Annotated in this window: 55 protein-coding genes and 6 pseudogenes (2 of these 61 only partly in view); 22 read left to right on the plus strand and 39 right to left on the minus strand. The window is 33.0% G+C overall.

What is annotated here, in order from left to right; translation table 11 throughout:
• From asp1 to IDG63_RS01940, 4 genes are all read right to left on the minus strand, one after another.
• Window positions 1-268: the beginning of an accessory Sec system protein Asp1 gene (asp1, locus tag IDG63_RS01925; RefSeq protein WP_000873197.1), read on the minus strand. The gene continues 1,286 nt to the left of window position 1, outside the view; 268 of the gene's 1,554 nt are visible here — the first part of the coding sequence; its start codon is at window positions 266-268; its stop codon lies off the left edge, out of view.
• Window positions 269-278: 10 nt separating this feature from the next.
• The gene (gene secY2 / locus IDG63_RS01930; RefSeq protein WP_000916119.1) at window positions 279-1,490 is read right to left on the minus strand and encodes an accessory Sec system protein translocase subunit SecY2; all 1,212 of its coding nucleotides are present in this window, start codon (window positions 1,488-1,490) and stop codon (window positions 279-281) included.
• A 129-nt stretch (window positions 1,491-1,619) separates the two neighbouring features.
• The gene (locus IDG63_RS01935) at window positions 1,620-6,365 is read right to left on the minus strand and encodes a lectin-like domain-containing protein (protein ID WP_086095910.1); all 4,746 of its coding nucleotides are present in this window, start codon (window positions 6,363-6,365) and stop codon (window positions 1,620-1,622) included.
• Window positions 6,366-6,909: 544 nt separating this feature from the next.
• Entirely contained in the window at window positions 6,910-7,602 is a 693-nt protein-coding gene (locus IDG63_RS01940; protein ID WP_001109873.1) for a flavin reductase family protein, read from the minus strand.
• A gap of 235 nt (window positions 7,603-7,837) precedes the next feature.
• Between IDG63_RS01940 and IDG63_RS01945 the strand changes: the two are divergent.
• The 3 genes and pseudogenes from IDG63_RS01945 to IDG63_RS01955 form a co-directional block, all read left to right on the plus strand.
• Window positions 7,838-8,296: pseudogene (locus IDG63_RS01945) on the plus strand (hypothetical protein); the annotation flags it as partial.
• Window positions 8,283-8,585, plus strand: coding sequence for a hypothetical protein (locus IDG63_RS01950; protein ID WP_001260045.1), 303 nt, complete (start codon window positions 8,283-8,285; stop codon window positions 8,583-8,585). The pseudogene IDG63_RS01945 and the gene IDG63_RS01950, both read left to right, overlap by 14 nt.
• Before the next feature lie 153 nt (window positions 8,586-8,738).
• A complete protein-coding gene (locus IDG63_RS01955) occupies window positions 8,739-9,098 on the plus strand; it encodes a hypothetical protein (protein ID WP_000603482.1) in 360 nt (119 codons plus the stop codon).
• Between the two features lie 84 nt (window positions 9,099-9,182).
• Here IDG63_RS01955 and IDG63_RS01960 read toward each other — a convergent pair whose 3' ends face one another.
• The 7 genes from IDG63_RS01960 to icaR all read right to left on the minus strand — a co-directional run bounded on the left by IDG63_RS01960 (window position 9,183) and on the right by icaR (window position 14,631).
• Window positions 9,183-9,794 (minus strand): flavin reductase family protein, encoded by a 612-nt coding sequence (locus tag IDG63_RS01960; protein ID WP_206176347.1) that lies wholly within the window; start codon window positions 9,792-9,794, stop codon window positions 9,183-9,185.
• Window positions 9,795-9,872: 78 nt separating this feature from the next.
• A complete protein-coding gene (locus tag IDG63_RS01965) occupies window positions 9,873-10,349 on the minus strand; it encodes a peptide-methionine (S)-S-oxide reductase (protein ID WP_000301928.1) in 477 nt (158 codons plus the stop codon).
• 2 nt (window positions 10,350-10,351) lie between these two features.
• Window positions 10,352-10,852: a GNAT family N-acetyltransferase gene (locus IDG63_RS01970; RefSeq protein ID WP_000244278.1), complete on the minus strand. Its 501-nt coding sequence runs from the start codon at window positions 10,850-10,852 to the stop codon at window positions 10,352-10,354.
• Window positions 10,853-11,086: 234 nt separating this feature from the next.
• A complete protein-coding gene (locus tag IDG63_RS01975) occupies window positions 11,087-11,854 on the minus strand; it encodes a tyrosine-protein phosphatase (RefSeq protein WP_000565310.1) in 768 nt (255 codons plus the stop codon).
• Window positions 11,851-12,543: a polysaccharide biosynthesis tyrosine autokinase gene (locus IDG63_RS01980; RefSeq protein WP_000185864.1), complete on the minus strand. Its 693-nt coding sequence runs from the start codon at window positions 12,541-12,543 to the stop codon at window positions 11,851-11,853. Before IDG63_RS01980 ends, IDG63_RS01975 begins: the two co-directional genes overlap by 4 nt.
• A gap of 16 nt (window positions 12,544-12,559) precedes the next feature.
• A complete protein-coding gene (locus IDG63_RS01985; RefSeq protein WP_000659675.1) occupies window positions 12,560-13,222 on the minus strand; it encodes a Wzz/FepE/Etk N-terminal domain-containing protein in 663 nt (220 codons plus the stop codon).
• Between the two features lie 848 nt (window positions 13,223-14,070).
• Window positions 14,071-14,631 (minus strand): ica operon transcriptional regulator IcaR, encoded by a 561-nt coding sequence (icaR, locus tag IDG63_RS01990; RefSeq protein ID WP_000653261.1) that lies wholly within the window; start codon window positions 14,629-14,631, stop codon window positions 14,071-14,073.
• Between the two features lie 163 nt (window positions 14,632-14,794).
• Between icaR and icaA the strand changes: the two genes are divergently transcribed.
• The 4 genes and pseudogenes from icaA (at window position 14,795) to icaC (ending at window position 18,209) form a co-directional block, all read left to right on the plus strand.
• Window positions 14,795-16,033 (plus strand): poly-beta-1,6 N-acetyl-D-glucosamine synthase IcaA, encoded by a 1,239-nt coding sequence (gene icaA / locus IDG63_RS01995; protein ID WP_001159430.1) that lies wholly within the window; start codon window positions 14,795-14,797, stop codon window positions 16,031-16,033.
• Entirely contained in the window at window positions 15,997-16,302 is a 306-nt protein-coding gene (gene icaD, locus IDG63_RS02000; RefSeq protein WP_000240580.1) for an intracellular adhesion protein IcaD, read from the plus strand. The genes icaA and icaD overlap by 37 nt, the downstream gene beginning before the upstream one ends.
• Window positions 16,299-17,170 (plus strand): annotated as a pseudogene (gene icaB / locus IDG63_RS02005) (intercellular adhesin biosynthesis polysaccharide N-deacetylase). The gene icaD and the pseudogene icaB overlap by 4 nt, the downstream one beginning before the upstream one ends.
• Window positions 17,157-18,209 (plus strand): polysaccharide intercellular adhesin biosynthesis/export protein IcaC, encoded by a 1,053-nt coding sequence (icaC, locus tag IDG63_RS02010; RefSeq protein WP_000723836.1) that lies wholly within the window; start codon window positions 17,157-17,159, stop codon window positions 18,207-18,209. Before icaB ends, icaC begins: the two are co-directional and overlap by 14 nt.
• Before the next feature lie 392 nt (window positions 18,210-18,601).
• On the opposite strand, the gene lip1 is transcribed toward icaC, so the two are convergent.
• From lip1 to IDG63_RS02095, 16 genes and pseudogenes are all read right to left on the minus strand, one after another.
• Complete coding sequence (lip1, locus tag IDG63_RS02015; protein WP_072414310.1) at window positions 18,602-20,644, minus strand: YSIRK domain-containing triacylglycerol lipase Lip1; 2,043 nt, start codon at window positions 20,642-20,644, stop codon at window positions 18,602-18,604.
• 720 nt (window positions 20,645-21,364) lie between these two features.
• Window positions 21,365-21,535: a hypothetical protein gene (locus IDG63_RS02020; protein WP_000834347.1), complete on the minus strand. Its 171-nt coding sequence runs from the start codon at window positions 21,533-21,535 to the stop codon at window positions 21,365-21,367.
• 192 nt (window positions 21,536-21,727) lie between these two features.
• Window positions 21,728-23,115: pseudogene (gene hisF, locus IDG63_RS14650) on the minus strand (imidazole glycerol phosphate synthase subunit HisF).
• The gene (gene hisA / locus IDG63_RS02035) at window positions 23,112-23,816 is read right to left on the minus strand and encodes a 1-(5-phosphoribosyl)-5-((5-phosphoribosylamino)methylideneamino)imidazole-4-carboxamide isomerase (protein WP_000571737.1); all 705 of its coding nucleotides are present in this window, start codon (window positions 23,814-23,816) and stop codon (window positions 23,112-23,114) included. The pseudogene hisF and the gene hisA overlap by 4 nt, the downstream one beginning before the upstream one ends.
• Window positions 23,809-24,387 carry an imidazole glycerol phosphate synthase subunit HisH gene (hisH, locus tag IDG63_RS02040; protein ID WP_000635624.1) on the minus strand — a complete coding sequence of 193 codons (579 nt, stop codon included), beginning with the start codon at window positions 24,385-24,387 and terminating at the stop codon, window positions 23,809-23,811. The genes hisA and hisH overlap by 8 nt, the downstream gene beginning before the upstream one ends.
• A complete protein-coding gene (gene hisB / locus IDG63_RS02045; RefSeq protein ID WP_000640266.1) occupies window positions 24,384-24,962 on the minus strand; it encodes an imidazoleglycerol-phosphate dehydratase HisB in 579 nt (192 codons plus the stop codon). The genes hisH and hisB overlap by 4 nt, the downstream gene beginning before the upstream one ends.
• Window positions 24,931-25,944: a pyridoxal phosphate-dependent aminotransferase gene (locus IDG63_RS02050; protein WP_000639186.1), complete on the minus strand. Its 1,014-nt coding sequence runs from the start codon at window positions 25,942-25,944 to the stop codon at window positions 24,931-24,933. The genes hisB and IDG63_RS02050 overlap by 32 nt, the downstream gene beginning before the upstream one ends.
• Window positions 25,945-25,959: 15 nt before the next feature.
• Complete coding sequence (hisD, locus tag IDG63_RS02055) at window positions 25,960-27,210, minus strand: histidinol dehydrogenase (protein ID WP_000930650.1); 1,251 nt, start codon at window positions 27,208-27,210, stop codon at window positions 25,960-25,962.
• On the minus strand, window positions 27,203-27,817 hold the full coding sequence (gene hisG / locus IDG63_RS02060) for an ATP phosphoribosyltransferase (RefSeq protein WP_000944144.1): 615 nt from the start codon (window positions 27,815-27,817) through the stop codon (window positions 27,203-27,205). The genes hisD and hisG overlap by 8 nt, the downstream gene beginning before the upstream one ends.
• A gap of 17 nt (window positions 27,818-27,834) precedes the next feature.
• The gene (locus IDG63_RS02065; RefSeq protein WP_001065586.1) at window positions 27,835-28,653 is read right to left on the minus strand and encodes an ATP phosphoribosyltransferase regulatory subunit; all 819 of its coding nucleotides are present in this window, start codon (window positions 28,651-28,653) and stop codon (window positions 27,835-27,837) included.
• Window positions 28,654-28,956: 303 nt separating this feature from the next.
• Complete coding sequence (locus IDG63_RS02070; RefSeq protein ID WP_000549230.1) at window positions 28,957-30,081, minus strand: polysaccharide deacetylase family protein; 1,125 nt, start codon at window positions 30,079-30,081, stop codon at window positions 28,957-28,959.
• A gap of 117 nt (window positions 30,082-30,198) precedes the next feature.
• Window positions 30,199-30,696: a GNAT family N-acetyltransferase gene (locus IDG63_RS02075; RefSeq protein ID WP_000610976.1), complete on the minus strand. Its 498-nt coding sequence runs from the start codon at window positions 30,694-30,696 to the stop codon at window positions 30,199-30,201.
• Window positions 30,697-30,742: 46 nt separating this feature from the next.
• Window positions 30,743-31,576: an energy-coupling factor transporter transmembrane component T family protein gene (locus IDG63_RS02080; RefSeq protein ID WP_001077825.1), complete on the minus strand. Its 834-nt coding sequence runs from the start codon at window positions 31,574-31,576 to the stop codon at window positions 30,743-30,745.
• A complete protein-coding gene (locus IDG63_RS02085) occupies window positions 31,573-33,285 on the minus strand; it encodes an ABC transporter ATP-binding protein (protein ID WP_000138656.1) in 1,713 nt (570 codons plus the stop codon). Before IDG63_RS02085 ends, IDG63_RS02080 begins: the two co-directional genes overlap by 4 nt.
• 52 nt (window positions 33,286-33,337) lie before the next feature.
• A complete protein-coding gene (locus IDG63_RS02090; protein WP_000743714.1) occupies window positions 33,338-33,892 on the minus strand; it encodes an ECF-type riboflavin transporter substrate-binding protein in 555 nt (184 codons plus the stop codon).
• Between the two features lie 28 nt (window positions 33,893-33,920).
• A complete protein-coding gene (locus IDG63_RS02095; RefSeq protein ID WP_000528922.1) occupies window positions 33,921-34,769 on the minus strand; it encodes an SAM hydrolase/SAM-dependent halogenase family protein in 849 nt (282 codons plus the stop codon).
• Between the two features lie 379 nt (window positions 34,770-35,148).
• Between IDG63_RS02095 and IDG63_RS02100 the strand changes: the two genes are divergently transcribed.
• A complete protein-coding gene (locus IDG63_RS02100; RefSeq protein WP_000181131.1) occupies window positions 35,149-35,664 on the plus strand; it encodes a YceI family protein in 516 nt (171 codons plus the stop codon).
• A gap of 148 nt (window positions 35,665-35,812) precedes the next feature.
• Here IDG63_RS02100 and IDG63_RS02105 read toward each other — a convergent pair whose 3' ends face one another.
• Window positions 35,813-36,784, minus strand: a complete 972-nt coding sequence (locus tag IDG63_RS02105; protein WP_000082558.1) for an SMP-30/gluconolactonase/LRE family protein — start codon at window positions 36,782-36,784, stop codon at window positions 35,813-35,815.
• Window positions 36,785-37,027: 243 nt separating this feature from the next.
• Here IDG63_RS02105 and trhO point away from each other — a divergent pair, with 243 nt between their 5' ends.
• The 4 genes from trhO to IDG63_RS02125 all read left to right on the plus strand — a co-directional run bounded on the left by trhO (window position 37,028) and on the right by IDG63_RS02125 (window position 40,998).
• Complete coding sequence (trhO, locus tag IDG63_RS02110) at window positions 37,028-37,984, plus strand: oxygen-dependent tRNA uridine(34) hydroxylase TrhO (protein ID WP_001109296.1); 957 nt, start codon at window positions 37,028-37,030, stop codon at window positions 37,982-37,984.
• Between the two features lie 151 nt (window positions 37,985-38,135).
• A complete protein-coding gene (gene pcp, locus IDG63_RS02115; RefSeq protein WP_000547837.1) occupies window positions 38,136-38,774 on the plus strand; it encodes a pyroglutamyl-peptidase I in 639 nt (212 codons plus the stop codon).
• Between the two features lie 103 nt (window positions 38,775-38,877).
• Complete coding sequence (gene bstA, locus IDG63_RS02120; protein WP_000208919.1) at window positions 38,878-39,342, plus strand: bacillithiol transferase BstA; 465 nt, start codon at window positions 38,878-38,880, stop codon at window positions 39,340-39,342.
• 237 nt (window positions 39,343-39,579) lie between these two features.
• Window positions 39,580-40,998, plus strand: coding sequence for an anion permease (locus tag IDG63_RS02125; protein ID WP_000432341.1), 1,419 nt, complete (start codon window positions 39,580-39,582; stop codon window positions 40,996-40,998).
• Window positions 40,999-41,399: 401 nt separating this feature from the next.
• On the opposite strand, the gene rarD is transcribed toward IDG63_RS02125, so the two are convergent.
• Window positions 41,400-42,308: an EamA family transporter RarD gene (gene rarD, locus IDG63_RS02130; protein ID WP_001091172.1), complete on the minus strand. Its 909-nt coding sequence runs from the start codon at window positions 42,306-42,308 to the stop codon at window positions 41,400-41,402.
• Between the two features lie 221 nt (window positions 42,309-42,529).
• Here rarD and IDG63_RS02135 point away from each other — a divergent pair, with 221 nt between their 5' ends.
• From IDG63_RS02135 to IDG63_RS02145, 3 genes are all read left to right on the plus strand, one after another.
• Window positions 42,530-43,105, plus strand: a complete 576-nt coding sequence (locus IDG63_RS02135; protein ID WP_000174575.1) for a helix-hairpin-helix domain-containing protein — start codon at window positions 42,530-42,532, stop codon at window positions 43,103-43,105.
• A gap of 167 nt (window positions 43,106-43,272) precedes the next feature.
• Window positions 43,273-44,289 (plus strand): HoxN/HupN/NixA family nickel/cobalt transporter, encoded by a 1,017-nt coding sequence (locus IDG63_RS02140; protein WP_000215643.1) that lies wholly within the window; start codon window positions 43,273-43,275, stop codon window positions 44,287-44,289.
• 242 nt (window positions 44,290-44,531) lie between these two features.
• On the plus strand, window positions 44,532-45,326 hold the full coding sequence (locus IDG63_RS02145) for an arylamine N-acetyltransferase family protein (protein WP_001017423.1): 795 nt from the start codon (window positions 44,532-44,534) through the stop codon (window positions 45,324-45,326).
• A 133-nt stretch (window positions 45,327-45,459) separates the two neighbouring features.
• On the opposite strand, the gene IDG63_RS02150 is transcribed toward IDG63_RS02145, so the two are convergent.
• Window positions 45,460-45,972, minus strand: a complete 513-nt coding sequence (locus tag IDG63_RS02150) for an HdeD family acid-resistance protein (protein ID WP_000410764.1) — start codon at window positions 45,970-45,972, stop codon at window positions 45,460-45,462.
• A 282-nt stretch (window positions 45,973-46,254) separates the two neighbouring features.
• Here IDG63_RS02150 and vraD point away from each other — a divergent pair, with 282 nt between their 5' ends.
• The 4 genes and pseudogenes from vraD to IDG63_RS02170 all read left to right on the plus strand — a co-directional run.
• Window positions 46,255-47,013: a peptide resistance ABC transporter ATP-binding subunit VraD gene (gene vraD / locus IDG63_RS02155; protein ID WP_000154162.1), complete on the plus strand. Its 759-nt coding sequence runs from the start codon at window positions 46,255-46,257 to the stop codon at window positions 47,011-47,013.
• Window positions 47,003-48,883 (plus strand): peptide resistance ABC transporter permease subunit VraE, encoded by a 1,881-nt coding sequence (vraE, locus tag IDG63_RS02160; protein ID WP_000143646.1) that lies wholly within the window; start codon window positions 47,003-47,005, stop codon window positions 48,881-48,883. The genes vraD and vraE overlap by 11 nt, the downstream gene beginning before the upstream one ends.
• Before the next feature lie 91 nt (window positions 48,884-48,974).
• Window positions 48,975-49,166: a peptide resistance ABC transporter activity modulator VraH gene (vraH, locus tag IDG63_RS02165; RefSeq protein WP_000672043.1), complete on the plus strand. Its 192-nt coding sequence runs from the start codon at window positions 48,975-48,977 to the stop codon at window positions 49,164-49,166.
• Between the two features lie 35 nt (window positions 49,167-49,201).
• Window positions 49,202-49,714: pseudogene (locus IDG63_RS02170) on the plus strand (IS30 family transposase); the annotation flags it as partial.
• A 59-nt stretch (window positions 49,715-49,773) separates the two neighbouring features.
• Here the strand turns inward: IDG63_RS02170 and IDG63_RS02175 are convergent.
• Entirely contained in the window at window positions 49,774-50,271 is a 498-nt protein-coding gene (locus IDG63_RS02175; protein ID WP_000586235.1) for a hypothetical protein, read from the minus strand.
• A 1-nt stretch (window position 50,272) separates the two neighbouring features.
• Window positions 50,273-50,362, minus strand: a pseudogene (locus tag IDG63_RS02180) (toxin C-terminal domain-containing protein); the annotation flags it as partial.
• 11 nt (window positions 50,363-50,373) lie between these two features.
• On the opposite strand from IDG63_RS02180, the pseudogene IDG63_RS02185 reads away from it, so the two are divergent.
• The 3 genes and pseudogenes from IDG63_RS02185 to IDG63_RS02195 form a co-directional block, all read left to right on the plus strand.
• Window positions 50,374-50,691, plus strand: a pseudogene (locus tag IDG63_RS02185) (IS30 family transposase); the annotation flags it as partial.
• Window positions 50,692-50,727: 36 nt separating this feature from the next.
• Complete coding sequence (gene vraH, locus IDG63_RS02190) at window positions 50,728-50,919, plus strand: peptide resistance ABC transporter activity modulator VraH (RefSeq protein ID WP_000672034.1); 192 nt, start codon at window positions 50,728-50,730, stop codon at window positions 50,917-50,919.
• Window positions 50,920-51,311: 392 nt separating this feature from the next.
• Window positions 51,312-51,512, plus strand: a complete 201-nt coding sequence (locus IDG63_RS02195; RefSeq protein WP_001059079.1) for a cold-shock protein — start codon at window positions 51,312-51,314, stop codon at window positions 51,510-51,512.
• Window positions 51,513-51,629: 117 nt separating this feature from the next.
• On the opposite strand, the gene IDG63_RS02200 is transcribed toward IDG63_RS02195, so the two are convergent.
• The 7 genes from IDG63_RS02200 to mnmE form a co-directional block, all read right to left on the minus strand.
• Window positions 51,630-52,199 carry a helix-turn-helix domain-containing protein gene (locus IDG63_RS02200; protein WP_001054118.1) on the minus strand — a complete coding sequence of 190 codons (570 nt, stop codon included), beginning with the start codon at window positions 52,197-52,199 and terminating at the stop codon, window positions 51,630-51,632.
• 231 nt (window positions 52,200-52,430) lie between these two features.
• Window positions 52,431-52,826, minus strand: coding sequence for a DUF3147 family protein (locus tag IDG63_RS02205; RefSeq protein WP_000779136.1), 396 nt, complete (start codon window positions 52,824-52,826; stop codon window positions 52,431-52,433).
• 67 nt (window positions 52,827-52,893) lie between these two features.
• Window positions 52,894-53,247 (minus strand): DUF3147 family protein, encoded by a 354-nt coding sequence (locus IDG63_RS02210; protein WP_000491382.1) that lies wholly within the window; start codon window positions 53,245-53,247, stop codon window positions 52,894-52,896.
• 450 nt (window positions 53,248-53,697) lie between these two features.
• Window positions 53,698-54,537, minus strand: a complete 840-nt coding sequence (gene noc, locus IDG63_RS02215) for a nucleoid occlusion protein (RefSeq protein ID WP_000742837.1) — start codon at window positions 54,535-54,537, stop codon at window positions 53,698-53,700.
• A gap of 42 nt (window positions 54,538-54,579) precedes the next feature.
• Entirely contained in the window at window positions 54,580-55,299 is a 720-nt protein-coding gene (gene rsmG, locus IDG63_RS02220) for a 16S rRNA (guanine(527)-N(7))-methyltransferase RsmG (RefSeq protein WP_000215595.1), read from the minus strand.
• Window positions 55,299-57,176 carry a tRNA uridine-5-carboxymethylaminomethyl(34) synthesis enzyme MnmG gene (mnmG, locus tag IDG63_RS02225; protein WP_000249657.1) on the minus strand — a complete coding sequence of 626 codons (1,878 nt, stop codon included), beginning with the start codon at window positions 57,174-57,176 and terminating at the stop codon, window positions 55,299-55,301. The genes rsmG and mnmG overlap by 1 nt, the downstream gene beginning before the upstream one ends.
• Before the next feature lie 66 nt (window positions 57,177-57,242).
• Window positions 57,243-57,671 carry the 3' end of a tRNA uridine-5-carboxymethylaminomethyl(34) synthesis GTPase MnmE gene (gene mnmE / locus IDG63_RS02230; protein WP_000362503.1) on the minus strand. It continues 951 nt past the right edge of the window, so the window shows 429 of its 1,380 coding nt (coding positions 952-1,380); its start codon lies beyond the right edge, outside the window; its stop codon occupies window positions 57,243-57,245.

Genomic DNA, 57,671 nt, shown 5'->3' on the forward strand with positions numbered 1-57,671 from the left:
CTTGTGGCGCATGGTGACTGAATCCTTGAATTTCATCAAACACAGACGAATACTTTGTCTCATATAAGTCATATCGATGTAAAAATGTTCTTAAATTTGGTGCATGATTGAGAACAATCAGTTGATAATCTAAGTCATTTTCAAGGTGCATTCCCATTAAACTAATCATATCGTCAAATTCCGTCTTATTTTGTAGTTGATAATACGGCACAGTCGTGTCTTGCCACCATCGTTGGTCATCGTACCAAGCTGGAATAAAGTATTTCATAATTACCTCCTTACCAATACTGGTTTAAAAATGGCTTATATTTATCAAAATATAAATATGTACGAATTGTTTCTGCAATATTAATACTGATGTAAACTAATACAATCAGTTGTACTGAGAAATAAATTTCAGTAGATAAATGCGGTACAAACAATGTGAAATAAAGCGGTATACCAATAATGACTGTAACTAATGCCAATCCAAACCAACATACGCGTCGTGCTTGATAATTTAAATAACGTTCTGTATCCTTACCAGGTTTAACTCCTGAAAAATAATTGCCACTCTTTAAGAAATCTTTGGATTTTTGTTTAGTATTGATTAAAAATCTCGATAAAAAATAACCCAATAACATTTGAATCACTAAATATACTGAAATACCTACTGGACTATCAAATGTCAGCATTGGCATGTCATCTGATATGCTTTTATTAAACATAGATAAAATAAAATGAATGCCACTTTTTAAGAAAACAAAAGCTGAAATACTCATCATTAAAGTAATACTGCCTGCAGGGTTAACTTTCCAAGATAAATAAGATTTCATATTTGTTGCGGAAACGTTCATTAAATCGATATATGGTATTCTCACTTCTACTAATTCAATAAATAATAAGATAAACAATGTGATTATCACAAGGATGATTAACAACGCAATCACAATATGACTTGCATCTATATATTCCATTTTTTGATGCATCATTGATTTAATAATACTAACCATTACAATCGGCATTGGTCCTGCGATGCCGTAGCGACTATTTTTGTCAGCTAACCAAACTAATAACATCGTTCCAGTAACCAAAATCAATATTGTTAAGTAAATATTGTCTTGATGAACACGTTCTTTCGAAACATATTCATGAATCACAAAATAACTTTGAATAACACTTAAAATTAATGTTAAGATGCGCTCTTTATAATGCTTCTCAAGACTTGTTTGTTTCATGTATTTATCCATATTCCGATAAGAAATCAGCATCAAGATAATCATTGATGTTAACCACGGACCTAATCCTAAAGTGAAAATGTTTAAAGTATTAACGTCTCCACCCATATTAGAAATAGCTATTTTAAAAAATGACTCATGTTTTACTTGCATATCGTTATAGGAAACGATGGAAATGTTTGTGCCTAATATGTAAATAAACAAGATAAAACATGTGTATAGCATACGTTTATATATAATTTTATATTCGTATTGTTGTAAAAGTTTTAACATGTTGCACCTCTTTTATATCAAAAACATTAAAAAGACTAAGGGTTCATCACTAATTATTAAAATCCTATATCGATTTTTCTAGTGATTGGTGCCTCAGTCTTTTTAATTTTAGCCAGCTATAAATTCAATTTATGCTTGAGAATCATCTTGATCATTTTCATCTTTCTTTTTCTTTCTCTTCATTAAACCTAAACCAACTAATAATGTCATAACGCCACCTAGTAATCCATTTTGTTTTATTGAGTCACCTGTATCTGGCAATCTTTTTTCACTTTGTGCTGGCGTGCCATTATGTTTAGTCACTTCAGATGTTGCACTTAATGTAGACTGAGATTCACTCGTGCTCGTTGTTGCTTCACTTGATAAGCGAGATGTGCTCGTGCTGTGAGTATGATGCATACTCATTGAGTCTGACGGATGCATTGAGTTAGATTCAGATGTACTTGTTGAGCCGGACATACTTGTTGATGTCGAGTCAGAAATGCTTTGTGAACCAGACATAGATGTACTCAGTGATTCGGATGTGCTTGTCGAATCGCTTAGTGACGTTGATGTCGATGTTGATTCACTTTGGCTTGTTGACTGACTTGTATATGTTGATGTGCTTTGTGAATCGGATTCGCTCGTGCTTGTACTTGTTGAGTTTGAGGCACTTTGGCTTGCTGAGTTTGAGTCTACTCCGCTTTGATTCATTGAGGCACTTAGTGACAATGATGTACTCGTTGAGTCAGACAAACTTGTACTCGTTGACGTACTTGTACTTCCTGATGTTGATTGGGACATACTTATGCTCATTGATGTTGAATCGGATTTACTTTCACTTGATGATGTTGAGTCGGATTCACTTTCACTTGTAGAACCACTTAATGATGTGGATGTACTAATGGAATCAGATTTACTTGTACTGATTGAATCACTTGTCGACATTGATGTACTTAATGAATCAGACTTACTATCACTTGTGGAATCACTTATTGATGTTGACAAACTTGTAGAGTCAGACAAACTTGTACTCGTTGACGTACTCAGTGATGTTGAAACACTCTCGCTCTTAGACGTTGACGTTGATTCACTGTTACTTGTCGATGTTGAAATGGACGCACTACCACTTGTTGAATTACTTAATGATGTTGATGTGCTACCAGATTCTGATGTACTGTCTGATAATGACGTACTCTCACTTGTCGAACTACTCACTGACTCTGATGTTGATTCAGACGTACTTTCACTTAATGATTCACTTAAAAAGGCAGATGCACTTTGTGATTCTGAATCGCTAGTACTATTTGATTCACTTAATGATATAGACGTGCTCTCTGAAGCAGATATTGCTTCACTTATAGAGTCGCTCGTTGACGTTGATTCACTTATTGAATCAGACTCTGATGTACTTAAGCTTGTGGAATCACTCATAGATGTTGATGTACGTTCTGAATTACTTGTACTTAACGATGTCGAAGTACTTACCGAACCAGATGTGCTCGTAGAAGCACTTTGTGATATTGATTCACTTGATGCAGTTGATGCTGATTTGCTATCACTCGTTGAATCACTAAACGACGTTGATATGCTCATTGAATCGGATTGACTTGCACTCATTGAACCAGACGTACTTTGTGATTCCGAAGTACGTACTGAAGCACTTGTCGACGTTGATGTACTTGTTGAACCTGATTGACTAGTACTTTGTGATAATGACTTACTATCAGAATCAGATGTACTTTGTGAATCACTTAATGATTCTGATGTACTACCTGACTGAGACGTGCTCATTGAACTACTTACAGACATTGATTTACTGTCTGATGCAGATAATGACCCACTTGTACTGATAGAGTCACTTACTATCTCTGAAGTACTCATCGAGTCTGATGTACTTGTTGAGACACTTTGTGATGCTGCTATGCTTAGTGATCCAGAAACAGAACCACTTATGCTCGTCGAATCGCTCAATGATTCTGATGTACTCATCGATTTTGAATCACTTGTACTTAATGATATTGATGTACTTTGTGAATCTGATTTGCTTGTTGACGCACTTTGAGAGTTGGCTATGCTATTTGAAATACTGATAGAGTCCGAGGTGCTAGCTGACTCGCTCAATGATGTTGATGTACTAATTGCATTCGATGTACTGTCACTTAATGATGCTGATGTACTAGACGACCCTGATATACTCGTTGATAAGCTTTGTGACTTAGACAAGCTTCCTGATGTACTCATACTTAATGAGTCACTGAGTGATGTTGATGTACGCAATGAATCAGATGTACTTGTTGATAGACTTTCGGATTTTTCAGTACTGCTAGAGTTCGAAATAGAATCGCTTAATGATGTTGATTTACTAACTGAACCTGACATGCTTGATGATACACTTTGTGAATCCACTAAACTTGTGCTTGTTGAGCTTGATACACTATTACTTTCAGATGTGCTTAATGACTTAGATGCACTCACAGAATCAGATAGGCTTACACTTGTCGATTTCGAGGTACTAGCTGATGTAGATACCACAATCGATCCTGATGTGCTCGTTGATGCACTTTGTGAGTCAGCTTTACTTGTTGACACACTTTGGGATTGTTGTGTACTTCCTGATGTTGATACGGAATCACTCATGCTATTTCTTGTTACTTCATATTTAAAAGTTGTTGTCGTTTTGTTACCGCTCGCATCTGTAGAAACGATTGTTATAGTACTTGTACCAATGTTTGTTGGTGTACCACTAATGGTATTATTTGTACTATCGAATGTTAGTCCAGATGGCAATCCAGTCACTGTATTCGTCACCGCATTTCCACTGTTGTCCTGCGTAGCAATTTTAATTGGGGATATTGGTGAATACACTTCTGATGATTGATCTCCTATTGGTGTCACTGTTGGTGCTGTCGTATCCACAACATTTATTGTAAAAGCTGTCGTCGATTTATTATTTGCTTGGTCAGTAGACACAACTGTCACTGTTGATTGACCAATTTTCGTAGGTGTCCCAATGATTGAATTAGTTGCACTATCATAACTTAATCCGCTTGGTAATCCTGTAACTGTATTTGTCACAGTCCCAGTACCATTATCCGTTGTAGTCAACACAACAGGATTCATTGTTTTACCCACTTCAGTAGTTTGATTGCCTACAGTTACAGTTGGTGCTTTCACATCAGTAAAGTAATATGTTACAGATTGTCCAGCATTCGTCATTTTTACAGTTTTATTAGTATCGTTATAAGTTGATGCATACGAACTATCTACCGATGTATAGTTATATCCTTTAGCAGACATTGCTGATTGTTGATTGTCAATTGTTACTACTTGGTCAACATTTCCTGAATATGTTTTTGGGGGAATAATATCTTTACCTGTTGTTACATCAACGTATCTCACTTGTGTAACAGCAGATTCTGTATATTCGAATGTTCCAAATTGTACTTGTTGTAAATTTGTCGCGCCACCTGTTGAGGCTGTCATTGATAATGAAAAGTTGGTCGTACCACTTTTTGCAATCCAATCTGAAATATTACGTGTCCATGTTTGACCTGCATATTTGACAGTCATAACCTTTGTATCACCATTATAGTTAATATCAAAATCTTGGAACGTGTTATTTGTTGGTTGAACATTTAACTTCGCAGCGTTATCAGCTGTTGAATTTGATGTGTACGTTGTCGCAACGCCATAACTATCTGTTGTAACAAAGGCACCAAACGCACCACCACCAGCTACATTAGATGGGTCTGCATTCGCTTTTGCTGCTGAATTTGGTTTAGATGTATTGTGATACGTATCTAATTTGAAACCGAATGCATTACTCAAACCACCGATACCTACTGCGGCACCGTTTAACCCTGTTTCACCTAATACACCTGGTGAAAAGGCAAAACCGATACCATCTCCACCATTTCCATGCCCTTCATATTTGTTACCTAAATTTACTTTTCCAGAAAAATGAAAACTCTTATTAGAGTCAATACGTGTTCCTAATGTAATGGCACCTTTTTGACTTGTTGTATCTTGCGTTAACGTTACGACCCCTGTACTTTGGTCATAAGTGGCATTACCTGACGTTGTCATATATTGTTTTAAGTTATCTTTATTAACTGTAATTGTATTAGCAGTTAATGCGGTTGTCGTCGCTGCTGACGCAAATGTTGACATAGCTAAGCGACTGAAAGTTCGAAGTTTTACTGGTGCGGTGCTAGTTGACGTTGTGCTAGTTTTGTTTAAGTTGGCTGAAGATGGCGTTGTGCTTTGTGAAGTGTTATTTGATGCAGTACTTTGATTTGTTGATATATTAATTGGTTGTTCTGTACTTGAAGTTGAAGCTACAGATTTAGTATCAGAACTTGATGTAGTATTCTTTGAGGATGTTGATTCTGATGTAGATGTTAATTTTTCTTGTTGATTGCTTGTACTATTAGTTGTCGAAGTGACATTTTCAGACTTTTCACTTGAGACTGTGTCACTATTTGATGTTTGTACCGAACTACTATTTTTCGTTACGCTTGTGGAATCGGCTGTTGATGTTGATGCTTCGATTGTCGTTGAGTTTTGATTACCTACTGTTTCACTTTGTGTGTTTAATTCAGAAGTTAATGGTGCATCAGAAGCCGCAAAAGCTTGCTGGTCATGTAACATGTTTACCGTGAATGCACCACCAATAACCGCCGTAGTTTTCAGTCCGTATCCCGTCATTTTTTTACTAATGCTTTGATTATCTTGACTCACTAAACTATGACTAATAAATGGTAGCCCCATAATTTTGAACATTTCTATTTCTTTAATTCCGGATTTTACCCAATTTTTTCCAGATTTATAAAGTCTTACTCTTGTTTTTTCGTTTGCTAAGCTGTCATGAAATGCTTTCTGTCTTTTACTCATGTAATAACTCCTTGTATTATCTTTACATTCATTAGATTATAATATATGCCACTATTCAATTTAATACAACTCTTTTTTGATACAAAAATACTCATTTTGTTAAAATTTGTAAAAATTCATTTTTATTCGTCTAAATGTAATCGTTTTCATATTTTTAAAATTACTTTTTCTCGTTTATGCGTATAATCTTTTTTTATATAAATTTGGCTAATTGGCTTTATGTTTAATCATTATAATTGTTTCGTTTTTAAAATAATTATTGTATTAATATATCTATATCATCCACCTTTTATTTATAAATAGTTAATTTACAACTAAACGATAAATATTATATGCAAAATACATCTTTAATATTAAAGTAATACCAATATTTTTTCAATAAACCTAGTGTAATATATGTGTAATTCTAAAAGATTCTTCTTTAAAAATATAAATACCACGACATATTGCTTTAACATTTTCATTTATAAAGCGAAAAAATGCATCGCTATTAAGTTGAATATTTAGTAACGATGCATTGAATTCACTAAAATGATTAAATTACTTATCTCTTTTCATCTGATTGATTATCGAAATTTCTTCCTTCTAAACCTGCTAACTCTTCTTTAGAAGCTGCAGGTGCTTTCATTTCAAATATCTCATTCACTACTGTGTAATCGTAATATCCTAATCTGGCAATAGGTTTAATCGACTTAATGTCCAATTTACCATTATCAAGAATAACCTTATCGTCAATATGAACTTGGGCAACTCTTCCTATAACAATATCTACGGTAGATACTGGGTCTCCTGTCGGAATACGAATCGTTTGAACGTACTCACATTCAAAATGTACTGGCGATTCTTTGACTCGATAACCTGGTGCTTCTATACATGCTTCTTTCGTCACACCTGCATATTCAAATTCATCCTCTTCAGGTGGTAGTGCCTTCGACGATAAATTAACAGCTTCTCTTAAATCATACGTGGCCATGTTCCATACAAACCACCCTGTCTCTTCTGCATTTTTTACTGTATCTTTACGCTCATGATCACCAAGAACAGATTGATTTGCTGCGAACATAACCATAGGCGGATCCCAAGTTAAGTTTTGATACTGACTATAAGGCGCTAAATTATCTTTCCCATCTTTCGATACAGTAGAGATCCACCCTATTGGACGTGGTACTGTACTACTTTTAAATGGATCGTGCGGTAAACCATGACTTCTTACACCTTGTTTTGGCGAATAATTCATACTATCTTCACCCCTTATAAGTAATTACATTTAAGGTTACGCCCTCTTTACATAAGCGTCTAATATAAATAAACAATTTATTTATAAGTAGAAACTATATATGACGTGGTTGCTTATAATTTGCGTTCTTGATTCGAAAAATTCAGATAAGGATTTATACAATTAATATTTATGATATCTTTTGTAAATTTAATTAATTATAGTTACTTCAATCATGATTAGTTTATAATAATAAAGTGAAATTGAAAAAGACAGCTATTATGCGATGAGCGAAAAACTTCAAGTAAAACAAGAATTTAACGGCGTTACAAGGCAATACTTGAATTTCAGAACAGATAGTATCGATGATCTGGATAAGTTCAAAAAAGAATTCAAACCTGTTATGCACTTAAAAGGTGATGCATTCAATCAACAGTTACAATCTTTGATTAACAAATATCCACAAATACAAAAAAATATGAAATCAGAGTTCATTGCTTATTATGATAAAGAAAAAAATAGAGAAACAGTAAAAAACTATGCTTGGAACCTTCAAAAATCTATAAATGACGTTATGCAATCATATCCTAGCACAAAATTTGTACAGTTTTATAAAGATGATGTTTCCCCGTCAATGGTAGATAGAAATGGCCGTTTAAAATCGGATACTAATGTAATTTCCATCGAGGGAGGAAAGTATGATGAGAACAAATAATCATATAACCGATTTAGATGCTATTGAGTTAAGTAGCGGTTGGAATTACAATTCGAAATTGGTGACTGGCAAAAATGCACTACTATCAGATAGCCTTTTAAGAGATATTAAAGTATTAAGTTCTAATGCTAAAGGCGACGCTGACATGCTAGAAACAGAACTTCGTGCTGTAATAAACGCAATGTCTCAAAACGAAGGTAAATCTGTTGATGCACTTAAAAATAGTACCGCTTCTCTAAAAAACAATCTAACCAAATTAAAAGAGCAACTCGACAAAACTACACATTAATTTCATACATTTTGAGTGAACAGAATTATATTTCCATAGCAAACATTCCTAAACTACACATACGTTACATAATTGATTCATTTTTATAGAAACGGGTAAAAATGATAAAGTAATCATCTTTCACAAAAAATTAAATATTGGGAGGAATTAAATATGATTTTGCGTTACGCAACGAATTTAAAACTTGCGAAAGAGCTATACCAAGCCAGTAAACCTAAATTGCAAGAAGATAAGGGTATGATTGAACTGTTTGAACATACTTTTGGCTTACAAAAAGAACTTGTAAAATACGTCGGCATTGCAGAAGCAACTACTGCTGCTTTATACTCAGCTAGCTTTATCAATAAAAACATTTCTCGCCTTGCATCACTATCAACGATAGGCATTTTAAGTGTAGCTGCTTACAAACATTTCGAAGCTGGCCAAGGTAAAAAAGGTGCACAACATCCATTAGATTTATTAGGTCTTGCTACTTTAAGTTTACTAGATACATTTTCTTGTAATAAAAAATAGTCTTCATTTTAGAAGCACATACTTTAGCACCTGTGTACTTTTGATTCAATCCATAAACGGTACACCGCTATAGCATGTGTTTTATTATTTTTCTGGTCTCTTTATCGTAAATATTCCCCCTAATTTAGCATAATCATTTCCGGCTAAACGAGAAACAGCCTGTAATGCGTGTGGATTGATTTTAAAATCACCCTCATAAATACTGTCATCAATATGATAAGTTACAATTTCACCTATTATTAAATCAGCCCCATCTAATACATCTCCAAGCAATATCATTTGCGATAGTTTACATTCGAATCTCATTTTCGCGTCTTTAATTCCTGGCGTCTTAATCGTTGTAGATGTTAAAAGTGATAATTCTGTACGACTCAACTCACTGTCACCATATGCTAACGGCGCTGCAGTCTCATTAATATCTTGAACGTTATCTTCGTCTGTAATATGCACAACAAAGTCTCCAGTCCGCTCTATATTCAAGGCAGTATCTTTTCTCTTACCTCCTGCACGTTGAACTGCAATAGCAACCATTGACGGATGGTTATTAACAATATTAAAAAAGCTAAATGGTGCTGCATTTACTGATGCATCTTGATTTAATGTTGTAACAAAAGCTATAGGTCGTGGAATAATTGAACCAATTAATAATTTATAGTTTTCTCTAGCAGTTAATGATTGTGCATCAAACGTATACATAATACCTACCTCTTTTCTTAGTATATCTAGGTATTTCTCCGATTTTGGTTAATTTAAACATCTATTCTCCGCTGAAAATCACTTGTATTTATTTAGCAAATCTTTTGAAATATGACACATATGCATATCTTCTGGATATTTTTCTAAATGTTGCTGATGTTCTTCAGCACTTTTAATGTAATTAGACAGCGGTAAGACTTCCACTGCAATTTGATCTCTGTCTTTACGTCGTTCAATGAACTGACGAGCTTCAATTAAGTGGTCATCTACACAACTATATAAACCCGTTCGATACTTTTCTCCAATATCATTTCCTTGTCGATTCACACTGTATGGATCAATAATTTCAAATAAATAATTCATGATGTCTGTAATTGTTAACATACGATCATCGATATGAAGTTTGACACATTCAGCATAACCATCATACGGACCGTCTAATTTAGAGCTTCTTCCATTTGCTCTTCCTGCTTCTGTATGTATAATTCCAGGTATTGTTGCAAAAAATGCTTCAACACCCCATAAACATCCTCCTGCTACATAAACAACTGCCATATTTACACCTCATCATCCTTTTTTATATTTTTAACAAGGTTATACCATTTAATACCGCCATGACATGATTCTGATACACCTTCATTACGATACCCATATTTTTCATAAAATGAAATTAATGATTCTCGACATGTTAACGTTACACCATGTCGATGATGATTCTTAGCAAGAGTTTCAAAATAGTTTAGTAAGCGACCTGCAATACCCTGACCTTGATAATTTGGTGCTACAACAAGACCTAACACACTAATATAGCCACCTTCACTATTATTTGTGGAGACATTTTTAAATAAATCATCGCTAATGTAACGCTCTTTTATGACTGGACCGTTGATGTATCCAATTACTTCATCATTCTTTTCAGCTACAATAAAAGTTTCTTGAATTTGTTCAATTCTCAATTTCAATGCCTCTCGTGTTGCAGCTTCTTCCGGTGAAAAACCAATATTTTCAAGTGCAATAATTTGATCTAAGTCCTGCATGATTACTTTTCTTAATACCATAAAAACACTTCCTTAGCCCTATATATCAAAAGTAATACCTTCATCTTTATATTCATTATTTTCAAACTACCTTCACTATAAAAAACGAGTCTTTTTATTGAAAGCCATTCGCCTTAATCAATTAGACAAGTTGTATTATACGAATTAGTAAATAATCATGATTATAATTCATTTTAAGCATACTCAAAAAGACTGGTACATGTATACCAGTCTAATTCGAAAAAATATATTTAGTTAAAACCATTTCAAAAACGACTTCACTTTTCCTGGCTTAGTCGGTCTGTCTAAATAAACAAAATTATCATTGATTACTGAACTGGCATTTCGAAGTAATGCTTCAATATCATTCGAATATTTCTTCAATTTATGATTGTGAAATAATTCTTGCATCAAAAATGGTCTTTGGTCACATGAATGTGCATCTGAAGCTACAAAATGAGCCAAATTACATTCTATAAATTGTAATGATAACTTTTGAATGTTTTTACCAAATCCACCAACTAAAGAACTCGATGTTAATTGACTCAGTGCCCCATTTGCAACCAATTCATATAATATTTCCGGATTTTTGGCGATACTTCTATTTCTTTCAGGATGTGCAATGATTGGTATGTAACCTCTCGATTGTATTTCAAAAAACAATTGTTTTGTATAATGTGGTACTTCGCCCGTTGGAAATTCAATTAATAAATATTTCGAACGATTAATACCTTGAATACTACCATTATCTAAGCCTTTCAGAATCGAATCTGTAATTCTAATTTCTTGCCCGGGAAATAATTTAATATCCAATGCTTGAACTTCTGGATGCGTTCTTAACTCCGCCAATTTCACAAGCACTTGTTGAAATGTATTATCATATCTCGGATGCAAATGATGAGGTGTCGCTACAATACTTGTTACACCTTCATCCTTAGCTTGCTTTAATAGTGCAATACTCTTTTCAATTGTTTTAGGACCATCATCTATATCAACTAATATATGGTTATGAATATCAATCATGATTCATCAGTCCCATAATATGCATAGTAACTAGCACTTTTATCTTTAGGCATTCTATTTAAGACTACACCTAATAATTTAGCACCTGTTGCTTCAATAAGTTCTTTTCCTTTTTTAACTTCATCTCTATTATTATTTTCCGAATTAACTACGTAGACAACATTGCCGGTAAACTTTGAAAATAATTGCGCATCTGTAACTGTGTTCACTGGTGGCGTATCGATAATTACAAAGTTATAATTCATCAATAATGTGTCATACAAATTTGCAAATGCCCTTGATGTAATTAACTCTGACGGATTCGGTGGGATTGGCCCAGACGTCAAGACGTCTAAATCTTGAATTTCAGTTGAGATAATACTGTCTTGATAAGTTGACCAATTTAGCAATAAACTTGATAGGCCTTCATTGTTTGGCAAATTAAAAATATAATGCTGCGTAGGTTTACGCATATCCCCGTCTACGATTAGTGTTTTATAACCTGCTTGCGCATATGCAACTGCTAAATTTGCTGCAATTGTAGACTTACCTGCGCCTGGTGCCTCTGAAGTGATTACAATGCTTTGAACTGCACTGTCAGGATTTGCAAACATAATATTTGATCTTATGCCTCGAAATTTCTCGCTAATAGGTGACTTTGGTTGTTCATGGACAATTAAACTTGATGTACTTCTTCGTGTATTCGTCATGGTAATTCCTCGTAAATTAAAATTTTTGTATTGAACCTAAAATAGGTAATCCTAGTTGCGATTCAACATCTTCTTCTGTCTTAATACGCTTATCTAATAATTCTTTTAAGAAAATAATCAATATTGCTAAAACAATACCAACAATAATGCTGATAACTAAGTTGACAGATACTATTGGAGATACTTTTACAGCATTATCATGTGCTGAGGAAAGTATCGTAACATTATCAACACTCATAATTTTAGGCATGTCATGAGCAAAAACTTTAGATATTTTATTAACAATTTTGTCAGATTCAGATTTATTCCCAGTGGTAACTGATACAGTAATAATTTGAGAGTTTGTTTGATTGGTTACTTTTAAAAATGAATTCAACTCAGCTGTTGAATACTGACCATCAAATTCTCTAGATACTTTATCTAGAATTCTAGGACTTTTGATAATTTCCGTATATGTATTAACAGACTGCAAACTACTTTGAACATTTTGGAAAGCTAAATCACTTGAGGACTTTTTCATGTTCACTAATATTTGAGTAGAAGCAGTATATTTGTCAGGCATAACAAAAAAGGTTAATGCCGCACTTACTACAAGACATATTGCCGGTAAAATAAGCAATAATTTAATATTCTTCTTTAGAATATTTAATAGTTTTACTAAATCAAACTTTTCTTTCATGGTTTCCTCCACATAATCAATCATTGTATTCATTATGTATGTTTTATAAATCGGACAATTATATCTAGTTTAACGACCACAAAACATACACAACTACATTTTCTCTAATTATTTATATAAATATTTTATCGTTTAAAATTATATCATGATTCTCTACCATTATGTATAACTTATTTATATTTTTGCACAAGATATAATATTGTCCAACTTTAAATATCCAAACCTATTAATAATAAAACTAGATACCATCGTACTCTATCATGGCTTTCTTATAATCGAGTAGAAGCATCATCATTACTTGATTATTTGCTCTTTACAACACCGAGCGTGCCCGTACTCGGTAATTCAATACCTTGCGTAACCCGTCACTGTGAGTTGGGTTAATGATAATAAAGCCCACACCTTTTAAAAAGATGTGGGTAATTTATATAATTTTTATTTACATTTTTAACTTATAAAAAAAAGCGCCTATGTCATGATTTACCATCACATAGGCGCTTATCAATAAATTATTACTTATTACTTTCCATTTCATCTAATTTATGCGGATTTCCTGTAATTAGATGACAACTTATTCTTTTCAGGGGAACATTACACTTTTATAATATGTTCAAAGACAAACTTAACCATTCACAAATATAAAGAATAATATTATCAAATCATTGAACAAATCGTATTTTGCAACAATTGATATTTATATTAATGTATTGCATTTAATTTATAAAATTCATATACATCTTAATATTCTCAATATCGATTTGTATTGTCAACTTTATATAGATTTAAAAAAATAATCTCATGTCTTTTTTTACAAAAGTAAGTTAATTATTACAAACTAGTAACAAAAATTATTTCTTCAAAAATATATTTAGTAGCGAATACACTTCATCTTTGAATTGACTTTTACTTTCTTCCACTGCTCCAAATTTTTGCGAAAAGGATGCTTTCAAATACCAACTTTCAAGAAACAGCAATATTAAATTCTGAAAGTCTTCTTTTGTCATCTTTATCTTTGATTCATCATAGAATTTTGCTATCTCTTTACTTAATGATTGATTTAAATCTTGTATTTGTCCGTAAATATTTCCAGAAAATTCCTCAGGCGTATTAGATAATTGAACGTACATTCTAATATACCTTTCTTCGATGTCGAAAATAAACTCAAATAAGAATTGATATAAAGCATCAATTGAATAGTTCGATTTATTTTGATTCATCATAATAATATTATTAAGGTAATCAAAACAACATTTAACACTTTGTTCGTAAATACTTTTTTTCGAGTCAAAATGGTAATATAAACTCGCTTTCTTTATATTTACACTTTTAGCTATATCATCAAGTGTTGTACCGTCATACCCCTTCTCTGAAAATAAGGTTATTGCGTTATCAATAATCTTATCCTTCAATTTTTATAACCCCCTACTGAAAATTAATCACACTATGTTACAGGAAAATTAAGTTGCAATTACAAATATTTCCGTTTAATTATAACAACAATCTATTGCAAATTAAAATACTATCAATTACCATATGGCTTACAACCTAACTAACGAAAGGTAGGTAAAGAAATTGCAATTTTTTAACTTTTTGCTTTTTTATCCTGTATTTATGTCTATTTACTGGATTGTCGGTTCAATTTATTTCTATTTTACCAGAGAAATTAGATATTCATTGAACAAGAAGCCTGACATAAATGTGGATGAATTAGAAGGCATTACATTTTTACTTGCCTGTTATAACGAAAGTGAAACGATTGAAGATACGTTGTCTAATGTTCTTGCACTCAAATACGAGAAGAAAGAAATTATTATCATTAATGATGGAAGTTCAGATAATACAGCAGAACTCATCTATAAAATCAAAGAAAATAATGACTTTATTTTCGTCGATTTACAAGAAAACAGAGGTAAAGCCAACGCACTCAATCAAGGCATTAAACAGGCTTCATATGATTATGTAATGTGCTTGGATGCAGATACTATCGTTGATCAAGATGCACCATATTATATGATTGAGAATTTCAAACATGATCCAAAACTTGGTGCAGTTACAGGTAATCCTAGAATTCGAAATAAGAGTTCTATTTTAGGTAAAATTCAAACGATAGAATATGCAAGTTTAATTGGCTGTATTAAGCGAAGTCAGACACTTGCTGGCGCAGTCAATACTATTTCGGGTGTCTTCACTCTATTTAAAAAAAGTGCAGTTGTCGACGTTGGCTACTGGGATACTGATATGATTACCGAAGATATTGCAGTTTCTTGGAAATTGCATTTACGTGGATATCGTATTAAGTATGAACCGCTTGCCATGTGTTGGATGTTGGTTCCAGAAACATTGGGAGGTCTTTGGAAGCAACGCGTGAGATGGGCTCAAGGGGGACACGAAGTATTACTACGAGACTTTTTTAGCACAATGAAAACGAAAAGGTTTCCTTTATATATTTTGATGTTTGAGCAAATCATCTCAATTTTATGGGTATATATAGTGCTTCTATATTTAGGCTATTTGTTCATAACAGCAAACTTCTTAGACTATACATTTATGACATATAGTTTTTCAATATTTCTACTATCATCATTTACTATGACTTTTATAAACGTTATTCAATTTACAGTCGCACTCTTTATTGATAGTCGCTACGAGAAAAAGAATATGGCTGGACTCATATTTGTAAGTTGGTATCCGACAGTATACTGGATTATTAACGCAGCAGTAGTTCTTGTCGCATTTCCAAAAGCATTAAAACGTAAGAAAGGTGGTTACGCAACATGGTCAAGCCCAGACAGAGGGAATACCCAACGCTAAAATCATCGCTAAATATTGTAAGAGAAACAGCACTTATCGCTATATCGTGTGTCTTTTGGATATATTGTTTAGTTGTTCTACTCGTTTATATTGGTACTATATTTGAAATTCATGACGAAAGTATCAATACAATACGTGTTGCTTTAAACATTGAAAATACTGAAATTTTAGATATATTTGAAACTATGGGCATTTTCGCGATTATCATTTTTGTATTTTTTACAATTAGCATATTGATTCAAAAATGGCAGAGAGGAAGAGAATCGTGAAGTATAGAAAATTAATAATTTTAGTGTTGAGTATCTTGATCATATTGCCTGTAAGCACACTGGATGGTCATCATATTGCAAATGCAGATGACGATTCACCTAAAAAACTGAAATATAAAGAAAATAGTGCTCTGGCATTAAATTATCACCGTGTAAGAAAAGCGAATTTTCTGAATAATTTTATTTACTTCTTTTCTAGTAGTAAAGAAATTAAAAATTATAGTGTTAGTCAATCACAATTTGAATCTCAAATAAAATGGCTAAAATCACATGATGCTAAATTTTTAACCTTGAAAGAATTTTTATATTACAAGAAAAAAGGTAAGTTTCCAAAACGAAGTGTATGGATTAACTTTGATGATATGGATGAAACTATTTATGAAAATGCTTATCCAATCTTAAAAAATATAAAATACCGGCAACTGGGTTTATTATCACAGGTCATGTTGGGGAAGAAAACTTTCACAACCTCGATATGATTAGTAAAAAAGAACTAAAAGAAATGTATAAAACTGGGTTATGGGAATTTGAAACACATACCCACGATTTGCATAACTTATCTAAAAATAATAAGTCAAAATTAATGAAAGCTTCTGAAGCTACAATCATAAAAGATTTAAACAAAAGTGAAAAATATCTAACTAAAAACTTTAAAAAGTCGCAGAAAACTATAGCCTATCCTTATGGCTTGATGAATGACGATAAATTACCGGTAATCAAAAAAGCTGGGTTAAAATACAATTTTTCATTAGAGGAAAAAGCAGTCACTCCGAACTCCAATGATTATTACATCCCTAGAATATTAATTAGTGATGATGCTTTTGAGCATTTAATTAAGAGATGGGACGGATTCCATGAAAAAGATTAGACTTGAACTCGTATATTTACGTGCTATTATATGTGCAATTATTATTATCACACATTTACTTACACAAATTACTTTAAAACATGAAAATATGGAGGGAGGATCCTTAGTATTACAATTTTACATTCGTAATATTGTGATTTTTGGTACACCTTGCTTTATTATCTTGTCACAGTTACTGACAACCTTGAATTACCAAAAAGTCACCTATAGATACTTAACTACACGCGTAAAATATATACTTATTCCTTACATATTAATGGGATTGTTTTACAGTTATAGTGAATCATTATTAACAGATTCAAGTTTCAATAAACAATTCATTGAAAATGTCCTATTAGGTCAATGGTATGGCTATTTTATCGTTGTTATCATGCAATTCTTTATTTTGAGTTATATCATTTTTAAAATTAACTATAACCTATTCAACAGTAAAATATTATTATTGTTATCTTTTATTTTACAGCAATCATTTTTATATTACTTTACGAACAACACAGCGTTTCACGATACCGTGCTACACTATTATCCATTAAGTGAAAACACTATAATATTCGGATGGATTTTTTATTTCTTTTTAGGTGCATATATGGGTTATAACTACGAACGTGTATTAAATTTCTTAGAACGTTATTTAGTTATTATGATTGTATTAGCTGTAGCTACTTATTTTGTGTTTATTGCGTTAGCAAATGGAGACTATTGGAACGTTACCAGCTTTTCATATTCATTAACACCATATAATAGTATTATGTTTATTGTTATCTTGGGTATTTGCACGCATTTTAAAACAATGTTATTTAATACGATTCAAATGATTAGTGCTTTCTCATTCTTTATTTATTTATTACATCCAATCATTCTAGACTCATTGTTTGCATATACAAATATATTTGAGGATAATACAATGGTCTTTCTAGCGATATCACTACTATTCATTTTAGGATTATGTATAGGTGTCGGCATGATATTGCGTGAATTCTATATCTTTAGGTTTATTATTGGAAAACAACCATATAAATTGAACATTAATGCTTATTAATTATTAAGCTATATTAAAAACACGCGGTGGACGAAATCAGTTTGAGTTGACTGACTTCGTTTTACCGCGTGTTTAATATTGTTATACATATATTCTAATTGCACATTTAAACTACTCAAATGCCAATGGGAGTGGGACAGAAATGATATTTTCGCAAAATTTATTTTGTCGTCCCACCCCAACTTGCATTGTTTGTAGAATTTCTTTTCGAAATTCTTTATGTTGGGGCCCCGCCAACTTGCACATTATTGTAAGCTGACTTTCCGCCAATTTCTCTTTGTTGGGGCCCCGCCAAGGTTTTACTTGAATAATTCTTTTAGAATTCTAAATAATGATCCGATTAATTGAAAGAAGTCTGCAGTCATTGTTAATTCCTCCCTTTACTTTTTAACTTATGCTTGCTTAGTATCAGTCACCTTTTCAGTTTTCACTAAATCGTCTGCTAAATGATGCCAAAAATCTTGTAATTCTTCTCTTGTGCGCACTGTATCAGAACTGTCTTGTCCTACAAAGTCAACATGATCCCAATCATGTTTTGTAGGCGTCACTTGCCAAATGCCTTTTTGAATTTTATCTGTCGCTTTTGTATAAGCTTGATTAAATGGATGTTGAGAAGAAATAACGGATACTAAACCATCGTTTTCTCGCCATTCTTTTTCAGTTGCTTTACCGATTAAGTTACCAGTAATCACAAATGGGAAAAACATATTTAAGTCTGCTTTTTGTCTATCGCTATTTAATGCTTTGTGCGTTGCTTCACCAGTGTATGTTTTATACACAATGTTAGGGTTCAACGACGTTTTACGATTTAAATCTGTTGCACCCTCGCGCGTCAGATCGTAAAATCCATTATCTTTTGATTTCCATAAATTAGATTGTTTAACGCGTTTGACATAATCAATATATGATTCATTTGGCTTCTGTTTTAGGCCCCATTGAGCCAACCCGAAGTCTACTCTTGAATTTTTATTACCAAACATTTTACCGATATCAAATACAATTTGTCTCACTAAAGCTTCATTACCAGCTAAATCTGATGCGTGTGTACCATTATGTGGTGTTCCTAAAGTAGTAATTGATGAAATCATATTGTCATGATTACCTTTGAATAGTGGAGAAATTTCGCCACCATGTTTCTTTTGATACTCTATTTCTTCACGATTACCATTACGCAGTAATTCTTCTAGTTGACGTATCGTTTGACCGCCCATACTATGTCCAACTAGGTGTACCTTCTGTCCTGGTTTCCAGTCTTTGTAAATTCCTTCGTATGTTTTTCCATAACGTTCATGTCCATATTTTGCTGCATGTGCTGCACCATAATCTACACGACCGCCTTTGATATAATAATAAAGTTCAACTGCGCGGTCATAGTTACTTCCAAAAGCACTTATACTTGCTTCATAAGCTTTGTAACCATTTTCTTCTAAATCTTGGCGAATGTTCATTTTATTACCGCCCCAATAATGAGCTAACACTGAAGGATTAATATCATCTGTAAACCCATTGAAACCATGCACTAAAACGATAGGATCCTGATTTTTATACTGCCCTTGTTTGGCAACTTTATTCGTTTGATCATCTTTCGCTTTTGCAGTAAGTTCCTTTGTCCCTTTGTTTGGTAACGTTGCTACTGCACTACTTTTTAATAAATTTAATCCATTTTTCTTGTCATTGTCCTTTGTTGGTTCTACTGGTGATTTTTGATTGTTTTTTAAATCTGAAACTGATAGTGTTTTTTCGTCTTTTTGAGGTTTCACTTCTTGTTCATTGTTAAAATTGTAGTTAGTAATTTTATCATTCGCTTGATTATTTTGTTGTGGTTGTACTTTCTCTATTTCTGTCTCATTAACAATTTCTCGTTGACTTGTTTGATCTGACTTATTTAATGATGGTGCTTCCTTTGTTAAACTTTGTGAAGGTAGATTGTTATTAGCGTTTGAATCTTGACTATTATCTGCCTCTTTTGACTGTTGCTGTGACGCCACTTTACTTTGTTTACCATCATTAATAGCCTGTTCTAACCCTTGATTTACATCGCTAGGATTAGCATTGTTATTTTTTGTTGTATCACGTTGAATATTTTTATTATTAAGCGATGATTTTTTATCATCCTTTAGTTGATCTTTATTCAAATCATCTGTTTTACGATGATTTTCTTCTGATATTGTTTTATCATTATGCAAGTTCTTAGTTAAATTTTCAGTATGTTGCTGTTCGTCAACACCGTTTTCACGTTGATAATTAGCATTTTCCCTAGTTTGTTGATCCCCAATAGATTGTGCTGTAACTGTATCCTCCTGTGAATTTCCCATATTCACTTGCTTCTCAGCTGCTTGTGCTTGTCCACCACTTAAAAATAGTAATGTAGCTATTAAAATGGAAGATGCACCTACACTAAATTTACGAATACTATACTTATTTTGACTTTTCATCATTGTCAGCACCTCTATTTTTTTATTTTAGATAAACAAATTGATAATTATTCGAGGAATAAACTCAAATAATTTACTTAACCAAGCACTCATAATGACCATCCTTTCTATTGTTTAATTTGACGAGAAAGCGTTTACATTTTTATTTAAAAAATATATTCTCCAAAGAGAATTTAAAGTGTATACGCTAATCATTTCAAATTATTAATTAATATTATATTTGGCAAAATTTAATTAGTCAATAATTAGACACAATTTAATTATGCAAATTGTAACTTTTTTACATATATCTTTTGTGATTTTTAATATTTACATGCTTGGGGCTTGATTCCAATGATGTATTATTTTTTTAGATTAGCTGTATGGGGGGATTTATGAGCTATCACAGTTATAATGTTTGCTGGTGTCGTATTTTAAACCTAAAAATATCATCCCATCCACAATAATTGTATCAGGATAAACCGTAATACTTGTTCCTAAACTAAATATATACAGTTAATTTTCTTCCCTCAAAGTAAGTATCCTACTATTTTTAATTTATTGTTTAATTACTCTTGAACTACCTTTAACTTAATCTCGAATTTATGATGATTAGCATAAAAATACATCCCATAAAGTTAGTTTTTTAGTCTAACTTTCGGGATGCACATCTTAGTTCTAATGGAGATTGTCTTTTAAATAGGCTATGACATTTCTATTTCAGGCTAGATATATTTTTATTTACAGTATAAATACAAAGAATGTAAAGACAACTATGATATTAAAGGTTACTAAATTCTCTTTAGCTTTTTCGCCATTTTTTCCCTTCATAACTTCATTATATCGATTCATATACTTTTCAACATCTTTAACAGTGACATCTATTCCTGAGTTGCTCAATTCACTTTTCATAATTATTTTTGGTTTCGTATTGTGATTATCCACTACTTATCTATAACGCGTTTGCAACTTTAGTACCATCACAGCATTCATAGTTAAAATATGTTGGTGTCGTATTTTAAACTTGAAAATGTCACGTTTTCCACAATATTTGTAAGTGTATAAGCCATGATCCTTTTCTCTATATCTCAGCCCATACTTGTTTTACCACTGTTCGATATTTTGTCGTTCGCCTTTAAAGTTATTGCGCTTATGATGTCTACGCGCTAATTCTGCCTCAATTTCTGAAAAATCGACGCCTAGCGCATGCATCAAGACAAATAAATGATAAAGTTCATCTGCTACTTCACTTACAAATGCTTTTTTGTCACCTTTAATTGCTTCAATTACGACTTCAAAAGCTTCTTCACCATATTTTTTCGTAATCTTTTCTATACCTTCTGTTAATAAATATTTTGTATATGACTTTTCATTATTGGATTGGGCACTATCTTGAACTGTCTGCGCTAATGTTTGCACTGAAAATGGAACTTCTGTGTTGAAACAACTTTGACTGCCTGTATGACATGTTGGTCCATTTGGTATGACATCAATTAAAATAGTATCATTGTCGCAATCTACATGAATATCTTTAACACGTTGCGTATGACCAGATGTTTCACCTTTTGTCCATAGACGTTGTTTCGACCGCGAATAGAAACATACTACACCATCTTCTATCGTTTTATCAAAAGCTTCTTGATTCATATAACCCAACATCAATACTTGTTTTGTTTGATTATCTTGTAAAATTGCTGGCACTAAACCTTTGCTAAAATCAATTTTGTAATTGGTCATCTTACTGCTATACCTCCTTGCCGTATCACTTCTTTAATAGATTGAACCGTCGTTTCTCGATCATGTAATATACTTGCAGCTAAACCTGCAGAAACATCCGTCTGATCAAATAATTCTACAAAGTGTTGTGCATTGCCACCACCACCAGAAGCAATGATTGGAATATTTACAAGAGACTTAATATTTGCTAGGTGTTCAATATCAAATCCTTGCTTCATACCATCATGTCCCATACTTGTAATGAGGAGCTCACCTGCACCTAACTGTTCTACTTGCTGTACCCAGTCATATACTTTAATATTTGTCATCTTTTTACCACCATGCGTACAACAATAATGTGCTTTTCTTTCAGGATCATAATAGCTATCAATTGCTATACAGATGCATTGTCTACCGAATTTATCACTCGCTTGTTTAATGAGCTGTGGATTTTTTAAAGCACTTGAATTTAATGATACTTTATCTGCACCATGATTTAACAATTGGGTAATATCATCGAGACTTTGAATCCCACCCCCTACAGTAAGAGGGATAAACAAGCGTGACGCTGTCTGTTCAATCACTTCTAGCATTAAGCTATGACCCTCTTCCGTCTTAGAGATGTCTAAAAATACTAATTCATCAGCACCCGCTTCATTGTAATACATTGCTAAATCAACAGGATTCCCAATATCCCTTAATCCTTTAAATTGAATCCCTTTAACGACACGACCATCTTTGACATCTAAACATGGAATGATACGTTTTTTAATCATTTTAGCCCCTCCCAAAAAGATGCTTGATGTGCAGCCTTTCCTATAATAGCAGCGTGAACATTTAGCGACGCTAATCGTTGAATATCTTGCTGATGTCTAATACCACCGGAAGCAATGACAGGAATCGTCGTTGCCTTTACTAATTGACCAGTTAATTCAAAGTTAGGTCCGGACATTTTGCCATCTTTAGCAATATCAGTATATATAATGCCTCCAAGAGGTATATCCGATAACTGTCTCACAAAACTAAATAAATTTAACTCTGTGTCCTCTTCCCATCCGTTCACTTTAATATCTTCTCCATAAGCATCAACAGATAAATAAATGCGACCTGGAAATGTATGTGCCATCACTTTAAGCCAATCAGTATCTTGAATGCCTTTCGTTCCAACTATGCAATAATTAATCCCTGCGGCAAAGTAGTCCATGATTTGTGACTTCGTACGAATGCCACCACCTACTTCAATATCTTTGGTTGTTAATCTCCTCAATGACTTAATATAATCAAACTCTCGGGCATGCTGTGCCTTAGCACCTATCAAGTCGACGATATGAATACGATTCACACATTCAAATTGACTATAGTAAGCAATACTTTCTTCAGCCGAGCGTGACATTTTTTCTTCACTATCATATTTACCCTCTGTTAACCTCACACTTGTTGACCCAATCAAATCAATCGCTGGCCATAATTCAATCATTTATAAATCCCCCTTGTATTGCCTGACGCAAAATTTGCAACCCATATGTACCGCTTTTTTCAGGATGGAATTGAATACCAATATAATTGTTAAATTGAACAATTGCTGGAATATCAGTACCATACTGCGCATATGCAATGACATTTTCTGACATCGGCGCTTGATAAGAATGTACGAAATAAACATCTTGATTTAACATAGGGTGCTTACTCACTAAATTATTCCAGCCTAAGTGTGGCACTGGGTATTCTGTTTGGATACGCGAAATATTTCCTGGGATAAACCCTAATCCAGATGCATCGCCTTCATCACTATGCTCATACATTAATTGCATGCCTAAACAAATACCAATCATCTTCTTATCAGTATTCTTAGCCAATATTGCATTGAGATTTAATCGTTTTATCTCTGACATCGCATCTTTAAAATGGCCGACACCGGGCAATATGATTGTTTCTGCTTGATCGATTATTTTTGAGGTATTTGAGACAACCACCTCATACCCTAAATGTTCAATAGCGCGTTTTACATTACTAATATTCCCTAATCCATAATCAACGATGACAATCATTCAATCACACCTTTCGATGACGGCACACGCTGATCATCAGTTGCAGTTAGCGCTATGCCTAATGCACGGGAAAACGCTTTGAATATAGCTTCAATTTCATGGTGTGTATTACCTCCACGAATTAAATCAATATGCGTTGTTAATCTTGCATTGATTACGACCGCTCTAAAAAATTCTTCTACTAACTCCGTATCAAACGTACCAACTTTTTCTTTACTTAATGATGCATTGAATGATAGGTATGGGCGCCCACTTATATCCACAACGACACGTGCTAATGTTTCATCCATTGGAATGTACATCGTTCCATAACGAACGAAATGCTTTTTATCTTTAATCATTTCAAGTAACAATTGGCCAATGACAATGCCGATATCTTCAGTTACATGGTGATCATCTACGTCAATATCACCTTGTGCCTCAATGTTTAATGACAGACCGCTATGAAATGTAAACAATGTTAACATATGATTTAAAAAGCCCACACCTGTATTAATATGCGATGGTGACTGGTCATCTGATATTGAAATATTTAGTTGTGTTTCAGCTGTGTTTCGTTGTTTTTGATAAATCATATTTTGCACTCCATTCTTTAACAATTTCTTCTAATTGCTTTAACTGCGATGCTGTTGCAATTGAGTATCTTACATAGCCCTTCATCACCGGCTCACCATAAAAGCGAGGTTTAAATCCTTGTTCATATACGTATTGTCCTAATTGTTGCGCTGCTGAACCTTTAGTAAGTACAAAATTGGCATTTGATGGGAATACTGACATTTTATCTGCAACATGTGTATCAAATATTTGTTTTAACTGCTCAGCTAACTGTCGTTGCATCGTTAAAAATACTCTTGTCTCTTCTCTATGTCTAAAAATATAAGTCGCAATATTTAGCGTAAATACATTTAATGGATATGGATGTTCTATTTTTTGAATATGCTTTATCGTTCCAGCAGTACTAATTAAGACACCTAATCTTAAGCCGGCAATTCCAAACGCCTTTGATAATGTACGCATTCTTAAGATGTGTGGTGCCAGTTCCACGTCATATGCCGTACCATAATCTAAATATGCTTCATCAATGACAAAGTATCCGTTTAATGCTTTCATCTTATCTGCAATAGCTGTTAAAAATGCCGTATCAAATTGCTTGCCTGAAGGGTTATGTGGATTACTCATAATAAAAAATGATGGTTGTACTTCATCGATTTTCGTTAAAATGGTTTCCAAATCAAACGTTAAATCTGATCCTGCATCTACAAATGCAATTTCACGATTTACTTGTGCCGCATATGCTTGATACATAAAAAAATCAGGATTTAGCGTTAATGCCGGACCTTCTGGCATGATCAGCATTAACTTTTGAATCAATTCATCAGATCCATTTCCTGCAATAATTTGTTCAGGCGATAATCCGTAAAACTTAGCATAAGCTTCCTTGAATTGTTCATATGCTGCATCAGGATATAAATTATATGGCGTTGCACTAATAATAGACGTCATTGTTTTTTCATCCAACGGCGTAACTGGACTTTCATTTTTATCAATATAAATCATTTCAATTACACTCCCCTAAGACTGACGTATTAAAATAGACTGCTGGTGATTGTATAATGCTTCAACATGAGCAATATGTTGTGCTGAATCAGCAATTTGTTCAAACGTATCTTTTGATAAATGGATGACCGTGTTCCGTGTTAAGAAATCATTGACCGATAACCCATTGGTAAATCTAGCTGTTCTATTTGTAGGTAATACATGACTTGGACCTGCAACGTAATCTCCTATGACCTCTGGCGAATAATGTCCAATAAACAATGCACCCACATATTTCACTTTTTCAATATATGGTTGAGGATTTACTGTTTGAATCGACGCATGTTCAGGCGCGATTGTATTCATGACATGGCATGCTTCATCAAAATTACTAGCATGGATAAGATAGTGTTGATTAGCGATACTTTTAGAAACAATGTCGTATCTGTCCACATTAGGCAATGCTTTAGCAATACGTGATTCTAAATCTTTAAGGACTTGCGCATCTTCACTAATGACATATGTACGTGCTAATTCATCATGTTCTGCTTGCGCAAATACATCATATACGATGGCATCTAAATCTGCGGTGTCGTCAATAATCAGTGCTATTTCTGTTGGTCCTGCAATTTGATCAATACCTACCTGTCCAAATAAATATTTTTTGGCATATGCAACAAATTGGTTACCTGGACCTACAATCTTATCAACTTTAGGTATCGTTTCTGTTCCATAAGTCAATGCAGCAATACTTTGAGCACCACCAACTTGAAACACTTGATTAACTTGCGTAATATAACATGCAGCTAATACCTCTTGGGATACTCCGTTAGGTTGAGGTGGTGTCACAACAACAATATTTTCTACACCTGCTACTTGTGCTAAAGTCGCTGTCATTAGAACCGTTGATGGATAACTTGCTTTGCCACCAGGCACATAAATACCCACACTTTCTAGTGGATGGTATATTTCATAACACTCCACTGATTCTTCTAACTGTTGATTCGTCTGTTTAATACTTTCTTGATATGCTTTAATTCTTTCATAACTTTGTTGTAATGCTTGTTTTGTTTTTTCATCTAATGTGTCAAATGCTGCTTTAATTTGTTCATGACTAATTTCTAAATGATCTGTTTTCGTATGATCGAATGTTAGATTATACATTTTCAAAGCCTTATCTCCATGAACTTTAACTTCCTGACAAATATCGCGAATAATTGGATACAATGACTCATCTAATGGTGCTTCTAATGAAAATTGATTTAAAAATTGTTGTGCATTAAGCATTGGCAATAGACACCTCCAAAGAGCGAATAAATTGCTCTATTAATTGTGATTTTTTAAAATAAGCTGCTTTATTAGTTATTAATCTTGCATTGATATCACTAATATGTTGCTTTTCAACCAGTCCGTTCGCTTTTAGCGTAGTACCTGTTTGAACGATGTCGACAATTCCGTCTACCATATCTACGACACAGGCCAATTCAACAGAGCCATTCAATTTAATCAATTCGACATCAATACCTTTTGATTTAAAATATGTTTCAGCAGTATGAACATAACTCGTTGCGATTTTACGATAATTGGTCGTTTCAGGTTTCGCTGCAACCGCAAAATGACATGCTCCAAAAGGCATATTCAACAAATTATTAACATTATATTGGCGCTCATCTAATATGTCGCTACCAACAATGCCTATGTCTGCCATTCCTTGTTCCACATAGATTGGCACGTCACTTCCTTTTACTAAAATGCATTCAATATTATCTACACTTAATAATAATTGGCGTTCTCTATTTTTTAATGTTTCTGATAATGTCGTATATTCAATTTCATCTAAATAGTTAATTAAACTATCCATTAGACGTCCTTTGGCTATGGCGATTCTTAACATTGTGCATACTCCCTTACTTAAAGTGTTAATCCTAATCCAAACCCTTCGATGCTTCCTTTGTAATAACCACCTGTTAAAACTCGAGATTCATTTTCAGCAAAATGACATTGAATAAATAAACCTGTGTAATAGGATCTAGGTGGCTGCGCAGTAATATCTAAATGGATGTCTTTGTAACCTTGTGTATGTAACCAACGTTCCCATATTTTTAATTCAACGAGTGCTGGATGGTCATTTGGAATATAGTGTTCCAATACATTTAATTGTTGTTGCGTATTCTCTTTCAAGATTTGCACGATTGGATGTTCAGTCGACAAATATGTAAAAAGTCCCGATAAATTACGTTCCTCAATCATTGATAGTATGTCTGGTGTTTGTAACGATTTATCGAGTAAGGCATCAAGCAATTGATAATGTCCCAATACAACAAAATGCACGTTGTCTCTCAACTGCTGTTGAATAAACTGAATAAATAGCTTTAAGCTCTGTTGTACATTCGCTAATGATGGTGCATAGTTTTCCAAACCCACTTGTACAGCCGCTTCATTATTCCGAATGATTAAACCTGTGTATGCCACTTTTGTTGCTGCAGTTGGATACATTGAGTAATAACGCAATAATTGATCTGTAAAATCATTTCGAAGTGCATAAATTTGATGCTCATGTTGCCAAAAATTTCGCTCACCCATCTGCTGCAAATCCTCATGGTTCAATTGTTTCCAGTCCAACTTTTCAACCACACTAAAATCAACTAACTCATAATCCGCTTTATTAAAATATTTTAAAAATGCTGTTTCCGATTCTTTTAACGCAATTAATTGTTCTGAATTATTCACTCGACCACCCTTTACTTTCAATACTGTATTTAAAATCACTTGGTATTTTCGTTGTTCACTTTACTTCTCTACCACACTAAAGTGTAATATGATTAATAACTTATCATTTTTAGCAATACATTACAACCTTTTTCAGAAAATTCGGTGTATTGTTTTTAAATTTTTACAAAAGAAAAAGGCAAGACATTTGTGCCTATAAAAATGCTTAACCAAGATTTTTATATTGAAGTTGTACTTCTTGCACATATTGTCCTTGCCTTATTATGTAAAGTTATTTTCTTTCTATCTTTTTATTAAATTTAACTATTCTTCATAATCCTGATTCCCTTTAAAGTAACGTCTATCTTGTTTACTATATACATTTTCAGGATTAAAAAACGGTTTGAGTTTATATTTAAATTCAAATAAGTTTAGACCATCAATCGCAACCCTATCTTGGTAAACGTTCGTTGCTGATATATCTGTAAAATTGTTTGGACCGACACCTGCAATAAACTTAAACTCTGCTTCATCTACCAAATAATCATACGCTTGTGTATGTCTATCCTGTGCGCCATGTGGAAATACAAACATATCTGTTTTACCTACAATTGGTTCAACTTCATCTTTCCATCTTTTAGTATCACGTTTAATACCTTCTAAAGATGTTTTTTCAAAATTAATGTGACCATATGAATGACTCGCAAATGACCATCCATCCCGTTTCATTGCGCGAACAACTTCCTCAGCTGCCTTTTTATTCTTTGTATAATCTTTACTCGTTAATTCATTCGTGCGATAACCTAATACGCCCTCATAACCGGTTAAAGCAACAACACCTTTTTCACCATTTAAAGAAAAATCTGGATGCTCTTTTACAAATTTATTTAAAATTGGCACGATATCATTGTCATCAGAATAAGTAGCATGGCCTTTTGAGTCTGTCGTTTCAGATACAACATGTTTATTTTTATCGAGTACTAAACGGTCAGCATAACCATGGTGTCTCATGTAACTATAGTAATTCATATCATCAATTGAGATGATTAGTGGCTTTTTACCTTTCGGCAATTTTATTTTTTTGGCTTTTACATGATGAGATGATAAGTCGTATACATCATGTGGATTAACGATGATGTAATTATTTTTATATAATTCGTTCAATGATTTTTTAAATTCACTTACAGTAATCATCCAATCATTGTTGCCCTTAGCTTGGTGTGTATCTCCTGTAAACGCAACTTTTGGGTCTGTAATTAATGGGTGATAAAACACATGATAAACTTGGCCGTGATATGTTTCCCAATGTTCATCCATTTTCGATTTATGCTTTGCATACTCATTTGGATTAACAGATTTATTTTGAGCTTTCTCATTTTGCTTGGAACAGCTATATAACAATGCAACTGATAATAACAGAAAAAATAGCAATAAATATTTTTTATGCATTAAACATTCTCCCTATGTTTTATTATGCACAATTATAACATTTTTATTATGTGGCTCATAACTTTTTAAGAAACTGTTGGGATTTTAATTTTATTTTTTAGATAATGTCATAGTATTTTATTTATAAAACACAATATCTCCTTGATTGATAATGTCGTCCATAGCTTTGTCTCGCTTGAATTTAAGCCTTTCTGCTAAATTTATTGAACGTTGGTTACACTTATTTGTCCTGATAACTTTTACTGTTTCTTGATCGATATAATTCACAAAATTTGTGATTGCTGTAATAGCCTCACATGCGTACCCTTGTCCTTCAAAACTTGGATGTAATTTATAAAATAAATTTAATACTGTTTCTTGCTTTAATTGTCGATATTCATATCCACAAATATCAATAACACTACAATCTATTTTTTTTACCAATACAAAGTAACCAAATTGATATTGTTGCCAATGGTTTCGCCATTTTTCAATCCACCGTTGTGTGTCTAATTTGGAATTATGTAAACCTTTGGGAGTGTATATATTTGCTTGTGGATGACTACAAATATTATAAAGTTCAATTAAATGCGAGGAACTTGGAATCATTAAATTTAATCTTTCAGTATTTATCATTAAATGTCTCCCTCCTATTTCTATTTAAAGACTATTTATATGAATGCTAATACCACGGGTTGAAATATCGACTATTATTTAAAAAGAATAATGTAACTACTAACATCAGAAGTATTAACGTCAAACACAAAACAACATAATCATCTTTTTTTAATTGTTTTTTGACGTACCAGGTTCTCCTTTTATACTGTCCGAATTGTCTTAACTCCATAGCAGTACTAATAGTGTCAATTCTTTCGATACTAGAAAATATTAAAGGTAACACAATGCGTTTGATACCTTTAACACGGCTAGTAAATTTCGCCTTTTTCGAATTATCATATCCTCTTGCTTGTTGCGCTTGTGAAATATTAAAATATGTTTCTTGAATATCTGGAATATACCTTAATGCTAGTGAGACTGCGTAACTGATTTTATAATTCACACCTAGCTGATTTAAACTTGCAGCAAAATGACTCGGATTCGTTGTGAATAAAAATATTAACGCTAAAGGAACTGTGCTAATATATTTTAATATTAGATTAAAAAGATAGAATAATTCCTGTGATGTTAGCGTAAATCGACCAATACCATTGACTAACTCTGTACGCTGATTATAAATCCTCACACCATATTCAGGGTCAAATATGTATACGGCAATAATATTTAATATTGTGAAAAACAGAATGAATTTAACAACAAAGCGAACTTGTTTCCATTCAATATGAGCATATTTGAACAATAAAATAGATGAAGCACTAATTAAAATTAAATATCTTGTGTCATAAGTCACCATTGCAGAAATAGAAACAACTAATAAGAATAAAAGTTTAACAGTCGCATTTAATTGATGAATACGACTATTTCCCGGGTGAAAACCTATAGTATTATATTGATTCATTGGCGTCTCACCTTCCTATCATGGTTAATAAATAATTGTACTAATTTCTGTGGCTCGCTAATCCCTATATATTCGGCCATTTCAAATAGCGATGTTTGTCTCAATGATGCAATCTCACAGATTTTTTTATCATTTAATACCAATACTGGCGTGGTATCAGCAACGACTTGTCCTTTTGATAATACAATTGTTCTTGAACTATACTCAGACAATAAATGCATATCATGCGTAATCATAATAATCGTCTTCCCCTGTCTGTTTAGCTCAATTAAAAATGACATTATCTCATTATAATGATAGAAATCTTGACCAGCAGTCGGTTCATCCAATATGATTATTTCCGGATTTAAGACTAAAACAGATGCTATAGTGACCCTCTTTTTTTGACCATAGCTTAAAGCTACAATTGGCCAATTCCGAAATGCATAAAGTCCGCATATTTTGAGCACATTCTCTACTCGTATCTTTATATCTGATTCTTTCATACCTCGTGCTCTTAACCCTAATGCTACTTCATCGTAAATCATTTTTTCAGAAATCATATGATTTGGATTTTGCATCACATAACCTACGAATTCAGATCGTTCGCTAATTGACAATTGATTAAATCCCCTATTACAAAATTGGATATTACCTGTTATATCTAAAAATCCACAAATTGCTTTAGCAAGTGTTGATTTGCCGGCACCATTGTGACCAACTATACTAAGCATTTCTCTTCTATAAACATTTAATTGAACATTATTAAGTACACTATTACTATAGTCACTATATTGAACACATACCTCATTTAATTCTAATAGCGGTTCAGATTTGTACTTATTATCATTATTTGCAGATGTTTCATCTATCCATTTTTTCACTTTAAATTTAACATGTTCACTCATACAAACGTCACGTAAATTCGCTAAGTTATCAATGGATTCGACATCTACTTCTGCATATTTAAGCGCTGTACAGTATAATGGTTCACGTATGCCTGCTTCTTTAAGCTTAGATGATTTTAGCAAATCACTAGGCGTTGTATTAGCGATGATTTTTCCATCTTTAAAAAGAAGAACTCTATCAAACGTATCATCTAATGATTCTTCTAATCGATGTTCGACAATAATCATCGTTGACTTTGTTTCTTCATGAATATTGTTTAACAATCTCAGCGTTTCATGTCCTGTCGCAGGATCTAAATTGGCCAGTGGCTCATCCAATATTAAAATAGGCGTACGATGGATTAATATACCACCTAATGAAACGCGTTGTTTTTGACCTCCAGATAAATCTTGCGGTCGGTGATTTAAATGTTCTATCATGCCAACTTTTTCAGCCCAATAACTTACATTTTTCTTCATATCATCTTGTTCAACACAATTATTTTCTAATAAAAAGGCCATATCTTCAGCTGCTGTTAAGCCTATGAACTGTCCATCTGTATCTTGTAAAACTGTACCAACAACATTAGATCTATCATGTAAACAACTAACGGTTGCATCTTGATTATTTATATATAGTTCCCCGGTTATGTTACCTTTAGTTTTAAATGGAATTAATCCGTTTATGCAATTTGCAAAAGTCGATTTACCACTACCTGAAGCACCAACTACTAGCACTTTTTCTCCTGGATAAATATCAACATTTATATTCTGTAATGTAGGTGTTGCTTGACTATGATATTGAAAACTAAAGTCTTTGAACGAGATAATTGGTTCAGTCATGATATATCATTACCTTTCTACATTCATTTACATATCTGATTCAACAAAATGATTATTCTTTACGTAAACTACCTTTTTTTATTTGAGATGAAGCATATGCTTTTAATAATATTGTCCCAATAATGCCAACTGAAATAATATTTAATACTGCAGAGATAACACCTTGTGTATAAACCTTGTTAGCCGGTTCGTTATAAATCAAAATATCTAATGTTGGTGCAATAAGTGCCCAGCAAATAATATTCGCAATAATTTGACCGATATTAAAATAAATCATCGATTTCCTAGAAAATCGGCCTGAAGAAAGATTTAATTTTAGGCCAATCCATCCATATAAACAGCCTATAATTCCTGAACAAATAACCCAACTCCACCAAGCACTACCGTATGTCGTGAAATCTTTAATAGCGTGTCCAACTAATCCAGTCATTAAACCAGCAAAAGGCCCAAATATTGCAGATATTAATGCTAAAAATGCATAAGATGTTTCTATATTCGTATTAGGAAAACCTGTTGGTATTACAACAAAACGCCCTAAAATCACAAATACCGCTGCTCCTATACCAATCGCAACAACAGTTTTAACTGAAATATCTTGTTTTTTCATCTTCATTACTCCTTACATAAAAAATTCATTAAATTGATGGTGCTTTAGATAAATGAATCGTCCAATCATTTCCAGTACCAATATGATATAAATCTGAAAATGAGTCTTGATTGACCGCTACACCAATATTTACTAGCGAGTTAACATACACAAGAGGTTCACCCACATTAACATCTGCAAACGATCGCGCAAATTTAATAATATTTTGATAGACTTTCTTATCTTGATGATAAATTGTTACCACCAAATTATTACCATGAACAATTTCCAAGGATTTTAAGAATGCCAATGGAATATTTGTCCATAATGACCCAAATCTGATATCTAAAATATCAATGCTTCCTGTAACAGAATCCTCATTTTTTGTCGCTTCTCTTATTTCTAATGCCTCAATACTATCAACATTAATTGCCTGACCGAGACGTTCAAACGCTATCTTATTTGCAGCTAATCTCGCACCATTGTATGCATAAACATCTCTACCATGAAAAGTATGACTTTCTTCCGAATGAGGCAATCGGCTTTTCACTTCATCAATTTCGATAACTTTTTTAATACCTTCGTAATGTTTAATATGACTTAAAGAACCATTATCAGGTGTAATAATGTAATGACCTGAATATGTTAAGCAAGCAATGCTCCGCCTATCACTACCTACACCCGGGTCTACCACTGATACAAAAACTGTGCCTTTAGGCCAGTATTTTACAGTTTGATATAAACGATATGACGCTACCCAAATGTCATACGGTGGTATATCATGCGTTAAGTTTTCAACACGTATATCATCACTTACAGTATATGCAACTCCATACATTGCACTTACAGCGCCATCACTAAGTCCAAAATCTGATTGCAATACCAAATAATTTCCCATAAAATGCCTCCTTTTTTTAAAACTTCAAAAAAATATTATCTACATATTTAATGTTCTGTATTTTGAATTTTCAGAATTATATTAAAATAGTACGAGTCACTTGATGCAAAGTCAATAGTAGTGACTATAAAAATGATAATAATAGTCAGATTTATCTCATTAACTAAATTTCACGGACTTGTAATCACTTCTTTATGTTTGAATTAATTGACTAGGGTATAACAATAGTGTGGTGTTTTATAGGTCATTCTTTAAATACATCACAGAAAATATTCGAATTCGAAATAAAATGCTTGCATCTTTGTTTTTTAGGTGGTATTGTATGTATATCAAGTATAAAAAATATATCTAAGAGATAAAAATATGGAGGTTTTATATTATGACTAACTTTACTTTTGATGGTGCACACAGTAGTTTAGAATTCCAAATTAAACATTTAATGGTTTCTAAAGTGAAAGGTTCATTTGATCAATTTGATGTAGCTGTTGAAGGAGATATTAATGACTTCAGTACTTTGAAAGCTACTGCAACAATTATTCCAAGCTCAATTAACACTAAAAACGAAGCACGTGATAACCACTTAAAATCTGGTGATTTCTTTGGTACTGACGAATTTGATAAAATTACATTTGTGACAAAATCAGTATCTGAAAGCAAAGTTGTTGGTGATTTAACAATTAAAGGCATCACTAACGAAGAAACATTCGATGTTGAATTCAACGGAGTAAGTAAAAATCCAATGGATGGTTCTCAAGTAACAGGTGTTATTGTTACTGGTACAATCAATAGAGAAAACTACGGCATTAACTTTAACCAAGCACTTGAAACTGGTGGCGTAATGCTAGGCAAAGATGTGAAATTCGAAGCATCAGCTGAATTCTCAATCTCAGAATAATCTCATTACACAATCCTCATTATTTTAATATATATACGAAATGCCAACTATATCATCCCTAGGTATAGTTGGCATTTTTCGTTTAACTCATGTGTAACAAGCACTAACTGTTCACCCTAATTTAAGACGCCTTTCATTCAGGTAGGTCTTATTGAAACTGAAAACTTTGATGACCTTTTGCAAAGCCATTAACTGTATAAAGCATAGATCCTCCGCCCATTTCTATATCATTGGAACAAATGATGAGTTGATTTGTTCCAGGTATAAATTGCGGATGAGTAGAACGTAACATATGCCCTTCATCTCGGCCTGGTATCAATATTTGTCCTATTGGATAACCCCTTTTATTAAAAACTAACACTCGACCTTGACCATACATTGCTACGTATAAATTATCGTCACTATCAATACAACATGAGTCTGGTCCTTCATGACCTGTAAAATAGTACGGTATAGTAGCTCCAAATGGTTGTATCGTCACACCATCATCTTCAAGTGCAATGCGATGTAATCGATTGGCTGTAGTTTCTGTTACCCATAGTACTTTTTCATCTGTACTTAAAGCAATACCATTTGCTACGCTAATATTTTGAATGATAGGCGTCACTGTTCTAAAGTCCGGCGCAACATAATAAACGCCCCCTAGTGGATTGGTAGAGTATCCTCTAAAATCTGTAAAATAAAATCCACCTTTAGAATCAAATACCATGTCATCAATACAATAAGTTGTTGAAAAATCTTCAATAATATCTTGTATGTTGTCACCATTTTCTGTAGCTGCAAAAATGCCTCCTGTAGATTTAAAATCTCCTAAATAACAAACGAATAATCGGCCATCTTTATGTATTTTGATTGCTGCAGGATTCGCTTTATGGCTTACAAAAGGTCGTTTGATTTCCTTCGTTTCAGGATTGATTTTGAAAATATTGCCTTCGAATACATCCAATAAAAAGAGTTGTCCCTGCCGATCAAAGTTCAATCCTTCTAGCTGCAATCCTTTTTTGGAAATTTCAAGCCATGGTTCAGCTGTAATTGTTTGTAATTCACTTTCAGATATAATTGGAACAGCACTATTGGACTTCCCGCTATAAAATAATGTAGGTAAATCTTGTTGTGACATCATGATCATTCCTTTCATTTCATTCGTTTTAACTATCAATTTTATTTTAAACAAGATAACTATCAAATAAAATGATAACGGTTTCATCTATCTATTTTATCGGTCTAGTGGCTGATTTCAAGCTAGAAATATTGAATGACAATACAACTCTGTTAAAATGATGGACGTAGATAAATATGCGTATTGACGCTTTATTTTAAAAATTAACATGCTTATAACATGTTTATAGAAGGAGATTAACCTATGAACTATCAAGTTCTTTTATATTATAAATATACGACGATTGATGACCCTGAACAGTTTGCTCAGGATCACTTAGCGTTTTGCAAAGCACACCATTTAAAAGGTAGAATTCTTGTTTCTACAGAAGGTATTAACGGCACATTATCTGGTACAAAAGAAGAAACCGAACAATATATGGCACATATGCATGCCGATGAACGATTCAAAGATATGGTGTTTAAAATTGATGAAACTGAAGGACATGCTTTTAAGAAAATGCATGTACGTCCTCGAAAAGAAATCGTTGCTTTAGATTTAGAAGATGACGTCGATCCAAGACACACAACTGGCCAATATTTATCACCTGTAGAATTTAGAAAAGCTCTTGAAGATGATGACACAGTCATTATTGATGCACGTAATGATTATGAATTTGATTTAGGTCATTTCCGAGGTGCAATTCGTCCAAATATCACGCGCTTTAGAGATTTGCCTGACTGGATTAAAGAGAATAAAGCGTTATTTGCAGATAAAAAAGTGGTTACGTACTGTACTGGTGGCATTCGATGTGAAAAATTTTCTGGATGGCTTTTAAAAGAAGGTTTCGAAGATGTAGCTCAACTTCATGGCGGTATTGCTACATATGGTAAAGATCCTGAAACAAAAGGTGAATATTGGGACGGTAAAATGTACGTATTTGATGACCGTATCAGTGTTGATATCAACCAAGTTGAAAAAACAATTATTGGTAAGGATTGGTTTGATGGCAAACCATGTGAACGTTATATTAATTGCGCTAACCCAGAATGTAATAAACAAATATTAGTTTCTGAAGAAAACGAAACTAAATATTTAGGTGCATGCTCTTATGAATGTGCTAAACATGAGCGTAATCGTTATGTTCAAGCAAATAATATTAGTGATAATGAGTGGCAACAACGTTTAACAAACTTTGATGATTTACATCAACATGCTTAGTTTTAATTAAATACCTTTCAAAACACGCTTTGAAAATCCGATTTATAAAGGTTTTTCAAGGCTGTTTTTTATGCGCATACATAACCTGATATGTTTTTAATTATGCGCGTGTTATACTAAATTAAATTTTAATACTGCGGGGTGTCTTAAAATGCACATTTTAGTAACAGGGTTTGCGCCTTTTGACAATCAAAATATTAATCCCTCATGGGAAGCTGTGACTCAACTAGAAGATATTATTGGCACACATACAATCGATAAATTAAAACTACCAACCTCTTTTAAGAAAGTAGATAATATTATAAATAAAACGTTGGCATCTAATCACTATGATGTTGTACTAGCTATAGGACAAGCTGGTGGTAGAAATGCCATTACCCCAGAACGTGTCGCCATTAATATTGATGATGCACGTATTCCAGATAATGATGATTTTCAACCTATTGATCAAGCCATTCACTTAGACGGTGCGCCAGCTTATTTTTCAAATTTACCAGTTAAAGCAATGACTCAAAGTATTATTAATCAAGGACTTCCTGGAGCACTTTCAAATAGCGCAGGTACGTATGTATGTAATCACGTGCTTTATCACTTAGGTTATTTACAAGATAAGCATTACCCTCACCTACGATTCGGATTTATTCATGTGCCATACATACCAGAGCAGATTGGTGGTAAACCCGATACACCATCTATACCATTAGAAAAGATAGTTGCAGGTTTGACTGCAGCCATTGAAGCTATTTCTAATGATGAGGATTTACGTATAGCTCTAGGCACAACGGAATAGTTATAAGAGTAACAACAAAATACATTCCTTAAATGACTAACAACTTTGTTAATAGGGTAATACTTACGGAAGTATGTTTTATTTATGGGGGGAGGAATTAATAATGACTACAAAAACGGTATTTGATGTCATTGATATGGGTTTAGGATATTTAGTAAATGTGTATGATACTTGGAAAGTTGAAAAGATACTTGATGATTATCATAAGCCTTTTTCTAATACCATTCATTGGCAATTTGGGCATGTATTAACAATTTTTGAATCAGCCTTAGCTGTTACTGGTAAAGAGAATATTGATTTAAATATATATAGACCTTTATTCGGAAATGGTTCGTCTCCAGATGAATGGAAGGGCGAAGTACCGAGTATTGGAACGATTTTAGAAGGTCTTCAAACATTACCTGAACGTGCACGAAAACTAACTGAAGATGATTTAGCAATTGAATTGAAACAACCAATTGTTGGTTGTAATAACTTAGAAGAGTTATTAGTATTAAATGCCATTCACATCCCACTTCATGCTGGTAAAATTGAAGAGATGTCTCGTATATTAAAAAATTTAAAATAAATATGTGCTTATTAACCGTTAACAACACGTTAACGGGTTTTTTATTTGTTTAAAAGGTCACTTTTTTGAATTTAATAAATACCATCTATACCAGTTCTTCACCGATTCTCGAAAAATAATTATATTAATGATTTCGTTAATTTAATTTTATATTTAATTATTACTGTACATCTTTTGTAGTTAGCTTTATTCTTAAATTGAAATATGTATAAAACATAGAAAGAAGGACGTTTTAACATGGAAAACACGGTTAAATATCGTAAGTTTATACTCCCTATCGTTGTAGGTCTCCTTATTTGGGCACTTACACCTTTTAAACCGGATGCTGTGGATCCAACAGCATGGTATATGTTCGCAATATTCGTCGCGACAATCATTGCTTGTATTACACAACCGATGCCAATTGGGGCCGTCTCTATAATTGGATTTACAATCATGGTACTCGTTGGCATTGTTGACATGAAAACGGCTGTCGCTGGTTTTGGTAATAATAGCATTTGGTTAATTGCTATGGCATTTTTCATTTCGAGAGGATTTGTGAAAACAGGTCTTGGTAGACGTATCGCACTTCATTTCGTCAAATTATTTGGTAAAAAAACATTAGGCTTAGCATATTCTATCGTCGGTGTAGATTTAATTCTAGCACCTGCTACACCAAGTAACACCGCGCGTGCTGGTGGAATCATGTTCCCAATTATCAAATCACTTTCTGAATCATTTGGTTCGAAACCGAAAGACGAATCAGCACGCAAAATGGGTGCATTTCTTGTTTTCACAGAATTCCAAGGTAATTTAATTACTGCGGCTATGTTTTTAACTGCAATGGCCGGTAACCCCCTTGCACAAAATTTAGCATCTAGCACATCTAATGTTCACATTACATGGATGAATTGGTTCCTAGCTGCTTTAGTTCCTGGACTTGTTTCCTTAATTGTTGTACCTTTTATTATTTATAAAATTTATCCACCAACTGTTAAAGAAACACCAAATGCTAAGAGTTGGGCTGAAAATGAATTAGCGACTATGGGTAAAATCGCTTTAGCTGAAAAATTTATGATTGGTATTTTTGTCATTGCTCTAACATTATGGATTGTCGGAAGTTTCATTCATATTGATGCAACTTTAACGGCCTTTATTGCGCTAGCATTGTTATTATTGACAGGTGTCTTAACATGGCAAGACATTTTAAACGAAACAGGTGCTTGGAACACATTAGTATGGTTCTCAGTATTAGTGTTAATGGCCGACCAATTAAACAAGCTTGGATTTATTCCTTGGTTAAGTAAATCCATTGCTACAAGTCTTGATGGCTTAAGCTGGCCTATAGTACTGGTCATTTTAATATTGTTCTACTTCTATTCACATTACTTATTTGCAAGTTCTACAGCACATATCAGTGCGATGTATGCAGCATTACTAGGCGTTGCCATCGCAGCCGGTGCACCACCATTATTCAGTGCATTAATGTTAGGTTTCTTCGGTAACCTATTAGCTTCAACAACACACTATAGTAGTGGTCCAGCGCCGATTCTATTCTCTTCAGGTTACGTGACTCAAAAACGTTGGTGGACAATGAACTTAATATTAGGTTTCGTCTACTTTATTATCTGGATTGGTTTAGGATCACTTTGGATGAAAGTAATTGGTATATTTTAAAATATTTAAATTAGCGCTCGAATCTCATTGATTTGGGCGCTTTTTAATTTGTATTTAAAATCAACCTTTGCTAAATCAAGACTCCCCGTTTATCCTTTAAATCATTGCGTGCTTCACTGAAAATTTGTATAAAGATTTAAGTCATTACGTAACATCACATAAAATACATTTCTATACTATTCCGTTTCATTGATCAACATTACGTATGCCATCATAAATCATGAAATAAAAAACACCTTCGTTTAAATTCATTTTAATTGCGAATTCAACGAAAGTGCCTTATTTCATATTTAATGTTTCAAATTTATACGTCTGTCACTGTTACTGCACACATACCTCAGTCTCACCTTATCATGACACAAAGGATATTGAAAACACGTATAATTATCTTTCCTCGTATTTTATAGGGTTTTTGCGACCGGATGTTTCTTCAATTTAATGTATTGAGAAAGACTATATAACACAATACCTGTCCAAATAAATATAAACGTAATTAATTGATCTATACTAAAAGGCTCTTTGAAAACAAATATGCCGAGTACAAACATTATTGTTGGTCCAACGTATTGAATAAATCCTATTAACGAAAGTGGAATACGTTTTGCCCCGGCTGAGAATAGGATTAGTGGTATTGCCGTAATAGCACCAGAAAATAACAACCAAAATGATGACATGTTCAATCCAAATGACATCTGATGTTGCTGCCATAAATAAATAACGTATATTAGTCCAGCAGGTGCGGTAACAATACATTCAATCGTAATACTGCTGATGGCATCAATATGTACTACTTTTTTCAATAATCCGTATGTACCAAAGGATAACGCTAATATAATAGAAACGATTGGGAATTCTCCAATCTTGAGCGTCATATATAATACACCGATGAATGCGAATAAAATGGCTAGCCATTCAAATTTATTGAATCTTTCTTTTAAAAAGATAAGTGCGAGCAAAATGCTAACAAGTGGATTTATATAATAACCTAAACTTGTTTGTAGGACGTGACCGTTCGTTACAGCCCAAATAAATGTACCCCAATTTAATGTAATGACATAGCCTGCTACAACAATTGCTAATAGCTGAATGGGCTTGCCTAACAATTGATTCATATCTCGTTGAAATGCATTGCGTTGTTTTTGTCCAACCGCGAGTATGAAAATCATGAATATTGCTGAAAATATAATACGAAAGGCTAAAATTTCAAATGCGCCTATTGCATCAACGAACTGCCAATATATAGGTAGTATGCCCCACAGAATGTATGCACTAAGTGCTAAAAATATACCTTTTTTATATTCTGTATTCACTTACATACCTCCTTACTCTCCCAAATTTTTAACATGTTACGCTCACTTGGTTATGCTAATATAACGATTTTACTAATAATATTTCGATAAAGATATCATTTTGTTTATATTTCCCACATTTATTCACCAACCACTAAACAATATTAATTTTATAAATAATTCTGTACAAATCAGGGTATATTGCCAGAAAGACTACCATACAACATAAAGGATGGATACAAATGACTTTACCTAAAATTGGAAAGCCTGCAACACGCGCGCTAAATTCACAAGGTATATACACATTAGAAGCAGTATCACAATATACGAAGTCATCTCTAATGGAGATGCATGGCGTTGGTCCTAAAGCTATATCAATATTGGAACAAGCTTTATTTCAGCACCAACTACATTTTAAAACGGAAGTTCAGTCATCATTACCTTTTAAGTTAACAGGAGATGTGTCATGCAATCATGCGCCTAAACGTCAACAAATGATAGATTTTATAGTTGCTACAGCAGCATTAGATATTGAATTATTACGTTCACTGGTTACAACAGAATTTATTTGGTCTGTGCCTGGACACTTTGACATTTATGGACCTCAAATTTTAATTCAAGAACTATCTAACTATTACAATCAGGTTGCTAGTCTCAATATCCATTCCAGCATCACACATGGGTGCTTAGGTTCCATGCATGGTATTGAAATATTAAAAACTGGTAAAGAGATTCATTTTGCTCATTTTTTTGAATTTGAAAATCATAAAAAGGATGCCAAGTTAAGCAAAGTGACATCTTACATTGTTGTTGATTAATTTATCAAATTATATATATATCGCAAAAAAATCTTTTGCGGTTACATGTATATTTTTATATAACAAATAATTTGGCATAACATTTTTGTTATATGAACACTTATTACTAGAGTGCCCATTGAACATACAGTATGATTAAATATCATGTTATGAAAGAAGGATATATTTTGACTGTTTTTAAAAATGAGCGCTTAAGCTGGTTACCATACATAGCTATTGTCATTTTGTTACACGTTATTGGGTTTAGTTTTTTATGGATTGCTGGAAAAGACCATCATATCTTATTTGGTATGGGGATTCTTGCATATACATTAGGTTTACGTCATGCATTTGATGCAGATCACATTGCTGCAATAGATAATACGGTTCGCAAATTATTACAGCAACGCAAAGATCCATCTGGTGTTGGTTTCTACTTTTCAATTGGACATTCATCTGTTGTATTTTTAATGGCTGTTTTTTTAGGGGTGTCTGTAAAATGGGCTAAAGATGAATTACCACATTTCCAAGATATTGGTGGAACGATTGGTACACTAGTTTCAGGTTTCTTTTTAGTGCTTATCGGTGTGTTGAATCTAATTATTTTAATCTCTTTAATTAACTTGTTCGCTAAATTACGTCGTGAACACATTGAAGAAGCTGAAGTCGATGTATTACTTGAATCTAGAGGATTTGTTTCTCGATTTGTAGGACCTTATTTCAAGTTAATCACGCGTAGTTGGCACGTATTGCCACTTGGCTTTTTATTTGGACTTGGTTTTGATACAGCTAGTGAAATTGCGTTACTCGCTCTTTCTTCAGGCGCATCACAACAAGCCATTTCATTTATCGGAATCTTATCTTTACCAATTTTATTCGCATCAGGTATGAGTTTATTGGATACATTAGATGGTGTTGTAATGAAGTATGCCTATAATTGGGCATTCTTCAATCCTATTCGCAAAATCTATTACAATATAACGATTACTGCGATATCAGTCATGGCAGCATTAGTGATTGGGATGATTGAATTGCTACAAATTCTTGCTGATAAGCTAGATTTACATGGTGCGTTTTGGGCATTCATTGGTTCGATCGAATTTGATTATTTAGGCTATATTTTAGTTGCATTATTTTTAATTACTTGGCTTATTTCAAGTTTAATTTGGAAGTTTGGTCGCATAGAACACAAATGGTCTAAATAAAGTAACTTGTCTTGCAACTACCTTTGTATTGTTGCATTTTTAGACACCCTGCACACTTCTTCCATTATGCTACGCTCTCAGTAGTCATCTTTAAATCGTTTCTTTTAGAGATGACTTCATTTTGAGAGCGTATTTTTCTATTTAAAATGTATTTATCCAAAATTCAATGCTTTCGAATTTAAAATTTCAGTATTTCTGTTTAAAATTTAATTATAATCTTTAATACAGGAGGCGCTATGCTTATGAATATTGCGAAGTTAGAGAATTATTTACAAATTGATTCATCTCGTTATAATCGACCGAGTATTGAAGCATTAAATTATTATGCAACACGTTTTATGTTAACTGTACCTTTTGAAAATATTGATGTTCAAAATAGTAAGCCGATATCTATAAATATCGATGCACTTTTTAATAAAATTGTTCATGATAAACGTGGTGGTTTTTGTTATGAGTTAAATACATTTTTCAAAGCCTATTTACAACAAAAAGGATTTAATCCTGAATTAATGTCAGCTACTATTCACACACCCGGTGGCGGTCGTAGTCTGAACGGTTCACATGCTTCACTTGTTGTTTCTATAAATGATGTATTCTATGTAACTGATGTTGGCTTTGGAGACTTACCTCTACATGCCATTCCTATTACTTCATCTGAGCATACACAACCAATTACTGATATCAGTGGTACATTCCGCGCTATTTTTAACAACGAAGACAAGGATATTTTCTATGTTCAAAAATTCGAAAATGATCATTGGCATACAAAATATGAAGCTGAATTCAAACCTAAACAAATAGAAGATTTTAATAGCAACATCGAATATAATCAAACGCATCCAGATTCAATATTTGTACAGCATTTATTAATTACAATGCCACAATCATTTGGCCGTGCTACAATGTCTGAAAATCATTTAACTTTAACAAGGAATGGTAGCTCAGAAAAATTTGATGTCACTAAAGATAACTATAAACATTTTTTAGAAAAATATTTTGGACTAAATGTAACTATTAATCGTATTGAAAAACAATAATAGTAAAATATAAAAATATGGGCGTATCTTACTTATTGTAGGTAGCGCCCCTTTTTTATGCTTCATAAACACAACAAAAAGGATATGACACAAACTTCATGTCACACCCTTCTTTTGAACCGCTTCATTTTACTTAAGCAAGTGCATCTACAACATAAATGACACCTACGAATACAAATGCAATAGCAATCATCGTCGAAATAAAGACGATACCCATTAATGGATTAAATAATAAAATGACACCGAAAACAATACCTAATAAATTAAAAATCACTGAAATTAGTTTTAAGCTACCACTACCCGTAAACGTAAATAATCCTGCAATAGAACTAAAAATGAACCAGAATGCAAACATGTAGATAAAAAATGCCGAGCTAGCGCCAACATTAAAAATGACAATAAGACCAAAGAGAATATCTACAATCCCCATAAACAGAATCCAATTTTGGTTACCACCTACTAAAGCTTTTGCTTTTCTACGGTAAATGATTTGAATCACACCGTTAATTAATACAAACAGTCCAATCAACCAGGTAATAGCATAAAAATTTTCAATTGGAAATGTAAAAATAACGACTGCCAACATTAATAATAATACACCCATTATTAAACTAGACCATTTAATACCTTGATTTCCTTTTTCCATAACAATCAATTCCTTTCAAATAAAGCCCTCTTTTAATTTTTACAAAAAATTTATTATACAATAATTAAATTCCCTTTTCTCAATTTACACAAACATCATCACTTAGAAAGCACCATTGCTTTTGTCTAATATGTACGATGAATCTGTATCCTCACTCAAAAATCTACTAAGTAGCGATAGCTTTCAACTCTGTAAGGTTCAAACATTGAATTGTAAGTTTAGATAAAGGCTACTACTCCAAACATTATTTAAAATGAAATTAAATACAAAAGGAGTGAGACTATGACAATATTATCAGTGCAACATGTTTCAAAAACATACGGTAAAAAGCACACATTTCAAGCACTTAAAGATATTAACTTTGACATACAAAAAGGCGAATTCGTTGCGATTATGGGGCCTTCTGGATCAGGTAAGACAACCTTATTAAATGTACTAAGTTCAATTGACCAAATTTCTAGCGGTAGCGTGATTGCTAACGGACAAGAGCTTAATAAACTTAATCAAAAAGCACTTGCCAAATTCCGTAAAGAATCATTAGGTTTCATCTTCCAAGATTACAGTATTCTGCCGACATTAACTGTTAAAGAAAACATTATGTTACCTTTATCTGTTCAAAAAATGTCGAAGGCAACAATGGAAGAAAATTACAAAGCGATCACGACAGCATTAGGTATTTATGACCTAGGAAATAAATACCCTAGCGAATTATCTGGTGGTCAACAACAAAGAACTGCAGCAGCGAGAGCATTTGTTCACAAACCACAAATCATATTTGCAGATGAGCCAACAGGCGCACTCGACTCGAAAAGTGCAAATGACTTATTACAACGTTTGGAAGAAATGAATAAATCGTTTGATACAACTATTGTCATGGTTACACATGATCCGGTTGCAGCAAGTTTTGCAGAACGTGTCATCATGCTAAAAGATGGCCAAATTCATACACAACTTTATCAGGAAGGACGTTCTAAACAGGCCTTTTATGAAGACATTGTACATCTTCAATCAGTATTAGGTGGTGTCTCAAATGACATTTAACCATATCGTTTTCAAAAACTTACGACAAAACTTAAAACATTATGCAATGTATTTATTTTCATTATTTTTTAGCATCGTCTTATATTTCAGTTTTACAACCTTACAGTTTACTAAAGGTGTAAATAATGACGACTCGATGGCCATCATTAAGAAAGGTGCTTTAGTCGGATCAATATTTTTATTTATCATTATTGTCATCTTTTTAATGTATGCCAATCATTTATTCGTGAAACGCCGTACACGTGAATTTGCGCTATTTCAGTTGATTGGTTTAACACGACAAAACATTTTGAAAATGTTAGCACTTGAACAAATGATTGTATTTTTAATCACAGGTGTTGTCGGTGTATTATGTGGCATTGCAGGTGCACAATTATTGCTTTCCATAGTATCTAAATTGATGTCGTTATCGATTAACTTATCGATACATTTCGAACCTATGGCCCTTGTTTTAACTATTTTCATGCTAATTATTGCGTATGTACTGATTTTATTTCAAAGTGCTTTATTTCTAAAAAGACGTAGTATCTTATCAATGATGAAAGATTCAATTAAAACTGATGCCACAACTGCTAAAGTAACGACTGCAGAGGTTATTTCAGGCGTATTAGGTATTGCTATGATTGCACTAGGCTATTATATGGCGACAGAAATGTTTGGTACGTTCAAAGCACTAACTATGGCTATGACATCACCGTTTATCATTTTATTTTTAACGGTTGTAGGCGCCTATTTATTCTTCAGAAGTTCCGTGTCACTTATTTTTAAAACATTGAAAAAATCAAAAAATGGACGCGTATCTATTACCGATGTTGTATTCACATCGTCTATTATGTACAGAATGAAGAAAAATGCGATGTCTTTAACTATCATTGCAATTATTTCTGCAGTTACAGTAACTGTATTGTGTTTTGCGGCATTATCTAAATCAAATACAGATCAAACCCTTACATCTATGGCACCAAATGAATTTAACGTGGTCGCTACTCAAGATGCTAAACAATTTGAAACTAAACTAAGCCAACAACAAATTACATTTTCTAAAAATGCTTACGAAACTATTACTGTAGATAATGTTAAAGATCAGGTTATTACTTTGGAAAATGGTAGTGATTCAGGTCGCACGAATTCTATTTTAAGTGCAAATAACAAGTTAACAGGCAACAATGCCATCATTACAAATACAAAATCGCTGCCTAACGTGATTAATATTCATTTAAACAAAGATTTAGTAGTAAAAGGTACAAAGAATGAGACTTTCCGTGTTACACAAGAAGACAAAGACAAGGTTTATCCTTTAAATCTAAGCTTCAACTCACCTGTCATCGAAGTAAGTCCTGAAAAGTATCAGCAGTTGAAAACACAAAATAACGTTCATACTTTTTATGGATATGATATTAAACAAACATCACAAAAGGAAAAAGCTCAAGCAATTGCAAAACAGTTTGGAGACAAAGTCATCACGTATGATGAAATGAAAAAAGAGGTCGATGCTACTAACGGTATTCTAATATTTGTTACATCATTTTTAGGATTAGCATTTTTAGTAGCAGCTGGATGTATTATTTATATTAAACAAATGGATGAAACTGAGGATGAACTAAGTAACTTCAGAATATTAAAACGCATAGGCTTTACGCATACAGATATGCTTAAGGGATTATTATTAAAAATTACTTTCAACTTCGGTTTACCATTATTGATTGCTATATTACATGCAGTATTCGCCGCCATAGCATTTATGAAATTGATGGGTAATATTTCCTTCATGCCGGTTATTGTAGTAATTGTTGTATACACCCTCATTTACATTACTTTTGCTTTAATTGCTTTTGTACATTCAAACAAATTGATTAAGAAAACCATTTAACACTTACGATTAAAAGATGCTTCATTGAGATTTTGATTTTAAGCAATGCAGTATAACTATTAACTGATTTATAAAAAGGAGAGATTGAATCATGAAATTTAGAGAATTAGTAAAACAATCATATGAGGATTTGAAAAATTTGACTGTAACTTGGTATAACGTCATTGCTTTAACAATGATTGTTATTGTCTTAAGCGTAGTTACAACACCAATTATAGGTATTCCAGCTGGTTTATTAGGTGGTGCTTATTATTTAAAAAGCCGTGAAGAAAAAGGTAAATAAATAAGCCTTATGTGCTAAACTCAATATGTATTTCCTACCAAAGAAAACATAAGGAGTTTGGACATCTTGAAGGAGATACTATTGTTGGTCGTCGTCATGGTAGTGCAATCATTACTTTGGTAGAAAGAGTATCCAAGATGATTATCACCTTACGACCCTTAGGTCGTAAGGCAACTGATATAGAAAACGCTCTACACTCAATGTTTTCATCTTTACCTTCTCATATATTTAAATCAATTACTTTTGATTGTGGTAAGGAGTTCTCAAACTGGAAAACATTATGTAACTGTCACGATATATCTATATTTTTTGCTAATCCAGGCACGCCATCACAGCGAGGTTTAAATGAACATTCTAACGGAATACTTAGACGCAGTGGATTAGATAAAGAACTAGATTTCAATTTAGTAACAGACTATCATATCATCAGTGTTGCTCAAAAAATCAATCATCGTCCTAGAAAATCTTTAGGTTATAGAACACCATTGGAAGTATTTATGAGTTTCATAGAAGATGATAAACTTGTCCAGCTTAATTTGACAATCTAAAGCTATATAAAAAAGCCGTTGGTCTCTTCGAAACTACGGCTTTTCTCTGTGCTATAAAATCAGTATGGCGAAGCACAGTGATCATTGAATTCTGACTTTATATAATCAAGAGTATCTTTGGATACACTGATGATATCTATAACAGCATTGCTAATGTAGAATATATTTTCTTGATTATAGAATACAATAAATGGCTCCACTAAACCTTTTTTAATATATAAAGAATAATCAATTAAGTCTTTGTTTTTTATATTTTTAATAGTTGCAATAACATACTTCTCATCGGTAGAATGGATTTCTTCGTACCAGTTAGTAATATTAAAAAAACGACCAATTCTTGTTTTTTCTCTAAATTTAACAGGATATAAGTATTCAGACAAAAATGTACATTTCGTCTTTGATTGGTTATTAAATATAACATTAATAATATTAGAAATTTGCTTTTTATTGAGAACATCAATATCTAAGCGTATCCTATTTTTCTCAGGTGATTGAAAATAGGGAATTTCATGTTCTAAATCAAAATGTATTTGTTGTGTTTCAAGGTTAATAATCATTTTAATCTCCAATTCTTTTTAGGTTAGCATCGTATGTACCACTTCTTGTTTTCTTGCTACCTAAATTCTTAATACTGCTTGCACCTTTCCATTTTATCTTCTCATATATTTAAATCAATTACTTTTGATTGTGGTAAGGTGTTCTCAAACTGGAAAACATTATGTAACTGTCACGATATATCTATATTTTTTGCTGATCCAGGCACGCCATCACAGCGAGGTTTAAATGAACATTCTAACGGAATACTTAGACGCAGTGGATTAGATAAAGAACTAGATTTCAATTTAGTAACGGATGATCATATCATCAGTGTTGCTCAAAAAATCAATCATCATCCTAGAAAATCTTTAGGTTATAGAACACCATTGGAAGTATTTATGAGTTTCATCGAAGATGATAAACTGTCCAGCTTAATTTGACAATCTAAAGCTATATAGAAAAGGAGAGATTGAATCATGAAATTTAGAGAATTAGTAAAACAATCATATGAGGATTTGAAAAATTTGACTGTAACTTGGTATAACGTCATTGCTTTAGCAATGATTGTTATTGTCTTAAGCGTAGTTACAACACCAATTATAGGTATTCCAGCTGGTTTATTAGGTGGCGCTTATTATTTAAAAAGCCGTGAAGAAAAAGGTAAATAAGCACATTCCATCGGCATATAACATTGCTATGACCTTTCAAGTCAGATTTTAATATCAACAAGTAGCATTTATCGCTGCTTGTTTTTTATGAATTGCTTATAAAATCGTCATGTTTAAACGTTATGTCACTTTGAAAACTAGCAAACACCATAAAAGACTACAATTTTTTTATTTTTATAAACCCCTTTAAATCAACGTTTCTAAGGTTTTTAAAAATCTTTTTTAATTTATTTTCAAAAAACACTGTACATTATGCCAATATGAGCGTATAGTTGGTCTTACGTAATAAAAGCTCGTGAATTAAATTGTAGTGTATTTGTTTAGAATATCCTCTTTTTTAGTTATGAATTTGTTACAAATATTAAGTGCAAAAGCACATGGAGGTTTTCTATATGAATAACGGTACAGTAAAATGGTTTAACGCAGAAAAAGGTTTTGGTTTCATCGAACAAGAAAATGGCGGAGACGTATTCGTACATTTCTCAGGTATCGCTAGCGATGGCTACAAAACTTTAGAAGAAGGTCAAAAAGTTACTTTCGAAATCACTGAAGGTCAACGTGGAGACCAAGCAGTTAACGTACAAACTGTTTAATCTTACAAAATAAAACGACTCATTATAAATGAATCGCTTTGATTACCAACAAGGTTCTAAATCTTGTTGGTATTTTTTTATGCTATTTTGGATAATATGAGACAATACGATGATGATTTATAAAAACTTATTTGCCAAATACACACTAAGGAAAATTATGAGGCTGAGTATACCAATTACTGATATAATAGAAAGCGCATTTGTCATCGTATTTCTAGCTTTAGTCGTTTGTACTTCACTAGGATCTTTTCCATTCATAAAAGCAACAATTCGATCGTAGTTGTCCATTTTATGCACTTTTTTTAAATCTTCTATTTTCATAGATGCATAAAAACCTATTCCCAAAATGATTGCCACCGTTACACCCCAAGTCCAATTCCAATAAACAACTAAAGGTCCCATTAAAATTGCAGCTAATGTCATGAAAATAAGCATCACATATGTCCATAAGTTAAGACTTCGTTGCGCTTTAATATCAGGTACAAATGGAATGGTCCCTTTTACTAAATCATCTAAAGTTACATTGAACAATTCGCACATCATTAATAAGTTATGTATGTCTGGTAAGCTTTTGTCATTTTCCCAATTAGAAATACTCTGCCTAGATACATATAACTTTTCAGCAAGATATTCTTGTGAATAACCATCTCGTTCCCTATATTTTTTAATTTGTTTACTCAGATTCAATTACATACGCCTCCAGTCAATTAGTACAATCATTACAATCAGACTATCAGATAAACTTAGTTAAAGTCACCTTTATGATTGACTAAATGTTTTGACATACGACAACATCAGGGTTTGAAGACTTCCTCAAGACGTACTCGGAATATCTTGACACTTGTAATTTTCTAAAAAAATCTTTCAATAGTAATTAATACATGCAAAATAAATCCTAACAGTGATACTACGTTAACACTATTTACTATTCGATTTTCCAGCTTTCCAACTATGCTTTTCTAATCTTTTTTGTGCTATAAATTCTACTGCTTCAAAAATACATACTGCACTGATGAACCAGCTTAGGAAACCAACAACAATGCTAATCAACCACATGTGCGTCATATGTAACATCATCCATGTAACTAAAATACAAACTAATACCCCTGTCATACCAAACACTGCGCCACGACTTACATGCACAGCGACTTTATCACCATATTGCATACCTGTAATAAACATAGACACTAAAAATACTGCCGGAAACGTTGCAAATATACCGCCAAATTCTTTCCAAGGTAGTGTTACAGATACAATATAACTTAATAATACTGCAAATCCCCCCACAAAAAATTTCATTAATGTTAATTTCATGATGTTCTGCCTCCAATAATTTATTACTTAATAACTGAATACAACTAATTATCACGCATTTTCCAAACTATAAATGTCTAATACTGAATATTGCGAGGGAAATAACAAACCAACAAACAACCGTGAATATTGCGCCTTTCCGATAACCTTTATGCTTAATGTAGAGAGATGTCAAAAATACAGTTAATATACAAGACAGAATACCGACAATTGCTCCAGTACTAAGATTCATCGACATCTCCACTAATTGCGTACCACGATGATCTAAAGCTAATGCGATAATAGCCGCAAGAAAGACTGCCGGCATAGTAGCTATAATACCTCCTAACTTACCACCTACCTTATCAGCAATAATTGAAGCTAATGCAACAGCGATACCACCAATGACAAAATGAAGAATTGCACTTCCAATTGAAAACATCTTCAACGTACCTTTCTATAATTAATTCAATACAAAACGTATCATTCACACAAAGTGTAAAACTTAAATTTTCTACTGTAAAGGCAACTCAAGCGATGTTCATAAAGCTTTCATGATACTTTCATAAACTAGCAATAAAGGGTTCAAATGAAAGTATATCCAGCTCAAATTAGGGAGTGGGACAGAAATGATATTTTCGCAAAATTTATTTCGTCGTCCCACCCCAGCAAGGTTGACTAGAATTGAAAAAAGCTTGTTACAAGCGCATTTTCGTTCAGTCAACTACTGCCAATATAACTTCGTAGAGCATAGAACATTGATTTATGTACCAGCCTGATCAACATATAAATATAAATTTTTATGTTTCACGTAAAACAAAAAAAGACAAAGCTGTTATGATCTTAGCTTTGTCTTTTATGTGTTAGTCATCATGTATACGACATCCTACTACTAACGTTTATATATTCGAATTTTTATTTCATAATAATCTTCATGATCTTTGTCTTTATGCTCAACATGTAGTCCTGTTTGTTGAATCGCTTGGATACTTTTGCCTACCTCATCTCGTGCTTGAGTGACATCTTGTGCAAAGCGAAGGTTTTGTGCTTTGACTTTTTCGGGCCCCGTTTTTTGGCGTACTCTATCTTCAGTCTGTTTCACATTTAGTTTTTGTGCAATGACTTGCTCAATCAACGCTTCTTGTTCACTATCAGACAATGATAATACCGCTCTCGCATGGCGTTCAGTAATTTTACCTTCTCTTAAGCGAAGTAGTACTTTCGGCGCCAACTTCAATAAACGCAACTTATTTGCAATAAAGCTTTGACTTTTACCTAAACTTTTTGCCAATTCACTTTGCGTTGTATCACCAATTTCCAATAATTTCTTATAGGCTTCCGCTTCTTCAACAACAGACAAATTTTCTCTTTGAATATTCTCAATTAATGCAACAACAGCCGTCTCTTCATCATCCATATCACGAATAATAACGTCTGCTTGAGGTAAATTTAGTGATTGTATTGCTCTAAATCGGCGCTCTCCAGCAATAATTTCAAACATATCTTCTTCAATCGGTCTTACAACAATAGGTTGTAGTAAACCATGTTCATGTATTGATTCAGCAAGTTCTTTAATTTTATTTGGTTCAAACACCTGTCTTGGTTGATAACGGTTGGGAACGATACGTTCAATTTGAATGGATTCAACATTACTATTGCGATCTTCTTCAATATGTCCAATGATGTCATCTTTGTTTTTCAAACCAAATAATTTTGAAAAAGGTTTTTTCATTATCCATTCGCTCCTTTTATGTTAGTTGTAAAGGATTATGCATTATTTTTCAAGTAAAGGAGTCTTATTAGGCGTCCCTGGTTTTCTTGGATACTTTTTCGGCGTCTGTCTTTTTTTATCAATAATGAACATCTGGCGCTCTCCAGCATCTTCTGGCAATTCGAAAGTATGTGTTTCTGTAACATTACCACCTAACACACTAATTGCAAATTTTGCTTCTTCTAATTCTTCTTCACCTTTTGAAGATTTTAATGCAACAAACTGTCCACCTTTTTTAACTAGCGGTAAACACAATTCACTTAACACGGATAATCTAGCTACTGCTCTTGCAGTAACAACATCATAAGACTCCCTGTAGACACCCTTACCAAATGTTTCTGCTCTATCGTGTATAAAGCTGACATCCTGTAATTGTAATTCTGACGCTAAATGGTTTAAAAATTGAATACGCTTATTTAATGAATCAACAATCGTCACTTTTAACTGCGGAAACATTATTTTTAACGGAATACTTGGAAAACCAGCTCCAGCGCCTACATCACATATACTTATAGGCTGATTAAAATCAAAATAAAAACTAGGTGCAATGGAATCATAAAAATGTTTCAAATATACATCGTGTTCATCTGTAATACTTGTCAAATTCATCTTTTCATTCCATTCAACAAGTAAACGATAATATGTTTGAAACTGTTGTTTTTGAGTCTCAGTTAATTGAATATTATGTTCTTTTAATTGTTCTGCTAACCATTCTACAGTCATTAGTCACTCACCCTTTGGAGTTTACCTTGTTCTAAGTAAATCAATAATATAGATATGTCTGCTGGATTTACCCCTGATATTCTAGAAGCTTGTGCAATATTTAAAGGTTTTACTTCTGATAATTTTTCTCGCGCTTCAGTCGCCAAACTATCAATCTTACTATAATCTAAGTCTTCTGGAATTTTCTTCTCTTCCATACGCTTAACTTTCTCAACTTGTTGTAGTGATTTATTGATATAACCTTCATATTTTGTTTGTATTTCTACTTGTTCTTCAACATCTGCATTCAATTGATGTTCTTCTTCTAAAATTTCTAAAATTATATCGTAAGTCATTTCAGGTCTGCGTAATAAATCGATAGCTAAAATACCATCTTTTAAGCGAGAACCACCATGTTGTTCGATAATCGCTTGCGTATGTTCGTTTGGTTTAATACGAATATCTGATAAACGCTTAATTTCCGCATCAATTTGCTGACGTTTTTCATTAAAACGTGCATATCGTTCTTCAGAAATCATACCAAGTTCATATCCCATATCCGTCAATCTCAAATCAGCATTATCATGACGTAGTAACAAACGATATTCTGCACGTGATGTTAGTAAACGATAAGGTTCATTAGTACCTTTAGTTACAAGATCATCGATTAAGACACCAATATATGCATCTGAACGACTTAATATCTTTTCGCCTGTGTTTAACACTTTACCTGCAGCGTTAATACCTGCCATCAATCCTTGTCCTGCTGCTTCTTCATAACCAGATGTACCATTAATTTGACCTGCAGTATATAAGTTTTTAATCATTTTCGTTTCAAGTGTAGGCCATAACTGCGTTGGCACAATCGCATCATATTCAATTGCGTAGCCGGCACGCATCATATCTGCTTTTTCAAGACCTGGTATCGTCTCTAACATTTGACGTTGCACATGTTCAGGAAGACTTGTAGATAATCCTTGCACATATACTTCATTTGTATTACGACCTTCAGGCTCTAAGAAAAGTTGATGTCGCGGCTTATCATTAAATCGAACAAATTTATCTTCAATTGAAGGGCAATAACGTGGCCCGGTTCCTTTAATCATCCCTGAATACATTGCAGATAGATGTAAATTATCATCGATAACTTTGTGTGTTTCAGCATTAGTATACGTTAGCCAACATGGCAATTGATCTAATATATATTCTGTTGTTTCAAAGCTGAATGCACGACCTACATCGTCACCTGGTTGTATTTCAGTCTTCGAATAGTCAATTGTTTTTGAATTTACACGCGGTGGTGTACCTGTTTTAAAACGAACAATATCAAAGCCAAGTTCTCTTAAATTGTCTGATAATGTGATTGATGGTAATTGGTGATTTGGTCCACTTGAATACTTCATATTACCTAAAATGATTTCACCACGTAAAAATGTTCCCGTTGTAATAATTACTGCTTTAGATAAATACTCTGTACCAATATTTGTACGTACACCTTTAACTTCATTATCTTCTATAATAAGTTCGTCTACCATACCTTGCATTATATGCAAATTTTCTTCATCTTCAATCACGCGTTTCATTTCTTGTTGATAAAGTACTTTATCTGCTTGCGCTCTTAGTGCTCTTACAGCAGGTCCTTTACCTGTATTTAACATTCTCATTTGAATGTGTGTTTTATCGATTGTTTTTGCCATTTGTCCACCTAAAGCATCAATTTCACGAACAACGATGCCTTTAGCTGGTCCACCTACAGATGGGTTACATGGCATAAATGCAATATTATCTAAATTTATTGTTAGCATTAATGTTTTAGCACCACGTCTTGCAGATGCTAAACCTGCTTCTACACCTGCATGTCCCGCACCTATAACGATTACATCATATTCTTGAACCACAATATAAACCTCCTTATTTGATATCTTACTAGCCTTCTTAAGACGGTATTCCGTCTATTTCAATTACTATTTACCTAAGCAGAATTGACTGAATAACTGATCGATGAGTTCATCACTTGCAGTCTCACCAATAATTTCTCCTAATATTTCCCAAGTTCTAGTTAAATCAATTTGTACCATATCCATAGGCACACCAGATTCTGCTGCATCAATCGCATCTTGTATCGTTTGTCTTGCTTGTTTTAATAATGAAATATGTCTTGAATTAGAAACATAAGTCATATCTTGATTTTGTACTTCTCCACCAAAGAACAAATCTCGAATTTGTATTTCTAATTCATCAATACCTTCTTGTTTTAACATTGAAGTTTGAATTAATGGCGTATCACCTATCATATCTTTAACTTCATTAATATCTATGTTTTGCTCTAAATCCATTTTATTAACAATTACGATTACATCTTCATTTTTAACCACTTCATATAATGTGTAATC

It is taken from the genome of Staphylococcus sp. EG-SA-14 (genome assembly GCF_017151935.1).
GTDB classification, from domain to species: domain Bacteria; phylum Bacillota; class Bacilli; order Staphylococcales; family Staphylococcaceae; genus Staphylococcus; species Staphylococcus aureus.

Bases quoted from the DNA above. Each gene is read 5' to 3' on its own strand.
- secY2 (WP_000916119.1), bottom strand. From the start codon at position 1,490: ATGTTAAAACTTTTACAACAATACGAATATAAAATTATATATAAACGT.
- IDG63_RS01935 (WP_086095910.1), bottom strand. From the start codon at position 6,365: ATGAGTAAAAGACAGAAAGCATTTCATGACAGCTTAGCAAACGAAAAA.
- IDG63_RS01940 (WP_001109873.1), bottom strand. From the start codon at position 7,602: ATGAATTATTCGCCAAAACAAGGTGTAAGAAGTCATGGTTTACCGCAC.
- IDG63_RS01950 (WP_001260045.1), top strand. From the start codon at position 8,283: ATGAGAACAAATAATCATATAACCGATTTAGATGCTATTGAGTTAAGT.
- IDG63_RS01955 (WP_000603482.1), top strand. From the start codon at position 8,739: ATGATTTTGCGTTACGCAACGAATTTAAAACTTGCGAAAGAGCTATAC.
- IDG63_RS01960 (WP_206176347.1), bottom strand. From the start codon at position 9,794: ATGTATACGTTTGATGCACAATCATTAACTGCTAGAGAAAACTATAAA.
- IDG63_RS01965 (WP_000301928.1), bottom strand. From the start codon at position 10,349: ATGGCAGTTGTTTATGTAGCAGGAGGATGTTTATGGGGTGTTGAAGCA.
- IDG63_RS01970 (WP_000244278.1), bottom strand. From the start codon at position 10,852: ATGGTATTAAGAAAAGTAATCATGCAGGACTTAGATCAAATTATTGCA.
- IDG63_RS01975 (WP_000565310.1), bottom strand. From the start codon at position 11,854: ATGATTGATATTCATAACCATATATTAGTTGATATAGATGATGGTCCT.
- IDG63_RS01980 (WP_000185864.1), bottom strand. From the start codon at position 12,543: ATGACGAATACACGAAGAAGTACATCAAGTTTAATTGTCCATGAACAA.
- IDG63_RS01985 (WP_000659675.1), bottom strand. From the start codon at position 13,222: ATGAAAGAAAAGTTTGATTTAGTAAAACTATTAAATATTCTAAAGAAG.
- icaD (WP_000240580.1), top strand. From the start codon at position 15,997: ATGGTCAAGCCCAGACAGAGGGAATACCCAACGCTAAAATCATCGCTA.
- icaC (WP_000723836.1), top strand. From the start codon at position 17,157: ATGAAAAAGATTAGACTTGAACTCGTATATTTACGTGCTATTATATGT.
- lip1 (WP_072414310.1), bottom strand. From the start codon at position 20,644: ATGAAAAGTCAAAATAAGTATAGTATTCGTAAATTTAGTGTAGGTGCA.
- IDG63_RS02020 (WP_000834347.1), bottom strand. From the start codon at position 21,535: ATGAAAAGTGAATTGAGCAACTCAGGAATAGATGTCACTGTTAAAGAT.
- hisA (WP_000571737.1), bottom strand. From the start codon at position 23,816: ATGATTGAATTATGGCCAGCGATTGATTTGATTGGGTCAACAAGTGTG.
- hisH (WP_000635624.1), bottom strand. From the start codon at position 24,387: ATGATTGTCATCGTTGATTATGGATTAGGGAATATTAGTAATGTAAAA.
- hisB (WP_000640266.1), bottom strand. From the start codon at position 24,962: ATGATTTATCAAAAACAACGAAACACAGCTGAAACACAACTAAATATT.
- IDG63_RS02050 (WP_000639186.1), bottom strand. From the start codon at position 25,944: ATGATTTATATTGATAAAAATGAAAGTCCAGTTACGCCGTTGGATGAA.
- hisD (WP_000930650.1), bottom strand. From the start codon at position 27,210: ATGCTTAATGCACAACAATTTTTAAATCAATTTTCATTAGAAGCACCA.
- hisG (WP_000944144.1), bottom strand. From the start codon at position 27,817: ATGTTAAGAATCGCCATAGCCAAAGGACGTCTAATGGATAGTTTAATT.
- IDG63_RS02070 (WP_000549230.1), bottom strand. From the start codon at position 30,081: ATGCATAAAAAATATTTATTGCTATTTTTTCTGTTATTATCAGTTGCA.
- IDG63_RS02075 (WP_000610976.1), bottom strand. From the start codon at position 30,696: ATGATAAATACTGAAAGATTAAATTTAATGATTCCAAGTTCCTCGCAT.
- IDG63_RS02080 (WP_001077825.1), bottom strand. From the start codon at position 31,576: ATGAATCAATATAATACTATAGGTTTTCACCCGGGAAATAGTCGTATT.
- IDG63_RS02085 (WP_000138656.1), bottom strand. From the start codon at position 33,285: ATGACTGAACCAATTATCTCGTTCAAAGACTTTAGTTTTCAATATCAT.
- IDG63_RS02090 (WP_000743714.1), bottom strand. From the start codon at position 33,892: ATGAAAAAACAAGATATTTCAGTTAAAACTGTTGTTGCGATTGGTATA.
- IDG63_RS02095 (WP_000528922.1), bottom strand. From the start codon at position 34,769: ATGGGAAATTATTTGGTATTGCAATCAGATTTTGGACTTAGTGATGGC.
- IDG63_RS02100 (WP_000181131.1), top strand. From the start codon at position 35,149: ATGACTAACTTTACTTTTGATGGTGCACACAGTAGTTTAGAATTCCAA.
- IDG63_RS02105 (WP_000082558.1), bottom strand. From the start codon at position 36,784: ATGTCACAACAAGATTTACCTACATTATTTTATAGCGGGAAGTCCAAT.
- trhO (WP_001109296.1), top strand. From the start codon at position 37,028: ATGAACTATCAAGTTCTTTTATATTATAAATATACGACGATTGATGAC.
- pcp (WP_000547837.1), top strand. From the start codon at position 38,136: ATGCACATTTTAGTAACAGGGTTTGCGCCTTTTGACAATCAAAATATT.
- bstA (WP_000208919.1), top strand. From the start codon at position 38,878: ATGACTACAAAAACGGTATTTGATGTCATTGATATGGGTTTAGGATAT.
- IDG63_RS02125 (WP_000432341.1), top strand. From the start codon at position 39,580: ATGGAAAACACGGTTAAATATCGTAAGTTTATACTCCCTATCGTTGTA.
- IDG63_RS02135 (WP_000174575.1), top strand. From the start codon at position 42,530: ATGACTTTACCTAAAATTGGAAAGCCTGCAACACGCGCGCTAAATTCA.
- IDG63_RS02145 (WP_001017423.1), top strand. From the start codon at position 44,532: ATGAATATTGCGAAGTTAGAGAATTATTTACAAATTGATTCATCTCGT.
- IDG63_RS02150 (WP_000410764.1), bottom strand. From the start codon at position 45,972: ATGGAAAAAGGAAATCAAGGTATTAAATGGTCTAGTTTAATAATGGGT.
- vraD (WP_000154162.1), top strand. From the start codon at position 46,255: ATGACAATATTATCAGTGCAACATGTTTCAAAAACATACGGTAAAAAG.
- vraE (WP_000143646.1), top strand. From the start codon at position 47,003: ATGACATTTAACCATATCGTTTTCAAAAACTTACGACAAAACTTAAAA.
- vraH (WP_000672043.1), top strand. From the start codon at position 48,975: ATGAAATTTAGAGAATTAGTAAAACAATCATATGAGGATTTGAAAAAT.
- IDG63_RS02175 (WP_000586235.1), bottom strand. From the start codon at position 50,271: ATGATTATTAACCTTGAAACACAACAAATACATTTTGATTTAGAACAT.
- vraH (WP_000672034.1), top strand. From the start codon at position 50,728: ATGAAATTTAGAGAATTAGTAAAACAATCATATGAGGATTTGAAAAAT.
- IDG63_RS02195 (WP_001059079.1), top strand. From the start codon at position 51,312: ATGAATAACGGTACAGTAAAATGGTTTAACGCAGAAAAAGGTTTTGGT.
- IDG63_RS02205 (WP_000779136.1), bottom strand. From the start codon at position 52,826: ATGAAATTAACATTAATGAAATTTTTTGTGGGGGGATTTGCAGTATTA.
- IDG63_RS02210 (WP_000491382.1), bottom strand. From the start codon at position 53,247: ATGTTTTCAATTGGAAGTGCAATTCTTCATTTTGTCATTGGTGGTATC.
- noc (WP_000742837.1), bottom strand. From the start codon at position 54,537: ATGAAAAAACCTTTTTCAAAATTATTTGGTTTGAAAAACAAAGATGAC.
- rsmG (WP_000215595.1), bottom strand. From the start codon at position 55,299: ATGACTGTAGAATGGTTAGCAGAACAATTAAAAGAACATAATATTCAA.